The following is a 55,671-nucleotide window of genomic DNA, read 5'->3' as shown; positions in this document are numbered from 1 at the left end:
CCTACGATTCAACGTCCACGGTTGCAAGCGGCCAGCTGGGCACGCTCAAGACCATCACCGACGGCAACAACAACGTGACCACGGCCACCGCCTGGAAGCGTGGCATTCCGCAATCCATCAAGTACCCGGGTACACCGGAATCCCCCACGGGCGCTACGCAATCGGCAACAGTCAGCGACGCGGGCTGGATTACCTCGGTCACCGACGAGAACGGCTACAAGACCTGCTATGGCTACGATGCGATGGGGCGCATCAACCTGATTACCTACCCGTCGGAGACGCAGCTGGGAGTCTGCGATACCTCCGCCTGGGCTCCCACCACAATCACTTTCGCAGCCACCGGCAACGCGGCGGCCTACGGCATGCCGGCGGGGCATTGGCGGCAAACCACACTGACCGGCAATGGCCGGAAGATTCTCATCTTCGACGCCCTCTGGCGCCCGGTGGTCGAGCAGACGCTCGACTTGGGCAATGTCAGCGGCACCCTGTCGGAGGTCATCAAACGTTACGACCCCGAAGGCCGCCTGGCCTTCCAGTCCTATCCGATGAATACCGGCGGACAGGCCAACTACGCGGACACCAACCTCAAGGGAACCAAGACCACCTACGATGCCCTGGGCCGGGTGACATCGGTGTCGCAGGACAGCGAACTGGGGCCGCTGACCACCACCACCCGCTATCTGGCGGGCTTCAAGACCGAGGTGACCAACCCCCGGTTGCAGAAGACGACGACCAGCTACATGGCCTACGACCAGCCGACCTACGACTGGCCCACGGCTATTGTCCACCCGGAAGGTGCGTTTACCGACATCAGTCGCGACGCGTTCGGCAAACCCAAAGCCATCGGCCGCCGCAACGCCAACACGACGACCGCGCTCTCGCGCCACTATGTCTATGACGGTTACCAGCGGCTGTGCAAGGTCGTGGAGCCGGAGACCAAGGCCACGGTGCTGGACTACGACAACGCCGACAACCTGCTGGGCTCGGCCGCGGGCCTGAACCTGCTGAGCCTGAGTAGCTGCAACACCGGCGAAGCCGCCGCCTCCGGCCGCCGCGTGCAGCGCAGCTACGACGCGCGCAACCGGGTGGCGACGCTGGCCTTCCCGGACGGCAACGGCAACCAGCGCTGGACGTATTGGCCCGATGGCCAGGTCAAGCAGGTCACCACCACCAATGCCGGCGTGGCGACGCACAACAGCTACGCCTACAACCGGCGCCGCCTGCTGGCCGGCGAAAGTCTGAGCCCGGCCGACGGCGAGGCCTGGGCCATGTCCTATGGCTATACCCGCAACGGCCACCTGGCCAGTACCCGCTACCCGTCGGGGCAGACCGTGGCCTATGCGCCCAATGCGCTGGGGCAGGCCACGCGGGCCGGGACGTATGCCACCGGCGTGAGCTACTACCCCAATGGCGCCATCAAGCAGTTCACCTATGGCAATGGCATCGTGCACACGCTGGCGCAGAACGCCCGCCAGTTGCCCGACACCAGCCGGGATGCCTATGGCAGCACCGCGTTCCTCAGCGACAGTTACGACTACGACCACAACGGCAACGTGGCCGCCATCAGCGACGGTGCCACCGGCCGCAACCAGCGCGGCAACCGTACCCTGACCTATGACGGCCTGGACCGGTTGACCCAGGCGGTCTCGCCGATGTTCGGCACCGCCAGCTACGGTTATGACGTGCTGGACAACCTGACCCGGGTGGTGGCCCCGGGCCGGGACCATCACTACTGCTATGACGGCAACTGGCAGCTGACCAACATCAAGGCCGGCGGGTGCACGGGCAGCACGGTCATTGGCCTGGGTTATGACGTGCAGGGCAACCTGAACAACAAGAACGGCCAGGGCTTCGTGTTCGACTACGGCAACCGCCTACGCACGGCGACCGGCAAGGAAAGCTATCGCTACGACGGCCACGGCCGGCGCACCCATGCCGCGCACAGCACCGGCACCATCCGCTCGATGTACGACCAGGGCGGGGTGCTGCGCCACCAGAAGAACGCGCGCCAGAATACGACGACCGACTACATCCAATTGGGCGGCAGCCTGGTGGCCGAAGCCGAGTGGCCGCTGGGGCAGCTGCCGTCCACCCTGGACTATGTGAATTGGTCGTCGGTGAGCGGGGCGGTGCGGTACGTGGTCGAGGAGAGCGTGGACGGGGTGACATGGGCCTCCGTCTACGAGGGCAGCGACCTGGCCTGGACGTCGCTGGCCCGGCCGTCGGGCACCTATACGTACCGGGTGTTGGCCTGCAATGCCGCCGGTGTCTGCACGGCGGTGTCCAGCGTGACGCATGCGCAGCGGCCGGCCTTCAACATCGTGCCGCTGCTGTACCAGATTATTTTGAGCTGAGCACAAATCCCAAGGAGCGATGGAAATGCGTCATCTACTACTGGCCGGTCTGGTCGCGGTCGCGTTGATGGGGGCGTCCGTCTCCGCTCACTCGGCCGAGCATCTCGTCGGACAGGTCACACGGGTCTATGTCACCTCGGCTGGAACCGTCAACTTCCGACTGAGCGGGGGCTGCAAAACGAGTACCTATTTTTACTTCTCGTTGGCCAGTGATGCCAGCAAGGCGTGGTACGCGATGTTGCTCAGCGCCGCCACTACCAAGCAGCCGGTGCGCATCTCGATTGCCGACCCCTGTGATGCCACGATAAACCAGCCCATCCAGTACATCTTCCAGGATTTTTAAGTGCTAAGCGCCAGGGGGAAGTGCTCTTCACGACGGAAGATTCAAGGGGAGAGCCGATGGGTGCCAGGCGCCTCTTCACCACTGCCCCGCACGACTGCGAGGGTCCTGACGCTACGGAACGCAAGTGTCAAGCAGCGTTGTTCGATTAACGATTTTCGCTAAGGAGATAGTAATGAGGTTGTTTCGACAGGGAGTCCTGAGCGCTTGCGCCTTGCTGCTGCTTGCGGCCAGTGGCCCGGCGTTGGCATTGCAGAACTTCACCGGGCGGGTCATGAAGGTTGAACTGACCTACATGCCTGGCCGGGTCCAGTTCACACTGGACCAAGGCAACACCGCTTGTCCGGCGGGCAAGGTGCTTATTTGGCAAAACTCGAACATTGAGAACAACAAGGTAGTGTATGCCGCGCTGGTCACGGCATTGGCGGGCGGCCACCAGATAAATTTCTATATCGATGACGACGACCAAGCATGCATAGGGCGTTACATCTACCTGGTGCCCGCGTAATGGAGGCAGGCCAAGGAAATACCCCACCCATGCCAATCGGGAGGAAAAGGTCCGTCATGTCTCGTCACGCGATAACCGTCAGAACTGCTGCGTGGGCCGCGTGCCTGCTGCTTCCCAGTTTGGCATCGGCCCAGGCGCTGTCGCCCCCGCCCATGGAGGCCGAGATTCCGATGGCTTCGGCCAGCGCTACTCAAGCGGCAGTGATGGCCACCACGACCCTGGAGGTGTTGAGCGATGTCCAGGTCACCCAAATCGGCACCTACCAGGACACGCCGACGCACTTTGTCTGGTTCACCAAGCGGGGGCCGCAATGCGCGTTGGAGGCAAACCCGGTCCACCGGTTCTCCGACGACAAAGCCAGCGGCGCCGCGCTGCATGCGACCTTGATGACCGCACTGGTCAATCAGCGGAAGCTGGATGTCCGTGTGAACGGGTGCCAGATTTATGAGGTCTATCTGCGCTAGTGGTCCGAGCTGTGGAATGTCTTTCTCGTAACGGCTGTCAACGAAGTTATGGTGCTCCAAAAATAATTACATACAAACAGTGCAAGGAAGCGGTTAACGCTGGCAGGAAAGATAGTGAGAGTCGCAACAGCGGCACAGTTATGGGGAAATGAAATGAAGACGGCGATGGTTATTTTCCTGATGATCCTGTGCATCCCTGGGGTGGTGCAGGCTACGCCTACAGGAGAGCGGGTGTCAGTAGTAAGCGTACGCCCCTATTCCGGCGGCTTGATATACGTGCAAGTTTCATCCAGCGACTTCTGCGGCACCAATGTGTTCGCTTTCAGTGCCAGCGAAGTTAACGGCAAGGAGATGTACGCGGCGGCACTGACAGCCCTGGTATCCGGCAAGCAGGTGCGGCTTGAAGTGTCCACCGCCACGGGATGCACCGGTTATGGCTCTCGGTTGCAGTCCATCTATCTCTACAGCTGAACAATTTGCTTGGACAGGGGACAACCATGAGGCAGACGGCTATAGCACCACGCCACGGCCCATCAAAGGGTAAGTTGAGCGAGGGGATTTTATGCGTCGCCGCACTGCCAACTTGTTGGGTCAAGGAGGAAAATAATGCGTAAGCTGGCGATGGCCTTGGTGGTCTCGTTCGCCCTGCCGGCGGTGGCGTCCAACCCAGCGCCGCAGACGGAAGTGAGCAATCTTCATTTCATGCCTAACGGTGCGGTGCTCTTCCACACCAGTACGGCGAGGGCCGATGTGCCGGCATGCGCAGCAGGTCAGACGACGCGACGGGCGATTGACACCAACACGGCCGCGGGCAAAGCCCAGCTGGCCGGGCTGTTGTCAGCCCACTCGATGGGAAAGAAGGTCCAGGTGTTTGGAACCGACACCTGCTCCATCTGGGGGGATACGGAATCGGTCAGCTACCTTCGGCTGTACTGAAGTGCCGCGTGGTTGCTTATCCAGCCAAAGCCACCGGCATGACGGTGGCGCGCCCTGGTTGCATGTGATGCGGGTACGATGAAATGCCAACTGATGGGAGTGCGTGTGGAATGAAGCGAATGCTGGTGCTGGCGATGCTACTGCTGGTCGCGAATCGGGCTTATGCTCTCGAGCATGTCGTTGCAAAGGTGACCCTGGTGGAAGCAACCTATGTGCCTGCTGCGGTAGCTTTCATACTGTCGAAAGGCACGGTTTCTTGCCCAGCGGGCAAATTTTTGTTCTGGGAGCGAAGCGCAGAGAACAACAAGGCCGTATACGCCATGTTGATGGCGGCGCTGATTGGCGGGAACAAAATTCAGGTGGTTTTCAATGACGGGGATACTGGCTGTGTGCCGCAGTACCTCCACCTGGTGGAATGACAAAATGCGAGGCATTAGTGGGGGTATAAAGACAATGGCGAAGATCATAGGGGCGGCGATGGCGCTCGTGGTCAGCGCTACGGCCTTGGCTGATGAATGGAAGTTCTTCCAGTCAGTGCAAATTACCAGCATGGTCCAATGGCAAGGTCGCAATGAAGTGCTATTTGAAGTTGCGCCGAATACATACTGCTATGTGGGGCCGGACGAAAATATCAATATTGCGCTGGTGATGACACTCTATAGCACTGCGCGAAAGGCGGATGTGCATTGCTTTCCGACAGCGGTAACCATTGGTGGGATAGACGCATATCCGTTACACCGAATAATAGCCCGTTAGAAGCTACCTCTCATCCTGTGTCGATTCAATCCATTCATTCGAGCAGCATCGGCGGCTTCCAGCGAAAGGTCTCGGCAAGCCGCGCGCCGATATTTGGCGATGAAATGTCACATACAAACAGCGTAAGGAACCGGCGAATGGCGACAGGACTTCATAGCATCATGTCAATGGCAGTGAGAGCCGTAGTGGCAGCTTTGCTATGGCTGCTGGCGCTGAGCACTTCCGCCCAAACCGTCCGGTACATCCACACAGACGCCCTGGGTTCGGTCGCGGTGGTGACCGACCAGAACCGCAATGTCGTCGAACGACGTGAGTACGAGCCGTATGGCCGTCAGCTAACACCTGCAATCAAGGATGGCCCCGGGTACACCGGCCATGTGCAAGACGCGGCGACTGGGCTGACGTATATGCAGCAGCGCTATTACGATCCAGGAATTGGAAGGTTCCTGTCTGTCGATCCAATCACAGCGCTAAGCAGTCCGGCTGGGATGTTCAATCGCTATAAGTACGCAGCGAACAATCCATACGGCTTCAAAGACCCGGATGGCCGACAAGAGTGCCGTTCATGCGAGATGTCTTATGGCGCTTCGGTTGGGTATATGCTGCGCAATGACCCGGAGCGGATGCGCATATGGTCTGGCGGTGAGGCAGCGGCGACGACCGCAGGAAGTGGTGCCGAAGACGGCGCCGCACTGGGGCAGGCGGCGGGAGAGTTTGTCGATAACAGAGATTTTTCTGCTACGGCAGTTGCTACAATGGCCATTAAGGCGGTCGTATTCAAGGCGACTCACCGCAGGGTAACTCTGAGGAAGGATACTCGGCAGCAAATTGAAGCGAAGCAGCCTAGGAATAGTGAAGGTCAGATGGTTGATCCGAATACTGGCCAGCCACTTAAGCCCGGTGAGATTGATGTTGGGCATAAGCCCGGCCAAGAGTGGAGAAAGCGCAAGGCTGATCATGAGGCCTCAGGTAGTTCGCGGAGTGAGGTCATAAGAGCAGAGAACAATCCTGATATTTATCAGTTGGAAGATCGCTCTAGCAACCGTAGTCGCAGATTCGAGGATGATTGAGTGTTTATGAAGATCGGATACGTTACTGTGAGCAATCGTGTCATGGTTGATGGTCGGCGAGTCTCTTATCTGTACAGGGAAGAGCCTGATAATGAGGATGACAGCGGCTGGCGGATTTTTTCTGGCGATGAAACACAAGAGTATGCCGGCAATCCAGCCAACTTTTCGCTGTACAACGCATCGACATTGATCGAGGTTGAGCCTGCCTTGCTTGAGGTGCTATCAGCGGATTATCCAATAGCGTTCGAGCGCGACGAAGATGCTGACGACTTCATTGAAGTTCACTCAGGTGACGACCCATAGTGGTTCCAAGGGACAGACAATAGCTAAGGGAAGAACAAGCGAAGCAAATGCATACGCGAGCGAAAAGGTTGTTGAAGCCGCTCCCAAGAGTGTCATTACTGAAGTAGGTGGCAGCGCATCAGGTGGTGGAATAGTCAGTGGCTCTGTGCAAGGAAATGCTGGAGCAATTCTACCGTTAAGAAACCTCTGAACAATTCCCGCACGATGTTGGGCAATAGCAACCATTGAAGTGGTGTATAGCGATGACGCAGCTAACGTTCGGCGATGCGGAGTACGCGGGTAAACGCAAGCAGACGCGGCGGAAAGAGTTTCTGGCCAAGATGGAGCAAGTGGTGCCGTGGAACGCGCTGCTGAAGCTGATTGCCCCGCACTACCCGAAGTCGGGCCGCCCGGGTCGTCAGCCCTACGCGCTGGAGACGATGTTGCGCATTCACTTTCTGCAGCAGTGGTATGCCTTGAGCGACCCGGTGATGGAAGAAGCGCTGTACGAGATAGCCTCGTTGCACCAGTTTGCGAGGTTGTCGTTGCTGGAGGCGATTCCGGATGAGACGACGATGATGCACTTCCGTCATTTGTTGGAATGCCACGGCCTGGCGGCGAAGCTGCTGTCGGCGGTGAATGCAGACCTGTCCCGGCGCGGTTTGCTGCTGCGGCAGGGCACCATGGTGGATGCGACGATCGTTCATTCCCCGAGTTCGACCAAGAACAGCACCGGCACGCGCGACCTTAAGATGCATCAGGCCAAGAAGGGCAACCAATGGTTCTTCGGGCTGGAAGCGAAGTTCAATCGAAATGAGCATGTCAACAACAACCCGCCTTAGGAATACAGCAATGAAACATCGGCCGATATACATAGTCGCCGCCGCGCTGGCGGTGCTATCGTTCAGTTCCGCGAGTGCGCAGGAGCAGGAGTTCGACGTTGAGGACGTTAGATACGTCGTAGATGGAGTCTCGACCATCTCGCCCTTTGAGCTTGGAGAAACGCTCGATCCATACATGGGCGGTATCACTCTGACGCATGACGACGTGATCCTTCGCGGAACCGGCCCGGAGATCCGCCTCTCAAGAAGATTCAGCGTAGGTAGGCGAGATGAAACAGCGAAGCTTCTGGGAGAAATGGGCAACTGGTACCTTTCCATCCCGAGCATGAATACATGGGTGGCTGCCACGGAAAGGCGAGCGCAAGATAACGACTACAAGAAAGAATGGGCGGTTGAGCAGATTGGACACGTCGATCGCTATGCAAGATGCTCTAGCTTCCAACAGCCACCAGGAAGCAGAGAGGAGAGCGCCAGACATTGGTGGGAAGGCGTTTCGTTAAGAGATCAGAACTTTCTGTCTGAGTTGATCCTGATGAGATCCTCGGATGGAAAATACCCAGTGCCCGCCATCAATCAGCCCAACTTCCCTACTTCGTACCCCTTGCTGACTAAAGGCGGCTGGGTAATAGGCTGTCTATCGGCTACTGCCAATGGCGTTCCTGGTGAAGGTTTTCTGGCAATCTCACCGCAAGGATTCAGATACTGGTTCAATCATATTGTCTATAAGGAGGGGTACCCGTCGTCTCCGGTTTCTTATGAGGGAAGGAGCTACCGAACTCTTCGAGATAGAGCATACGCGTATGTTACTCGAATCGAAGATCAGTTCGGAAACTTCGTTACCTACAAGTATGGGCCTTATGGACCTGTCAATATTTCGGCGAGTGATGGCAGGCAAGTAAATATCGATTGGGATCAGCAGCTTGGCGTCGTCAGCAGGATCGTTGCCAATCCGGGTCATGAGCAGAGAGTATTCCTGTATACCTACTCAGCGGGGGATGACGGTACGAACCGCGTTCTGTCGACTGTAAGACTGCCGGATGCATCAAGGTGGACGTTCACGAGTCCGCCGTGGACATATATGAAAACGAGGGCAACTTCCTCGCTAGACTGCGTCGATCTAGTCCTGTATCCAGATCGAAACGATGTAACAACCCCGTTTGTTGTCAATACGCCAAGTGGGTTGACTGCCACCTACAGCTTCAAAGTAGTGGGGCGCGGACGATCATTCGCCCAGAGGAAGCCAGGCGGACCGATCCCAGGCAGCGGATGTCTCCCAGCCAATAAGTACCACACCCCTCGTTCTTTAATTAGCAAGTCCTATCAGGGGCCCGGCGTAGACCAATCGTGGACGTACTCGTACGAGGTGAATTCAACTTTTTCAGATGACTGCGAACTTCCGGGTGCCAACTGCAGAGATTACACGCGCACAACAATTAATAATCCTAATGGAAGTCGGGACGTTCTCTATGTAAATAACAAGAACAATAGTCGCATCGAGGGTCTATTGATGAAGGCTGAACGCTATGGTGTTGGAGCAGAGTTGCTGGAAACGGAACTATATGCTTACGCCACTTCCGATTCAGATCTTGTGAGATTCAAAGTCGGAAATCTATACTACGGAATTGAAACAGATGGATATAGAGAAGAAAGCAATGTGCCGCTAGTGAGCAGACAGACGCTGATGAATGGAAATACTTATACGTGGCGCGTTGATGAGTTTGACGGGATGGCTAGACCTACTAAAGTCAGCAAGTTCAGCGGGGCAAGTCAATGAAAGGGACACTTACCTGTGAAACTGGCTTGGTCGGGCGGCGGAGTAACGGACCTAGGTTCCCTTAACTGACCGTTCATGAAGACAAGGCCGGGTCTATCTCTCCGGCGACCTCCGTCGTAGCTAGTCGATCCACAGCCCCTTCGCACAGTGCCAGTCCTCCAACGCATTGTCCGGGTACTCTTCGAAACACTGGTCATCGGGGCCTATCTCAGGCTCAACCCAGGATGCCTTGGACGAAAGCATCATGTGAACCAGCGAAGGGGCTTTGGGCAGTTCGCTGTCGATGGCCGATGCGAAGGGATGGAAGAGTTCGGGATACTCGGGGCTGTACACCCACAGCGCACTGCCGCATGCGGGGCAGAAATGCCGTTCAATCGTGCTGATGCGGCGGCCGCCGTGGCCGTCGTCGAGGGTTGCGTGATACACAGCCGATTTGCCATCCACCTTCAACGTCGCCTTGTCGGCATGCAGGTTGATGGCGTATCCGCCGCCGCCGGCGGTCTTGCGGCAGATCGAGCAATAGCACCGCATGAACGGTACCGGTGCGTGGCTGTCGGCGGAAAAGCGCACCTTTCCGCAGTGGCACGAGCCATTGAGCTTCAGGGGCATGACCAACTCCTTTCGTATGGTGAACGGGTGAAACAAGGTGGTTGATCTGCATGATGTACCTTGCCGGATTTTGAGGATGTCAAAACCATGCCGTGAGAACGGAGTCAGGCTTTAACGGGGCGTTTTAATCCCCACGCTTTGGTCTTGCGCTAAGGTAACGGTGCCGCCGGTATCGTGGGCATCGCACGCGTTGATGGCGGCCGACGCGAACGAGGAGACAAGCATGACGATGAAGACCAAGGCAACGAAAGTGAACCACGGGCTGCGCGGCATGGCGATGGGCCTGCTGCTGGCCATGGTGGCTGCGTCAGCGCTGGCGCATCACGGTTGGTCCTGGGCGGAAGAGGAGCAGTCCACCCTGGAAGGAAAGATCCTGTCGGTGTCGATGGCGCCGCCGCATCCTCAGCTGCAGGTGGAGGATGACGACGGCCGCCGCTGGCAGATTGACCTGGGCAATCCTTCGCAGACCGAGCGCTCCGGCTTTACCGCCAAGAGCGCCAGCGCCGGCGATAGGATCACCGTGCTGGGCAACCGCAATAAGGAGCCGGGCAAGCGGCACATGAAGGCGGTGCGCATCACCATCGCCGGCCGCAACTACGACATCTATCCCGAGCGGTTGGCCGCCGTGCCGTGAGCGTGGCAGCGGTTGGCCTGGCGGTGGTGGAGTGGATCGGTCACTGGCCGGGTGCGCGTTGGCTGCAGCAATCGGGTACCGCCTACCTGTTGGTCAATGCCGCGCATATTCTCGGCATGGGCCTGCTGCTGGGCGCAATCCTGCCGCTGGACACGCGCCTGGTCCTGGGGCGGTCGCAGGCCGCGTTGTCCGTGCTGGCGCCGGTGGCGATACGTACGGCCGCCGTGGGTCTGGCATTGGCCTTGCTCACCGGTGCGTGGTTGTTCTCGGTGAATCCTGCGGACTACCTGGAGAACAGGGCTTTCCGCTGGAAGTTGCTGCTGCTGGCGCTGGCGTTGGTCAACGTGGCGGTCCAGCACCGGCAATGGCGCTCGCTCGGACTACCTGACGTGGCGCGCGCATTGCCCGTGCGCGTACGCGTGCTGGCGGGGACGTCGGCGCTGCTGTGGGTTTCAACGCTGGTCGCGGGCCGCTGGATTGGTTTTATCTGACGATTCCGCTGTTTCGCGGGGCTGCTGCCTGATCGTCTAGACCGGGCTGGCGTCACCTGCCCGGCGCCTTTGGCTGGAAATCCGCGATGCTTGATGGAGCCAACCCGGCTCACGGGATCTGAAGCAGCGGCATGAGTTGCCACACAGTTGAGCAGGCCCGGCAGACGCACCATCGCTCATCGTTGTGCGTGGCCTGATGACGCGCAAAAATGGCTGAGGTGCAGTATCTTGGGACGTGGCCTTACTCCATCCGGGACATCGCCGGTGGAGCAATCTGCGCCGATTCCAGGGGATGATGATGAGGGCGAGAACAGGCATGCGGCAACGACTTGCCGGGATCGCGGCATTGACATTGGGCTTTGTCGGCTGCTGCGAGGAGAAGCAGGATGCGCGCGCCCTGGTGGACCTTGCCACCATCAAGGAAATCCGCATCGACTATCGGCACATGGGTTGGGGCTCGGTGGAAGAGCAGTTCATCATCGTTCCTGCGGCGCGAGGTGAAGGCTTTGTGCTGCATGGCCTGTATGTGGATGAGGCTAGGAGGAAAGTTGAAGTTGAAGACATTGTGTTGCCCCAAGCGCTGCAGGCGTTCTTGGAAGAAATAGCGGCTCCAGGTTGGACGCGGCCAAAGGGCATCCAGGTACTTGCGCAGCGGGTCGATCGTGCCAAGCTGCGCAGGTTCGAACCGGTCATCAGCACCTCGCAGGCGCGGTGTACCTATGGTGAACTGCAACAGCTTGCCAGGCTGCACCTCGGACGCACGCATGTCGTTGATATGGTCGATGACTACTATGGCCATGGCATCAGCTGGACGGACGACTATCCGCTCTCAACTGTGCAGATCCAACGGCAGAACGAGCCTATGTTCACAATGTCCTCCCAGTCGCAGAAGGCCATGATGCTGCCGTGGAACATCGGCATGCCCACCAATTCGGCATCGGCGCGGGGAGAAAACTGGTCGTTGCCGCTTAGCCGGTCATTGCAGGAACTGTTGCCGCCTTCATCCAGACTGTACGAACGTCTCGATGGCATTGCGTGGATGCAGCGCCAGCTAGAAATCTACGTCGAGCATGAGGCATCCGAGCAGTGCAATGCCATGCGTCCGGAAGCGGAGCAGTAGCAATCACATGCTCGTTTCGGAACACGCCAATTCAACATGAGATGCTCCCACTCATGGCGAAATTTCCTGTCGTCACCTTGAAAGTGGGCGACAATCCTGACTCTCCAATGTCCACCCGCTACCCACCCATGACCGGACTGACCCAGGAACAATTCACCCATCTGCATGACCGGGCCTATGAGGCCATGGACCAAGGCGCGCTGGGTGAGGCCTCGCAGCACTTTGCGGAGCTGTTGCAGCATCGGCCAGATGCCGCGCATTACCACTACATGCGCGGACTGGCGCACAAGTACCTGATGGACTGGCCCACGGCGCTGCGCCACAACCTGCGTGCCATTGAGTTGGGCAATGGCAAGAATGAAGCCGAGCACTGGAATGCCGCCATTGCGGCGACGGCGCTAGGCCAGTGGGAACAGGCACGGCAACTATGGAAAGCCTGTGGCGTGCGTATCGATGAGGGAAGCGGCCCCATTGACGATGATTTCGGCGTGGCCGTGGTTCGCCTCAATCCCTGGCATGGTGGTGAGACAGTATTCATGCGTCGCATCGATCCTGTGCGTGCGCGGCTGCTGAACGTTCCGCTGCCGGAAAGCGGCCATCGGTTCGGCGACATTGTGCTGCACGACGGTGCATCCACGGGCACGCGGTTCGATGGCGATAGGCAGGTGCCGGTGTTCAACGAGTTGGAGCGGCTGGTGCCTTCCGGGTTTCAAACATTCGCGGCTTTTGTTAGCTGCGATAGCCCGGCCGATCTGAAAGACTTGCTGGCCGCATCGGCGCCTGGCATCGGCTTTGCCGAGGATTGGACCGGCAGCATCACGTACTACTGCCTTCGTTGCAGCTACGGTGCTCCGCATAAGCATTCGGAGAACGCAGATAACCAGTGGCAACCCGAGCGTAACCTGGGGATCGCCGCGCAAAGCCGGTTATCGGTGGAAAAGCTGCTGGAGGACTGGGCTGCAAAGGGGGCTGGTAGAAGCATCGAAGGTATCGAAACCCGGGAACTCGCTGCCCCAGAACCCGAGGAAGGGAGCGCTTGGTGGTGTGGGCCGGAGGATGAGGAAGACGCTGAGGAAGGCGGCGCATAGGCGACCGAACCTGCTTTCGCTTCTGGACAGCCGCCGTATCCGCGGAGACCTGGGCTTCAAGCCCCTGTTTGAGCGTTTCGAGGACGGGAGCCAGGCCGATGCGCTGAGTTCGTGACTTGGCCGGAAGGGCCGTGGCCTGGGCTGGCGCCTTGCTGCAACGCGATGCAGGGTTGATGGAGCCCGCCTAGGCTATGGGAGCTGCGACGCTTTTCCCCGCCCGCGCATCATGGTGGAAGCATTCCCCTGATCGCCGAAGGAGCCATCCGTGATACGTGCCGTCCTGTGCCTTGTCGCCTTGCTGCTGGTCCCTGTCGCAGCGCTGCATGCCACCGAACCGCGCGCAGTGGTGGAGCGGGTGGCCGCCGCCATCGAGCGCGAATACTTCGATGCTGGGCGAGGGAGCGAAATCGCCGTGGCATTGCGCAAGGACGCGGCGCGCGGCGATTTCGACCGCTTCAGCAACCCGCAGGAGCTGGCGACGGCGCTGACGACCCGGCTGAAAGCGCAGGACCGCCATTTCAATGTGCGCTGGTCGGCCAACGCCGGCCAGGCGGCGCCTGCGGCGCGTGGTCCGTCGGAACGGGAGGAGTCGCGCAACAATTTCGGCATTCGCCGGGTGGAGATTCTGCCGGGCAACGTCGGCTATCTGGATCTGCGCTATTTTGCCGACTTCGATTACGGCGTCGATCCGTCACAGGCGCCGGCCCGTCAGGCGATCGATGCGGCGCTGCAGGTGCTGGGTCATGTGGACGCGTTGCTGATCGATCTGCGCGACAACGGTGGCGGGTCGCCGGCAATGGTGGGCTATCTGGCCAGCGCCTTCGTTGCCCCGGATGCCGACATCTACAACCGCTTTCGGTCCCGCGAAGGAACGACGTCCGAAGCACCGGCCCAGCCCCATCCAGCCCCACGCACGCAACTTCCGTTGTACCTGCTTGTCAGCGGCCGGACCGGGTCGGCTGCCGAGGCGTTCGCCTATACGCTGAAGAATGCGAAGCGGGCCACGCTGGTGGGCCAGGCCACGGGAGGCGCCGCCAACCCGGGGCGGCCGTTCGGCATCGGAGGCGGGTTCAGCGTCTTCGTGTCGACGGGCTCGCCGGTCAGTCCCATCAGCGGCGGCAACTGGGAGGGCACGGGCGTTGCGCCAGATGTGGAAACAGCGGCGGCCGATGCGTTGGCAAAGGCGCAGCAGCTGGCGTTGGCGTTGCTTGTGGAGCATGGCGCAGGCGAACACGCGCGCTGGTCGTTGGACGCGCTGATCGCCAGCGCGCCGCCTGTGGCCCCCGCCGCTTTGGCTGCACTGGCCGGAGATTACGGGGCGGTACGCGTCACGGCAGCGGACGGAGCGCTCATATTGCAGCAAGGACGGCGGCCGCCGCTGCGCCTGCGGCCGTTGTCGGAAGGCCTGTTCTTTGTCGATGGCGAGCCGACCCGGCGGGTGCGTTTCGAGCGCCAGCAGGATGGCCGTTCGACCGCGCTGGAACTCATGTGGGCAGATGGGCAGGTTGCCCGGCATGTGCGTGGCGAAGACGGCGGGCACTGATTCGCGCAGGGCGCAGCGTCCTTGAGCCGGCATTAGAACGATGGCTTTTTCTGCCGATCACATATTGTCTTTGGCCCGGTTCAACAGGCTGGGCTGGACAGATACCACGCAATGCTGGGTTGATGTAGCCAGCTCAGCTTGCGGGGACTTGAGAAGTCAACGCCGAGAGCAGCATGTAGATGGCCGGTTTCTGCTGCTGTTTGAGATAGTTGTCACATAACGTGTCCGTTTGACGCATTAGGTTATCAATGCCCACCAATGGGCAAAAACAAGGAAGACTTATGATTTCGCGACTGAAGATTCTTGTAGCCTCGGTTCTTTTCGTGGGTGTAGGAGCAGCCACAACGGCATTGGCGTGTTCCAGTGCGGACAGAGCATTTTGCGATCAGCAACTCGAACAATGTATTGCGAACGGTGGTACAGGGTGCTATTTGAAACACTCGCGATGCTTGCGTAGCTTTGGATGCTCTCAGCCGTGATGGGCGAAGGTATTCGCGTCCATTGAGGTCCATAGACGCCGTCGCCGAGAAACGGCGACGGCGTTTTGCCATGCGCATTTTGGACTAAGGCAACGCTGAAAAAGGCCAGAGTTTGTCATCCCGGCGGCTTGTTCATTGACGCCTTAACGGAATTTGGCTGGCTTGCTCTGAGAAGCAAATCCACCCTCCCGACCTTTACGCGACCACCTCAGCCACCTTTGGCTGCAACACCTTTATAAGCGCGGCAAGCTCCTCATCGGCCAGGCCCTGGGCGTCTGCGCGTTGCAGCCAGCCGTCGACGAGGGCGGGCATTTCGGTGTTGATTTTCAACTGCTCGGAGGTGCGGAGAATGCGCCGCACGGCGGGTATGGATATCCGCAACGGACTTTCGGTGGCGCGGAAATCGCCTGATGCGACCGCGTTGGCCTCGTACTGGAAGAAGGCGCCGAAGCTGGGTGAAATGGCGTTTACCAGTTGGCCGTAGGTGGCCACGTCGATGCCGGTGGCCTTGGCGATATTTGCGCCATGCAGGAAGCCGGCATAGGAACCATACACGTAGGAGAGCGTGGCCAGATCCATATGCGCGGCCGCATCCACCTTTTCCCCAAGGTAGATCAGATTGCCTGCAAAGTGGCGCAATAGCGGCTCCGCTTCGCCAAAGTGCTCACGCTTGCCCGAGACAAACAACGGCGTGTCGTCCCGGCCCATCTGGCTGGGTGCCGCCTGGATTGCACCGTCAAGATAGCGGCCCCCGTGCTGGTGGATGTACGACTCGAGCCGCTTCGCTTCGTCCGGACCGCCGGTACCCAGGTTGACGATCAGCCGGTTGCCGAGCGTGGAAGGAAAATCCGTCCCCGAAAGAATGGCTTCGGCGGCGGCGTAGTCGAGTACGCAGATCAGGGTGACGGGGCTTGCCGACAGCGCTGCCGCTGGTGAGGCGGCAAGCGTGGCGCCTCGGGCGATGAGGGGCTGGGCCTTGTCGGCTGTGCGGTTCCACAAGGTGACGGTTTTTCCCGCATCGATGAGCAGGGAGGCCAGCATGTATCCCATGGGGCCAAGGCCAATGACGGTTGCGTCGGACATCGTTGAAACTCCGGTTGTAGGAAGTACGGTGCAAGGTAGGTGTTACCATCGTTCTCAACAAGTACCGACTATTTTGTAAGGTACTGACATTTTGGTAAGTAAAAGGCGCACGGCCAAAGGGCGAAGATGGCGAAGAAGCACTACAACTGCGGGATAGGCCCGGCTTTCGAAGCGGTGGGCGGCAAGTGGAAAGTAGCGGTTCTGTGGGAACTGGCTGGCGGGGCTCTACGTTTCGGCGAGCTCAAGCGAAGCGTCCCGGGTGTGACCGAGAAGATGCTGATACAGCAGTTGCGCGAACTGGAGCGCGATTGCCTTGTCACCCGCACGGTATTCCAGGAAGTGCCGCCCCGCGTCGAATATGCGCTTACCGAATGGGGCGTGAGCTTGAACAAGGCGCTGGCGCCGATTGCGAACTGGGGCGAGGCGTTCGCACAGGCGACGGGCCGCTATCCACGGCAGGATGCGGCCGAGCCGGCAGCGACTGCCCGCGCAAAAGCCGGCAGCGCCACGAAGCCGAAGACGGCGCGCGGCCGCCCAGGCAGCTAGAGCGTGTTATGGCCTTTGGGACGAGATGCGTTGCGCGCCAGCGCCGTTGCACGCCTTGGCCAGGCGGCCAGCCTGACCGGCGGCGTGCGCCTTGCCTGGCACCGCGACAGCAGCCTTCGCACTCACCCCAAAGGCCATAACACGCTCTAGCGGCTGCCTGTCTTTGGCAGGCGCAGCAACGGCATCAGGCGCGCTTGCCGCTCCGACGGATTGAAGCGACGGGCCCGTATCCCCGGCGGAGGTTGGTGAAGCCCCGGGTTTTCGCTTCGTCACGGCGCTGAAAAGCGCTTCTTGTGTCCTGCTGGGACGCTGTTCGCCAGCAAGTGGCGGGTTCGATCCGTTTTCTGCGACTACATGCAAGAACCGGGGCTCGTACGCCGCTCCGCTTCGGGTCCGCTTGCGCCTGCACCTGCCACGGACTGCACGAAAACCGGCGTTCGCTCCGTTGCGCAACAAGCGACAACCATCTTGAGGTACAAGGACGATGAAGCTGCAAACAACACTGCTGTTCGGTTCGATACTGATCGCCAACGCCATGGCGCCGGCGCATGCCGCCGGACCCCGCCCGCTGTTCCAGTTCCCGGCCGAATGCGGCCAGATCTGGGATGCGTCGACCTACGACGGCCACTGGCCGGATCAGGACAGCATCGACATCACCGTGCGCGATGCCAACCTGGCCAATATCGGTGCGGGCGAGCCCGTGCTTGCTTCGGCCGCGGGCAAGGTCACATTCGCCGGCCTGGTCAACGACGAGTACCGGATCTATCTGGATCACGGCGACGGTTGGGTCACCCACTACATCCATCTGGAAACCGAGAACCCGTTGCCGATCAAGGTCGGGCGCCAGATTGCCCAGGGCGAGCAGATCGGGCGCACCGGCAAGAGCGGAGCCCAGGCGATCCACCAGCACTACTCGCAGCTGCAAGACGGCAAGGCCGTGCGGATCGCCTTTGCCGGGTCGTTGATCGATACCCATGCCGGCAATGCAAGTTCCTACGGCACCTGGGGCAAGAGCAGTGCCGAGAAGATCATCAGCCTGAACTGCGCTGGCAACACCTTCATGGGCTGGACGCAGAGCGGCGACCACTACAACCTGCTCTACAAGCCCGGCACCGGCCAGACCAAGATTGTCCGCACGAATCCGAATGGCGCCGGCGTGACGGCGACCTGGAACGGTACCTGGAGTACCGGCTGGACCAACTTCGTTCCCTACCACCTGGCGACCGGCGGCCATCCGCATGCGATCGTCTACAAATCCTCGACCGGCCAGGTGAGTTTTTTGCGCTTGAACCTGCACGGCGCGGGCGTGACCACGCTCAGCAGCGGCACCTGGTACAAGGGCTGGACGGATTTCGTGCCGCTGACCCTGGCCGGGGACAAGTACTTCATCGCCTACGACTCCGTCCACGGCTACGCCAACATCGATCGCATCCACGCCACCGGCGACGGCTCGACGGCGGTCTACAAGCGCACCTGGGAGCCGGGGCGCACGGCGATCGTTCCGTACCAGCTGGGCAATGCGCAGTACCTGCTTATGTACAAGGGCGGCACCGGCGAAGTGGAGATCGACCAGATCACCGGCAGCGGCAGCAATATCGCCGTCTCCGAAGCATGGTCGGGGGCCTGGACCAAGGGCTGGACCAACCTGGTGCCGGTCTCCCACCTGGGCCAGCGCTTCCTGCTGGGCTACAAGGCCGCCACGGGAGACGCGAAGCTGATGAGGCTCAAGGCCAATGGCCAAGGCGTGGAAACCACGGCCGACATGGGCTGGACCAAGGGCTGGACGGCGTTCTCGCCGATGCTGATCGGCGGAAAGGCCCATGTCCTCCTGTACAAGCTGGGCAATGGCGAGGCGAAGGTGGTCCGCTTCAAGGACGACGCGAGCGGCGTCGACACCGTCTGGGAAGGCACCTGGACCACGGGGTGGAAGTAGGGGAACTGACGGGGTCAGGTTCAGTGTGAACCTGACCTCTCAAGGCGGATGCCAGGAAGCATCGGGCCGTTGAGCGCCGTAGGCCGGGTTGGTGGGCTCCAACAAGCCAACGCCTTTGGCCTGGGACCGCACAATGCTGGGTTGATGAAACCAACCCGGCCTACGGCACTTATCCGGAGCCTGCCGCCGGGGCGAACAGGACGATGACGCCGACAATCGGCGCAACCAGGCCGACGATCCACAGCGTCACGCTCACCGGAGACAGGTAGCGATTGGCGCGCCAGACCGGGCGAACGTCCAGAACCGTACGCCGGGCAACCGGAAGAACAGCCAACCGGCGAGCACCAGCGCCGGTCCTCCAAAGATCAGGGCAAACAGCATAAAACCGATCCGCAAAGCCGTTTCGTCGCAGAATAGCCGCTCCCGTTTCCTGCTTGCAAAGCGCCAACCCGCATGATCCGTTCCCTCTACCTGGCCGGCCCGGACGTGTTCCGCCCCGATGCGCACGCGCGCGGGCTTGAGCTCAAGGCGCTGTGCGCGCGGTTCGGCTTCGAGGGACTGTTTCCGCTGGATCAGGACGTGCCCGGCCACATCACCGACCCTGCCGAGCAGGCGGCCTGGATCTACCGGGCCAACATCGCCCTGATCGAGCGTGCCGATGCGGTGCTGGCCAACCTGGACTTCTTCCGCGGCCCGGAGCCGGACAGCGGTACCTGTTTCGAAGTCGGCTACGCGGTGGCCAAGGGCAAGCCGGTGTTCGGCTACATCCCCGAGCACGGCAGCTTTGCCCAGCGCATCCGCCAGCGGCATCCGCAGGCCATCGGTCCCGACGGCGTGCTCGACACGCACGGCTGGAGCATCGAGGAGTTCGGCTTGCCGTTGAACCTGATGCTGTCGGTGCCGGCGCCGCTGGTGGTTGGCGATGCGCGCGCGGCGCTGGCGCAGTTGCTGCGGTACGAGGAAGGCAGGGTGCCGGACCCGTCATGCTGCGGCGCCCGCATGGCCTGAGCCGGCAGGGTCGGAGGCGCGCCCCGGTGCGGCCCCTTCGCACCCCCGGTGCGACCTGGTTGTCGATTCCGCGTCTGTCCGTTCGTCGAAGAGGTGTCGCCACCATTACCGGAGCAAGCATGAACACCACCGCACAGGTCAAAGGCCCGGCTTCCTACTTCCCTTCCATCGAGAAAACCTACGGCAAACCGGTTGCGCACTGGTTCGCGCTGCTTGACGGCGTTGGCGGACTCAAGCACGGCGAGCAGGTGGCCTTTCTCAAGACCCAGCACGGGCTTGGACATGGCCACGCCAACGCGCTGGTGGCCTACCGCCGCGCGCAGGCGGGCAGCGCATCATGAAACTTCTCTTCAGCCGCAATCCCAATCCGCGCCTGGCCGTGGCGGCCGCGCGATACCTGCAGGCGCCGGTCGCCTTCGAGTTCGCCGCGCCGCTGGCGCCGGGCCAGGCCGAGCGCTACCGCCCGCTGAATCCCTGCCTGCGCCTGCCGATCCTGGTCGTGCCCGAAGGCAGCCTGTGGGAGGCCGATGCCATCGCCTGCCGGCTTTCGCGCGAGACGGGTTCGCCGTTCTGGCGCACCGGCGCCGCAGAGCCGGCGATGATCCAGTGGCTGAGCTGGGGCAAGGAGAACTTCGTGCGTGCCTGCGACATCGTGCAGTTCGAATACGTCACCAAGCAGCGCTACACCCTTGGCCCCGTCGACCCACGCAAGGTGGACGACGGGCTGGCGCAGTTCGCTGCATCGGCCGCCCTGCTCGACGCGCAGCTGGCCACGCGCGAGTGGCTGCTCGACGACGGCCTGTCCTATGCCGATTTCCGCATGGCCTCGTTCCTGCCGCACCACGAGCTCGCCGGTCTGCCGTTGCGCGACTATCCGGCCATCGCGCGCTGGTACGGTCAGTTGGAGGCGCTGGAGGCGTGGCGCGATCCCTTCCAGGGGCTGGAAGCGCCGGAACTGCCGCCGGTGCCGCAGGCCGGACAGGCTTCGCCCATCCAGCTTCGGTGATGTCATGTTCGAGAAGCCGGTTGGCGAGGCCAACCCGGTCCGCGTCTTTTCCGGCGGGAGCGGTCGAACTGCCGCTCGGCTGTTGAAAACCCGCCGCGACCAGCTCCGGTGAGTGCGTCGCGGCCGAAGCCGCCCTGCATCATCTACCGCCGTTGCGCCGGTTCGACATTACGGGAGACGTATCTGTCCCAATAGCCCGAAAGCTGCGTCCGTTTGCGGCCGGCGAACTGGCCGGCCAGCTCTGCCCTGATCTTCTCCGCCTCGTCGATGTTCCCTTCGCCGTAGAGCTCTCGCGCCGCTTCCAGCAGTGCGCGCTGGCGGACGCTGAGGTTGCCGAAGGGATCGAAGTAGGAGTCGATGCGCGTCGCGTCCTTTACCCCGTTCCAGGTAAATGATTCCGTGCCGGCCCGTTGCGCCGCCTGCCGGTAGCGCTCGATGGCTTCCCGGCGGGTAATGCGGCCGTCAAGCAGATCAAGGCGGGTTGCCAGCAGCGCGATTTCGGCGGTGTTTTGCCGGCCGAGGAGCGGCTGCAGCGCGTCGTGGACGAATTCGAGATCGACATTGCCGGTGTCGGCCTGGACACCCAGCAGGTTGAAGCTGGCTATCGCAAGGCGATATTGCGTACGGTCGTGCTTCGAGACCTCGCCGGCGTCCGGTTTGCCCAGGCTCGATGGCTGCACCAGGACGATGCGCTGGTCGCCAGCCAGGATGGACTCGATGTCCTGTTTGTGGAACTCGCCAACCACCACCACCAACGTGCCGCCAGCATGGGCTCTGGCCGCGGCGGCCACTCGCTGGGCCTGCAGGTAGGTGCGATACAGATAGAGACGGCGCGGCAGATCGTCCTGCGCGCGTTTGGCCGGCGTGGAGGCCCACTGTGTGATCCGTTCCAGGTTCCCGGGATCGTCGGCATGAAACAGGTCCCGCTTCAACTGCGCAGGTTGGGGGAATGAAAGGAACTGCTGGAAACCCTGCGCCGGGCGCAACTCGGGAACCGCCTCAAGATCCATCCCGAATCCCAGCTTCGCGTCCTCGCTGGGGGGCGTCCAGTCCATTGCGCACAGGTCGATTCCCTGTTGCCGGGCATAGGGGACCACAACGTCCTGCACCTCGTAGGTGAATTCGTAGTAGTCGTTTCTGGCGAATGCCTCCGGGGAGCGCTCGATGCAGATCGCGTCCGGCTTGGCGCGGGCAAGGAAGGCCGTGAGCATGGCTGGGCTGTCCTGGCGGGAAACCAGCTGCGCAGCGTGGTCGACCCCCAGAACGATGACGGTGGTCTTCGCGTCGGCCGCCGGGTTGGCCGCAGCAGCGGAGGCGCTGGCCAGCAACGTCAGGGCAACAAGCAGCTTTTTCATCGTTTCCACGGCAATCCGGTGTCCGCGCGATCCTGCGGCAGAACCTTCTCCGGCTCCTGTGCCATTGGTTGTACCCGGCAGTCCAGGTATCGGCCGATCCCGGCCAACGGCGCAGGCCCGCCCAGGTATCGGGGCCGCCAGCGCGTGGCGCCCGGCCGGTGGCAGTTGCGGCCATGGAAATGCGTATGCCGATTAGCCGCATCGACTGTGGCTTTCCTTCCAACGAACAGGACTTCCCATGAACAAGCGTCTTTCCGTCTTTGCCGTTGCCTGCCTGCTGAGCGCCAACGCGGCGGCGGCCAATGGAGATTGGACCGGCTGGTACATCGGCGGCCACGCCGGCTATGGCAACGGCGACTCCGAAGCGCGGATCGATCTCGGTGGCCAGTGGAGCATCGAATCGCAACAGCTCCGCGATCACGTGGCTTCTTCCTGGTCCACCGATCTGGACCCCAGCGGCAGCGCGTATGGCGTGCAGCTCGGCTACCAGTACCAGTTCCAGAACAATCTGGTATTGGGCATGGAACTGGACTATAGCCAGCTGGGCATGGACGACGCCCGCCGGACCGGCCTGACGCCGGTGCCATCCATCCCCTCGCTGAGCTACGATTTCGGCAACAGCATCGAACTGGACAACAAGCTCGCCTTGCGCGCGAAGCTCGGCTACGTCATCAACCGGCATCTGCTGTTCGCCACCGCCGGCTGGACGCGGGTCGATGCCGAAGCCTCCGCAGGCGTGGTCAGCAATGGCGGCTACAACAAGTTGGGCGGCAGATCCGACCGCGTGGATGGTGTCGAGTGGGGCCTGGGCTATGAGTTCGATTTCGGCAACCGCTGGTCGCTGCGGGCCGAGTACCTGCGCACCGATGCCGACGATCTGCGCTACGACACGGTCTATCAGCCTGGCAGCAGCTTCGTCTCGCCGGCGTATACCGAATCGGTTCGCCAGGACGTGGACTTCAGCATCTTCCGGCTTGGCGTGAACTACCGGTTCTGACCGCGGCCGGCCAGTTGAATCGTGCGCAAGGCGGACGTGGGCCTGCCTTGCGCTCGGCGAAACACGGATCAGGTTCATCTGCCGGTCGCGGCTGGCTGCTCCATCAATCCGGCAATTCCGGTTCGGAATCACGCGATGCCGGGTTGATGGCGCCAACCCAACCGACAACGTCTGGCCTGGGTCTGGGCGACCGTGTCGGGGAACGGATTCTGCCTGCGTTGAGCGTCCCACGTGGCCAGACGCCTCCGGGGAGGCCCGCCTATTCCGCCCGCTGCGTCGTCGCCAATCGCAGGAAGGCCTCGTGCTGGTAGCGGCTCATGCGCAACTGCTGTCCGGTATCCATGGTGACGACGTGGTAGCCGTTGAACCAGGGGTGGATGGCGCTGACACGGCGTACGTTGATGATGGCCGAGCGGTGCACGCGGACAAAGTGGCGCGGGTCCAGGCGCTCGGCCAGCGCGGTCATGGTTTCCCGCAGTTCGCAGGTGCGATCGGCCAGGTGCAGGCGCACCGTGTTGCGGTTGGCGCGGATCCAGACGATGTCGTCCACGTCCACGAATACCACTTTTTCGTCTTCGCGCACCGGGATTCGATCCAGGTAGTCGTGGCGCTGACGCAAGGATTCCAGTACCTGCATGATGCGTGCGGTGGCGTCCGTACCGCGGCCCAGCGCCAACCGCTGTTTGGCGCGCCGAAGCGTCTCGGCGAAACGGTCGCGACCGAACGGTTTGACCAGGTAGTCCACCGCATTGGCCTCGAATGCGCGTACCGCGAATTGCTCGTAGGCGGTGACGAATACCGTTGCCGGCATCCGCGCCGCGCCGATCGTCGCCACCACGTCCAGGCCGGTGATCGCCGGCATCTGGATGTCCAGGAACACCAGATCCGGCGACACGCTGCGGATCGCCTCGACCGCGGACACGCCATCGCCGCATTCGCCGACAAGTTCGATGTCGGGGTCATTGCGCAACAGGCGGACCACCGCATGCCGTGCGATCGGCTCGTCGTCCACAATCAGCGTGGTGATGGTCATACCCGCACATGCTCCGGCGCTTCGTCGGCTTCCTCTATAGCTCGGAACGGCAGCCGCAGGCGGCAGGCCACGCCGCGCGGCACCATCAGGTCCAGCCGCAGTTCTGCAGCATCGCCGTGCAGTTCGCGTAGCCGCAGCCGCGTGTTGGACAGGCCGATGCCATGTCCACCGGCATGTCCACTATCATCCAGCGTACTATTGTGATTGCGTACCTCGATGCGCAGCGTGTCGCCATCACGGCGGCAGTCCACCTCGATGCAGTCCGTGCCCACGTGCTGGCCGATTCCATGGCGGATCGCGTTCTCCACGATCGGCTGCAGCACCAGGCTGGGGACGGCGGCCTCCAGCGCGTCCGGCGCCGCGTAGATGCGCGTGGTCAGCTGGCCCTTGAAGCGCGTGCGCTGGATTCCCAGGTACAGTTCCAGCAGCTCCAGTTCGCGGCGCAGGCTGATCTCCTGGCCGTCGTAGTCCTCCAGGAACGCACGCAGCAGTTCGCTCAGACGCAGCAGCATGTCCTCGGCCGACAGCGCGTCCTCGTCCAGCAGGGTGACGATGGCGTGCAACGTATTGAACAGGAAGTGCGGCTGCAACTGCGTCTTCAGCACCTGCAGGCGCGACTGCGCCAGTTCGGCGCTCAGCCGGCTGGCCTCGATTTCGCGTCGCGATTTCTCGGCCTGGAAATGCAGCAGATGCTGGATGGCCAGCAGCGACCAGTACGCCAGCAGGCCGGTGGCCACGTGCTTGCTGATGAACTGTCCGAGCTGCTGGCCGAAGCCGCCGGGCTCGAATACTGACGAAACCGCCGCGCCAATCAACATGGCCAGCAACGTCACGCCCAGGCTATAGCCTATGTGGCGAAACAGCCGCGACAGGCGCAGCGGGAAGGGGATGGGGTAGCGCTCGCCCAGCCGGAACACCAGCGGTGCCAGCGCCGCCCAGGTCAGCCATTGGATCGCCGACCAGCGCAGGTAAGCGCTGGGCGGCCACAGATGCCCATTCACCGCGTCGTTGGTGCAGCTCTGCATGGCGAACACGACCACGACGACCGACCACAGCCCCAGGTAGCGGGACAGGCGGACTTCCAGGCGACCCAGACGGACGTTCATGAGCGGATTCCAGTGTTGTGCCGGCATCGTAGGTCCGGGATGCCGCCGTGAAAAGCGCCACGAGGCGGCGGCTACGATTCGCCACGGCGGGGCGACGATTCGTCCCGGAACGCTTGTCGCGTGCGCGGCCCCGGGCGCGTGATGCGGCATCCGGTCCCCGCGTCCGCGGTTGGCCGATGGATGCCTCAATCACGGAGACCCCGCCATGCGTTACTCGCTTGCTTGCGCACTCGCTTTTGCCGTCTTCTTCGTTGTCTCGCCGCCCGCCGGTGCCGGCGAGCGCATGCGCTACCTGGAAATCATCAATCGCGCTCACGACCGGGTGACATCGGTCTGGTTGGCTCCTGCCGGCAGCCACGCCTACCGCGAGCTGCTGCTGGGCGAACAGGTTCACGGTGGCGGCGGCGCCGCCATCGTGCAGATCGTCTCCGACCACTGCCTGCACGACGTACTGGTGGAATTCAACGGTGGCCGTCGCGCGCTGTACCCGGAAGTGGACATCTGCCGCCATCGCGGCCTGCGCCTTCGACCATTGCCCGCCACCGGGCGTCCGCGTCCGGCCATGGAAGCCAAGCGCGACCACATGCCGATCGCCAGCGGTGAGCAGCCAACATAATCCGAAAAACCGCTGTTGCGCGGACAGGTGCGAAGTCCGGTCCGGCTGGGCTGGCTCCGTTACCCCGGCAAGCTGGAGGCTTGTTGCGAACCTGGGTTGAGGAAACCAACCCAGCCTGCGTGCCGCATGCGGCAATACGGTCCACCGGTTCAGCTGGCATCATTGCTGCATGCCGCTGACCCTCGATCACCTGCGCCGTTACGCCATTGCCCGCTCGCTGTTCAAGCCGACCACGCTGATGCGGGCCATCGGGAAACTGGGGTTTGTCCAGGCCGATCCGATCCGTGCGCCGGCGCGGGCGCAGGATCTGACCCTGCGCCATCGCGTCAGCGGCTACCGCGCCGGCGATCTGGAACGGCGTTATCCGCGGCTGCCGCTGGAAGAGGATTTCTTCGTCAACTACGGCTTTCTGCCGCGCGCCCACCACGCGCTGATGCACCCGCGCAGCGCGCGCCAGGCGTGGACGCCGGCGCGCTGGAAGCAGGCCCGGGCGGTGCGCGAGTTCATTGCCGAACGCGGCGCGGTGCATCCGCGCGAGGTCGATGCCCGCTTCGCCCATGGCAAGACCACCAACTGGTTCGGCGGTTCGTCCAATGCCAGCACCCAGCTGCTCGACGGCATGCACTACCGCGGCCTGCTGCGGGTGGCGCGGCGCGACGGCGGCACCCGCGTCTATGCCGTACGCGAAGATGCCGCGCCGGTGGACAAGGCTGCCATCGATGCGCGCCTGGATGCATTGATCGATCTGATCGTACGCAAATACGCGCCGCTGCCCGATGCCAGCCTGGGCCAACTGGTGAGCTACCTGGGCAGAGGCGTGCCGCAATGGGACGCCGCACGCAGACCGGCGCTGGGCCGTGCGCGGCAACGCCTGCAGCGCGCGCGGGTGGATGGCGTGGACTGGCTGTGGCCTGCGGACGAGCGCGCGGACAGCCGGCGCTGGCAACCCGACGGGCAGGTGCGCCTGCTGACGCCGTTCGATCCGGTGGTCTGGGACCGCCGCCGCTTCGAGCTGTTCTGGGGTTGGGCCTACCGCTTCGAGGCCTACACGCCCGCACCCAAGCGCAAGCTGGGTTATTACGCGTTGCCGCTGCTGTGGCGCGATCGCGTGCTGGGCTGGGGCAATCTGTCGGTGGCCGCCGGCATGCTGCGTGCGCAGTTGCACTATGTCGACGGCCGCGCGCCGCGCGAACCGGAATTCGCGTCAGCGCTGGAGGCGGAACTGGCGCGGATGCGGGCATTTTTGGGGCTGGGGGAATAGTTCACGGGCATTATCGGACCGTCATCCCGGCGCAAGCCGGGACCCAGCGACGTTGCGCCATCTTGGGTCCGAGGCACTAGGTTCCGGCCCGCGCCGCGATGACGGGATTCTGGTTCAGAGAGAATGCTTGATACAGAAAGCGCCGCTGACGCTATGCCAGGCGCGGCTTGATGCTCGATGGCAGCACGGTGAAATCGTCCGTTTTCTCCAGCGAGTTCATGGCTGCCAGCAGCGCCGGCGGCGGCACCATGAGCTTGCGCTCGACCAGGTTGAGCCACCCGCCCGCGCTGGTGACTCGTGCGCTGAGTTTGCCGTCTGCGCGGAAAATCTCGTGCCGAAGCAGGAAACGGCTGCCGTCCACCGCGTGGCCCGCAAGCGCATAGGTCACGGTGATTTGCTGCTGCAGCCCGACTTCGTTGAAGTACTCGACCTCATCCTTCCTGACCACCGGGCCTATTCGAAGCCGCAGGAACTCTTCCATCGGGAAGCCGTGCTCGATCAGGAACATCTGCCGCACGTCGGCGGCCTTGTCCAGGTAGGCCGTGTTCTTCATGTGGGAATTGAAATCCATATCGGCCCAACCTGCATACAGCGTCTTCGCATACATCCGGCTGCTCCGATGCGGGAACCTGGAGAAAACAACGGTGGTGGCGGAGCCAGGCGGTCACAACGGCGGTATCAAGCCTCCGCACCTGCGCATTGCATGACGTGCCGCACCGCCGCGCAGGATATCCGTCGTGCCGCTTGACCTCAACCGGGCTTGATGTTCCACAGTTGCCGCCTGTCCATTCAAGGGCCAAGACATGACCGACTCCCTCACCGAAACCCGCCTGTACCTGCAACGGCTGGGTTACGACCAGGCGCCGCCGCCCACGCTGGCGACGTTGCGGGAACTGCAGCAACGGCATACCGCTACCTTTCCGTTCGAGACGATCTCCACGTTGCTGCGGTTGCCGGTGCCGGTGGATCTGCCGGCGGTGCAGCGCAAGCTGCTGCATGAAGGGCGCGGCGGCTACTGCTACGAGCTCAACCGCGCGTTCCTGGCGCTGCTGCAACAACTCCGCTTCGATGCGCGCGGGCTGACCGGGCGCGTGGTGATGGGCGGGCCGGAGGACGCAATGACCGCACGCACCCATCTGCTGGTGCTGGCAACGATCGAAGATGTGCGCTACATCGCCGACGTCGGCTTTGGCGGCATGGTGCCGACCGCGCCGTTGCGGTTGGATACCGAAGAAGAACAGGCCACCCCGCACGAACCCTACCGCGTCACCCGTCGCCAGGACCAATACACCTTGCGTGCGCAAGTTGCCGGTGAATGGCGGGCCCTGTACGTGTTCGACCTGCAACCGCAGGCCGAGATCGACTACATCGTCGGCAACTGGTACGTCTGCACGCACCCGGAGTCGCCATTCCTGGGCCAGCTGCGCGCCGCGCGCACCGGGCCCGGCTGGCGCAAGGCGCTCAGCAACGGCAGCTTCGCCATTCATCGCCATGGCCAAGCCAGCCAGCGGCATGCGTTGCCTGACGCCGCCGCCGTGATCGCCGTGCTGCAGGACCAGTTCGGCATCCAAGTGCCTGAACATCCGGATCTGCGGGCCGCCATCGACCTGCGGCTGCAGGCCGATGCGCTGGCTGCAGCCTGAACCAGGCACCTGCCGCCGCGCGCTGCGTGGCCGGCGGCCGCAAAAGCATCCGTTCTTTTGAATGAAGGCGCCGGGTGCGGATGGCAGGCGGCCCTACAGGGGGGAGCCGCCCCCGCATCCGGCGGGAAGGGGAAACAAGCCCCCGGGCCCTGCGCGGGTTGGTCATGCAGCGCATTGTCGGCGCAGGTTGCCGGGGAACCCGGCTGCAGGCAGTCCAATGGACGCGCCTGTTTTTCCAAAGAGGCATGCGCGCCATGAACAACCATCACGCCACCGCAATCGAACAGGCGGCGCTGGGACCGTTGGCCTTCCTGTCGCTGCAGCATCCGCCGCGCGACGGCACGCCCGACGCCCCCAGCAACGAAGAGCGCATCCGCGCCTATCGCAACCTGTTGCCGGCCATGCCCGGCAACAACTACCAATGGGTTTTCCGCCACGCCGTTCAACACGATACGGGCGGGTGAGCGGACGCGGCGCGGCTTTCGCCACGCGCACGCCGCGCCGGCATGGACTTCCGCCACCTTGCTTGCCACCATAGCGGCCGCAGCATCACAACCGGGGAATGGAGAGGATATGCATTGGGGAATGCGTGTAGGGATGCTGGCTGCCTGGCTTGCGCCATTGGCTGTCCAGGCGCAGCAGGTGGATCTGGCGGCTTATCTGAAGCAGGACAAGTTCGAGCGGGTGAAGATCTCGCCATCGGGCGCCTACTATGCGGCCACCATGCCGCTGGAGGATCGCACCGCGCTGGTGGTGATACGCCGTTCCGACATGTCGGGTACCGCAAAGATCACCGGCAGGGAGGATTCGGCGGTCGACGATTTCTGGTGGGCCAACGACGAGCGCATCGTGGTGGCAATGGCGCGCAAGGAAGGGTCGCGCGACGAGCCGGTGACGACGGGCGAACTGCATGCGATCGACGCCGATGGCAAGGGCGCGAAGCTGCTGGCCAGCCCGCTGGGCGTCAATGACGGGCCTCACGGCAGCGGCGTGAAGTTCGAGCTGGATCGCGCGGTGTTCATGGAAGACACGCTGCCGAGCGACCCGAACAGCGTGCTGGTGTCGGCGGTGCCGCTGGAAAGCGATCCGAGTATCCGCATCGAGAAGCTGAACATCTACACCCGGCGGCGAAGCGTGGTGGCGAGCGTGCCGGTGCGCCGCGCCAGCTTTACCGTCGATGCCGAAGGCCGGGTGCGTTTTGCGCGCGGCGCCAACGCCGACAACGTTTCCAAGCTTTACTACCGCGACGACGACAAGGCTCCCTGGCGCCTGATCAACGACGAAGCCGTCGCCCAGCGGCGCGAATTCCCGATGGGGTTTTCCGCCGACGGCAAGATCGCCTATCTGCAGGTGGAGCAGGCGCAGGGGCCCGACGCAGTGATGGCATGGGACCCGGCCACCGGCGTCTACACCGAGCTGATGCGCGACGCGCTGGTCGATCCCTTCCGCACGCTGTACGACATGGATGGACGCACGCCGATAGGCGTGTCCTTCATGACCGATCGCGTGCGCAACCGCTTCTTCGACGAGAAATCGGCGACCGCGCGCCTGTACCGCAGCCTGGAAAAATCATTCAAGGAGGAAGTCATCTACCTGACTTCAGCCACCAGCGACGGCAAGCTGGCGTTGTTCTATGTCTGGAGCGACCGCAACAATGGCGACTATTTCCTGTTCGACGCCGTCAACAAGACTGCCGATCGCGTCTTCAGCCGCCGCGAATGGTTCCATCCCAGCAGGGTGCCGCCCACCAGAGCCGTCGCCCTGCAGGCGCGCGACGGCACCCCGCTGAATGGCTATCTGACCTTGCCGTTCGGGGCCAAGGAAGGGGCGCGGCCGATGGTGCTGCTGCCGCACGGCGGTCCGTTCGGCATCTTCGATCAGTGGAACTTCGACGACGACACGCAGATCCTGGCCGAAGCCGGCTATGCCGTACTACGCGTCAACTACCGCGGTTCGGGCAACTATGGGCGTGCGCTGATGCAGGCCGGCGCGCAGGAGTGGGGCGGTCGCATGCAGGACGATCTGACCGACGCCACCCGCTGGGCCATCGAACAGGGTATCGCCGATCCGTCGCGCATCTGCATCTACGGCGCCAGCTACGGTGGCTACGCCGCACTGATGGGCGTGGCCAAGGAACCGGATCTTTACCGCTGCGCCGCCGGCTACGTGGGCGTATACGACCTGGCGCTGATGCACCGCGGCCAATCCAGGCGCAGCCGCTCCGGCAAGACCTGGGCCGGCGATTGGCTGGGCGCGCCGGAAACGCTGGCCGCACGTTCACCCAGCAAGCTGGCCGAACGCATCAAGGTGCCCGTGTTCCTTGCCGCTGGCGGCAAGGACGAGCGCGCGCCCATCGCCCACAGCGAACGCATGGAAAAAGCGTTGAAGGCTGCCGGCGTTCCGGTGGAAACCTTGTACTTCCCCTACGAAGGCCACGGCTTCTATACCGAATCCCACCGCCGCGAGTACTACACCCGGCTGCTGGCGTTTCTCGGCAGGCATCTGGGTGGCGGGACGGCGAAATAGACCCCGATTGGCATCGCGTATCCGCTGCGTCTATCCGAGCGGTTTTCAAGGCTGGGAGTCGATGCTAATCAGGAAGCAGATGGCGCTGGACGACGGTCCCTGGGTCGGAGTCAGCTTTCCAAGCGCGGAGGGCATGCCGGCGGCGTTACGGCCGCCGGCCTGAAGGGATGCGGAGGCGTCGACCACTGACGCGCGCCGATGACGGGCTGCTGGCCCGATATGCCGTGCCGCCTGTGCGGCGACGATGAATCCCATGCAAACGATTTTCGCCGGATCGCCGCCGCGACTGCCTGCATGCGGGAACTAGCGGATAGGCTTGCCAGTCAATCGACCTCCGTCTGCGGCATCGCCGCGCGAACTTCCGCCGAACGATGCAGGCTGCGTGAAACTGGCTTTCCCCGATGACTCCGTATCGCGCATCATCGCCGCCGCCACCGCAGCGGCGATCGTGCTGTTGATGGGCAGGTTCCTGCTGAGGGCTCCGTATGTGGCATCGGCCGGTGAAGGGCAGGAAATGCGGGTGCGTTACATCGAGCGGGAATCCGTGCCACGGTTTGCCCCGCCTGCGGCGGCGCCGGTTGCCGCGCATCGGCCGGAAATCCCCCTGGCCGCGCAAACGGATGACGCACGCGCATCGCAGCCGCAGGTAGCGTCCGCGGTGCCCGCACCGCGCGCGGAGCGCCTGTACACCCGCGATGGCCAGGTGCGGTTGCCAACGGATGTCGCCATCGACCCGATGGCGTCGACGGCAGCGGTGAATCCCCCGGGTCTGCCCAACGAACGCGAGCTCGAGCGTGCGCGCAAGCTGCTCTATCCGCCCAATCCCATCCACGTCGAGGAAACGCGCTTCAGCAAGGACTGGGCCAGCGATGGCACGCTCGGCGACGTGGCCGCGCAGAAGATGGGTGACGGCATGAAGGCCATCGCCAAGCGCATCTTCGGCGAGGAGCCGGCGCCGGCCGAAGCCAGGCCGCCGCCGGAGGTGCGTTTCAATCCGCGCCTGCACGAGCGGACGGCCGATCTGGGAAGCGAGGCAACCGGCGATGCCTACAAGGCGGCCCCGGTTGCGTTCCAGAAGGCGCCCGGTCTGAGCGGCGAAGCCAGCCAGCGCATACGCCAGGAAATGCAGACGCTGCTCAAGCGCCATGCCGCCTGCGAGCCCCAGCAGGTGCAGCGCCTGATCGCCCCGGTGCGCACTCATCTGGCCGAGCTGGAGAGCGTCGAGTCGGCGATGGCGCACGGCGCCGATCCGGTCATGGCCGAACATATGCTGCCGCGCCGCGGCGACAGCGCCTACGATCTGGCGCGGCGCGCGCTGTGGTACGCCGACAGCCGATTGGCGGGTTGCAACTAGGCAACCCTGGATAGCCGTCATCCCGGCGAATGCCGGGACCCGGTGCCTTGGAACCCGGCCTGCGCGGCGGATACTTGCAGCAAAAACGCTCTGGTGATGCGGGCGAAGCCAGCGCTGCCGGCTGCCCGAGCAGTCGATCCGGCCAATGGCAACATGACCAAATGCACGGGTGGAAATCTTTCCGTTGTGCGGATACTTCTCCCATCCGTTTTGCGCAGGAGCCACTGATGAAGCTGCCGTTGTTCGCGTTGTCCCTGCTGGCCGCGCTGTCGCCGCGCATCCATGCCCAGGAATGCCCCGACAGGTCGGCCTACGAACCTGCGCGCGAGATCATCCGCGATCTTGGGAGAATCGTCGCGCCCAATGGCGTGCAGGAAGCCTACGCGGCGCGAATCGGCGGCATCGATCAATGGGTCAACGTGCGCGGTCAGGACCGCGACAACCCGATGGTGCTGTTCGTGCATGGCGGACCGGCCGCGCCCATCATTCCCAGCCAATGGCAGTTCCAGCGCCCGCTGGAGGAATATTTCACCCTCGTCAACTACGACCAGCGCGGATCCGGCAAGACCTATAACCAGGTGGACCCGGACAGCATCGGCGAAACCATCCATATCCAGCGCTATGTCGACGATGCCATCGAACTGGCCGAGTACCTGCGCACGCGCTACGGCAAGCGCAAGCTGGTTCTGATGGGCCACAGTTGGGGCACGGTGGTCGGCATGCATGCGGCGCTGAAGCGGCCGGACCTGTTCCATGCCTATGTCGGCGTTGGACAGGTCATCAACACCCGCGAGAACGAGCGCCTGAGCTACGACTACGGCCTGCAGCAGGCCAGGGCCCACGGCAACGCCGAAGCGGTACGCGAGATGGAAGCCATCGGCCCCTATCCGGGCAACACGCCCATCACCCGCGATCGCATCATCGTTGCGCGCAAGTGGCCGCAGTTCTACGGCGGCCTGACCGCGTACCGCGAAGACTCCACCTACTACTACCGCGCCCCTCGACTGTCGCCGGAGTACGACGACCGCGATCGTTGCGCCATCAACCAGGGCAGCCTGTTCACGCTGGACCGGTTGCTGCCGGAATTCCTGCAGGTGGATTTCACCGGCGTGCGCGAGTTTCCCATCCCGGTGGTGATGCTGATGGGGCGCCACGACTACACCACACCCTCCGAGCCCACTGCGGCCTGGATCCGGCAGGTGCAGGCGCCTTACAAAAAGGCCGTGTGGTTCGAGCGCTCCGCGCACATGATGCCGTGGGAAGAACCCGGCAAGCTGCTGGTCAGCCTGCTGGAGCACGTGCGTCCGCTGGCGGTGGAGGGCGGGCAACCCCAGCGTTGATGAGCGCGCGGAGGCCCGGGTTTACCGGCGCGCGGCAGGTTTGAGCCCGTCCTACTTGGCGTGCCAGTCGCCATCGTCGCCCTTCTCGTATTTTTCCTTCACCGCCGACCAGGCCACCTTGTGCGCGGTTTCCTCGCGGGAAGCGTCGCCGCGGCGTTCGTCCGGATCCGCGTACTGGTCCCAGGCGCTGTTGAAGGCTTCCTTGTAGATTTCCTGCGCATGCTTGGGCAAGTGATCGCGGACCGAATCGGGCAGATCGCTGATGCGGTCGTAGGGCATGGCCGTATCCTCGCTGTGCAAGTGGAGACAGCATGCTGCGTGCACGGAAGTAATGCGGCCGTGTAGGTTGCGTTTGCGCGATTTCACCTGCGCTTCCGTGCCAATCTGTAGTTTTTCCGCGGGTATCGGTCAGGTTGCTGGAGGCATCGTTCATGAACGCGACCGCAGGCAGGCATGCCGCGCTGTACCGCATGGTGATGGACAAGCATGTCTGTCCCTGGGGGCTGAAGTCCCGTTACCTGCTCAGGCGCGCCGGTTTCACCGTGGATGACCACTGGCTGACCACGCGCGAAGAAACCGATGCGTTCAAGGCGCAGCATCGGGTTGAAACCACGCCGCAGGTATTCATCGACGGCAGCCGCATCGGCGGTTACGACGATCTTCGCCGCTATCTCGGCAAGCCTGTGCGCGATCCGGATGCGGTGAGCTACCGGCCGGTGGCCGCCGTTTTCGCCATGGCCGCACTGCTGGCGCTGGCCAGCAGCTGGGCCAGTGCGGGCGCGCTGCTGACGTTGCGTACGGCGGAATGGTTTATCGCTTTTGCGATGTGTCTGCTGGCCATGCAGAAGCTGCAGGACGTGGACAGCTTCGCCACCATGTTCCTGGGCTACGACCTGTTGGCGCAGCGTTGGGTGCCGTACGCGTATCTGTACCCGTTCGGCGAAGCGTTGGCTGGCGTGCTGATGCTGGCGCAGGCCGGCAAGGCCATCGCCATCCCGGTGGCGCTGTTCATCGGTTCGGTCGGCGCAGTGTCGGTGTTCTATGCGGTCTACGTGCAGGGCCGCCAGCTCAGGTGCGCCTGCGTTGGAGGGAATTCCAGGGTGCCGCTGGGATTCGTGTCGTTGACCGAGAATCTGATGATGGTGGCAATGGCGCTGTGGATGTTGCTGAAGTAGCGGCACGCGCCTTGCCGTTGTCCTTTGCCGAATTCGGGCAAGCAGGATGCATGCCGGGGATGTGCTCCAACCGCGATTCCGGCCAGGTCCCCGGGCAAGGCGTCGATCAACCAGGGCCGCATTCGCGCCAGCCCGGTCCGTCTGCGCAACGGGCGGCGATGCGGCGCCGGACAGGGATGGCTTGGCTCGCCGCATCCGGATTTGCCGCGGCGGGGTGACGCCGCCGCGCATCGCCATGCACAATGGCGGCATGGGCAGCATTCCGACATATCCGTCCGCTTCCGCTCGCCGGTGCGCGAACTCCGCGGGGCCGCTTCGGCGCCGATTCGCCGGGAACCGGCCTTGACGGGCATGGAAGTCTGGCTGGTGCTCGCGGTCCTGGCGGGTGCGGTGGTGCTGTTCGTCACCGAGAAGCTGCCGGTGGACGTGGTGGCGTTGCTGGTCCTGTCCAGCCTGCTGGTGCTGGGCCTGGTCACGCCGCGCGAGGCGCTGTCCGGTTTCAGCAGCCAGGCCACGATTACCGTGGCGGCAATGTTCGTGCTCAGCGCAGGTTTGCAGCGCAGCGGCGCGCTGCTGGTGGTGGGCGAGGCGCTGGGCAGGATCAAGTGGAGCTGGCTGTTCGCGCTGGTGATGATGGGGGTGATCGCCTTCGTCTCGGCCTTCGTCAACAACACCGCTGCCGTCGCCGTGTTCCTGCCGCTGGTGATCGCGGCGGCGGCAGCCAACCGGCGCTCGCCGTCGAAGTTCCTGATTCCGCTTTCCTACGCGGCCCAGTTCGGCGGCGTGTGCACGCTGGTGGGCACCTCCACCAATCTGCTGGTGGACACGCTGGCGCGGCAGCTGGGGCGCGAAGGCTTCGAGCTGTTCGAATTTGCGCCGCTGGGCGTGGTCTTCGTAGGTGTGGGCATCGTCTACATGCTGTTCGCGCAGCGTTTCCTGCTGCCGGATCTGGGCGTGCCGGAGCCGGGCGACAGCGGCCATGGCAGCGGCTGGTTGACCGAGTTGCTGGTATCCGAGCGTTCGCCGGCGCTGGGTCAGCGGGCATCCGATGCCATTCCCCAGGAACTGCACGATGCCCATCTGCTGGAAGTGATCCGCAACCGCCAGCGCGCGCCGGCACCGCAGTCGGAAGTGTTGCAGGCCGGCGACCGGCTGCTGCTGCGCGGCAACTGGGAGCAGTTGGACAAGCTGCGCAAACAGTTGAAGCTGGATTTCGAACCGGCCGCGATTGGCTATGACGGCGCGCATCCCGGCGAAGAGCGCATCCATGCCGAAGTCATGATCGCGCCGGGCTCGCATCTGGCCGGGCACAGCCTGTCGAGCATGCGGTTTGCGCATACCTATCGCGCGCGCGTGCACGGCCTGCAGCGCAGCCGCGGCCTGCTGCGCAGCGCGCTGGACGAGGTGCCGCTGATGGTCGGCGACGTGATGCTGGTGGATACGTCGGAAAAGTCGCTGGCCGCCCTGCGCAGGGAACCGGGCCTGGTGGTGCTGGGCCAGCGTGCGCAGCAGCGCATCGATTGGCGCCGGGCTTCGGTTTCGGCGCTGGTGCTGGCGGCGGTCATCGGCGTGGCCGCTGCCGGGCTGCTGCCGATCGTGGCCTCCGCGCTGCTGGGCTGCATTGCGCTGGTGGTGTTCCGCTGCCTGGATACCGACGAGGCCTACGCCGCCATCGACTGGCGGGTGATCGTGCTGCTGGCCGGCGTGCTGCCGCTGGGTATCGCGCTGCAGAACAGCGGCGGCGCCGACTGGATGGCGCAGCAGGCGATCAAGGTGATCGGTCCGTTCGGTCCGGTGGCGACGCTGGCGGCGATCTATCTGCTGACCGCGGTGATGACCGAGGTGATGAGCAACAACGCCGCCGGCGTGCTGGTGGTGCCCATCGCGATCGCGGCAGCCGATTCGCTGGGCGTGGACTCCAAGCCGATGCTGGTGGCGGTGGCGTTTGCCGCCTCGACCAGCTTCGCCACGCCGGTCGGCTACCAGACCAACACCATGGTCTATACCGCCGGCGGCTATCGTTTCCTGGACTTCATCAAGATCGGCGTGCCGCTCAACCTGGTCTTCTGGATCATGGCCATCGTGCTGATCCCGCTCTATTTTCCTTTCCATCCGGCGTAGTGCCGGGAGCCCGCACGCCGTTTGTGGCCTGTCTGGTGAGATGGTCGGCCCGATGGCCGCCATGACGAGCGATACGGCCCCTCGTGCCGTTTGAGCGGCATGGCGGGTGGGACGCGCCGCGTCGGCGCTGCCCCTTCCGTCCGGCTCACAGCGTTCGCGTCATGAACACGCTGTACGGATCTTCGACATAACCGGCGAACGGGGCGCATTCGACAAAACCGAAGCGGGCGTAAAGCGCGCGGGCGGGAGCGAAGACGGGCATGGAGCCGGTTTCCAGGCTGAGCCGGCGGTAGCCGCGCTGCCCGGCTTGGGCCAGCACATGCCGCATCAGTTCCGCCGCCACGCCGCTGCGCAGATGGGCCGCGGCAGTGCGCATGGATTTGATCTCGCCATGGCCCGCGTCCAACTGCTTGAGGGCGACGCAGCCAGCCAGGTCGCCCTCCTTCCAGCCGCTCCAGAACGTGATGTCCGGTTGCCGCAGCTTGTCCAGATCAAGCGCGTGCACGCTTTCCGGCGGCGAGTGCCGGGCCATGTCCTGCAGGTGCTCGCGCAGCAGTGCGGCTATCTCGGGGCCGGTCAGCGGATCGACGCGAATCAGCATGAAGAGTCATGAAGGTCGGGTATTGCCGAGGCTTTTTACACCACCGGCGCGTCGTCGCCAATGACCGAAGTCGCTGAAGCCGAACGCCGACCAGCCGCCCGCCGTCGCAACGACGGCAGGCGCGCAAGCATTGGGCGGAAGCGAGCCTTCCGCCAAAGCGCTACCAGCGGTGCCGCCACCCGGCCTGGACGCCCCAATGCTGCTTGACTTCCATGCCGGCGGTAGTGGCAGCCTCGAAGAACAATCCGCTGCGCCTGCTGTTGAAGCGGATATCGGCGCCCAGCGCCAGCTCGGCTCCGGTGCCTTTGCGGTCCGCGGTTTCGGGCGTGAAGCTGCCGCCATCCTTGGACGCGGTGATGTCCAGGTTGTCGCCGAAATAGTGCAGCGCCGACACCCGCGCATAGGCATTGCCCTGCACCTGCGCGCCCCGCAGCGTCTTTCCGAACTCCGCGCCGGCGCGCGCGAACGAAGTATCCAAGCGGTCCTGCTTGATCTGCACGCCATTGACGGTGGTGTGCTGGCTGTCGCGAATCGCGCCCACGGACAGCCCCAGCTGGGGTTCGATGTAGTAGCCGCGGGAAAGCTTGAACGGGTACCCGCTTTCGGCGTACAGCTGGCCGGCTTCGGTCCGATACCTGCCGCCGATGTTGCGGCTCTGGGAATCGCGTGCGGTATAGCGATTCTCCAACGCTGACGCAGCGGCCCCCAGCAGCACGTAGCCGCCGCCCTCGGCGCCCCAGCTGCCGTAGAGTCCCAGCGTGGTCGCGCTCAGATCGCCGCTGCCCTGCGCGTAGTTTGCGCTCGAACGCAGATGCCCTGCGGTGAAACCGATGCTGCCGGAAGACGCGTCCAGCGCGAAAGCGCGCTCGGCACCGACGGTCACGCCGTGGTAGTTCTGGCGATAGTGGCGGGAATAGGCGGTCTTTGCGGTCAGTTCGCCGCCATCGACCCTGGCCCAGACGCTGGATTGTTCCGCGTCGCTGTTGCGCAACGGGCTGCGCACGCGCTGCAGCGAAGCCTGCCCGCCGATCTTCCACAGGTTGGCGATGCTGTCGGCGGCATCGGCCGCGGTCTGGACCGTCTCCGACGGCAGGATGCCGGTGCCTTCGCCGGTATCCGTACCGGTGTCGTCGCCGTCGCCATCGCCATCGCCGCTTCCGGCGCCCTGGATGGTGATGCCGGTCAGCACGATCTTCCTGCCATCGTCGCTCAGCGCCACCTGCGGGCGGTAAGTGAACTGGATCAGATCGTTCTCGTAGGTTCCGCTCCATTGGCCGTCCAGTCCGGCCGCAGCCAGGAACCTTGCGGTCCCGCCGGCGGCGGCGCTGGCATCGACGATATCGAGCGCCGAAGTGGCCCGGATGGTTTTACCGTCGCGAACGGCCGCGGCGTCGACCCATGAGGTGTCGTCCAGCACCGGGTCGTAGGCAATGCCTATGCGCTGCGTGCCGGTGGCGGAAAAATTGCTGATGCCGCTGCCGAACACGATCCGGTCGGCGCTGGCGGTACCGTTGATGCCGGTGATGTCGCTGAGCAGCATGAACCTGGCGCCGTCTTCCAACGTCACGGTGCCGCCGCTGCCGGTGCTGCCGACGACCAGCCGGCGATAGGAATGCGAGGGGACCGAATCGGGCGAAAAGCCGCCCCAGTAGCCGGCCATGTCGATCCCGCCGCCGTTGCCCAGGCTCAATGTTCCGGTGCCGAAATCGTTGCTCAGCGTGCCGGTGCCCTGCGGGATCCAGGTTGCGCCGTTGCTGAACGCAAGGTCGGCGCGGCCGACGCTGTAGCCGGCATCGTTCTGTACGCCGCCGACCAGGCCACGCAACCAGGAATCGGCAGTGTCGAACCTGACATTGACCGACCCGGTGTTGCCGTTGACAGGATCGGTCGCGGTGGCGATGTCGCCGTCGAGCTGCACGCGCTGGCCGCCGGCCTGGTTGACGGTGACGCTGGCGTTCTGGATGTCGAGCGGCACGCTCCAGATCGAATACGCCGTGCCGGTGCGGCCCGCAGTGGTCGACACGGTCAGGCCGCCGGCGACATTGACGGTGCCGAAGTTGCGGATGCCATACACGTCAGCATCATCACAACTCGGGTGGTCGGGCGGGTTGCAAACGTTGGCAACCGTGAACGACACCGGTGCGGTGGGCGAGGTGAACTCGATAAGGCCGGTGCTGACCAGGCCGTAGGTTTCCGTTTCCGAGGCGACGTCGACCGAGACCGCGCCGTCGAACGTCATCACCGCGCCGGGCGAGCGGTCGTTGCTGAGCCCGGAGGGCCTGCCGAACGGCGTATAGCCGTTTTCCGGCCCTTCGCTGCGTACGCGCACGTCGACGTCGCCGTGCCAGCGCATCCTTGCCGAGCGATGGGTGTTGGCGATGCCGTGCGTGGAGCGCGGGCCCTCCACGTTGACGGTGGCGTCGCCGAAGACCTCCATTCTGCCCTGGTTGCGCACGCCGAATGCGGTCGAACCCCGGGCGATGGTGGTCAGCGACAGGTTGCCGTTGACCGTCAGCTGCGTGTTGACGTTGTCGTTGTAGATGGCATGGGCGTTGTCGCTGGGCCAGATCGACAGCGCAGAGATGCTGGTGTCACCATTGAAGGTGATGCTGCCGCCGTCGGAGTTGTAGACCGCATCGAGCGTGCCGCGGCTTTCGGCGAGGATGGTGGTCGGGCCATTGAAGACGACGTTGCTGCGCCCCGATACCCAGACCGCACGCGCAAAGCCCTGCGTGTGCGCGTGCAGGTCGGTGGCGCCATTGAACACCGTGGTGCTGCCGCCGCGGGCGAGCACCGCGTGCGCACCATTGCCGAGGCCGCCGCCCTGATCCGCATCGCGGGCGCGGGTGGAAATCCGGGTGTTGCCGTTGACGGTGACCGTATTGCCGTCGTTGAGGATGCCGACCGCCAGTCCACGGATACTGCTGTCGGGGCGGTTGGCCGACAGGTTCAGCCAGCCGCCGCCGGCCACGTCCACAACGACGGGCGGATTGCCGCTGGTGATGGACATGGCAACCAAGTCCCTGTCGATGCCTTCCAGCGCCACGCTGTCGCCATCGGCGAAGCGGTAGTGCAGGGTGCCGCCCTGGTCGACGATGTCGTAGCCGGGGTCGTAGTTGCCCGTGCCGCCGACGCGATCGTTGTCGGCCACGCCGGTGATCGGGTCCTTGTGATCGGTGGCCGCATGCACGGCGGCGGGACGCGCGACCATGCCGGCCACCAGCGTGGCGGCAATGGAAAACGAAAGCGTCTTGCGGCGGCGTGATTTCTCGACGCGCTCGGCTTCTTCGCGAGCGTTGTTGAGCATCGATTCCTGCCAAAGCGGCGGTAGTTGCGGCTGCTGTCGGCTGCCGCGTGCGACGGACCGCAGGGTCCGCTTCGGTTGTGTGCAGGTCATTGGTTCCCCATGTGTGCGAAGGCCACGGCTGCGATAGCCTGGCGTGTGGCGGTCCCTCCCAAAACCGCGAAGCGAAGGTAGCATTAGCCTGGCGATGGCTGAACCCGGATGTCCGGTTCTGTCTGTAAGGACAATGTCATCATGTGATTCGCATCGCAGTGCGGCCTGGATTGCCTGCTTGCCATGGAGCCTGGAAATGCGCTGCAAACGGTAATACCGCTTTCGCAACTGCGCACGATGCGCGGCATGGAACGGGCGCAGACGCGCATTGCGGCCCTCCGCTTCACCAACCTCATCGATCGGGCTGGATGCCCTGGTTCCGGAGTTCCAAGATGCTGCCTTGCCTGCGAGAGCTTCTGTCGGTTGCCGCGCTTACCGCGACAGCCAGCGTCCATGCCGCCGAACCGGTCGCCAGTGTGCGAGTGGCTTTCGACCGTGATGGAATCACCGACCAGCGCGTCGAAGGCCTGGCCGATAGCGCCGCCAAGCGCAGGATAAGCATCGACGATCCGGTGCGCATCGCATCGATCTCGAAACTGGTCACCGCCATCGGCGCGATGCGCCTGGTCGAACAAGGCAAGCTGGATCTCGATGCCGACGTGTCCGGCCTGCTGGGCTGGCGATTGCGCCACCCGGCGCATCAGGAACAACCGATCACGCTGCGCCTGCTGCTGTCGCATCGCAGCAGCCTGACCGATGCGGCCGGCTACTACGCGGTGCCGCTGGACGGGCAGCTGAAGGACATCCTGGACGATCCGCGCGCCTGGGATGGCGAGCACGCTCCCGGCAGCTACTTCCGCTATGCCAACCTCAATTTTCCGCTGGTGGCAGCGGTAATGGAAAGGGCGGCCGGACAGCGCTTCGACCGGTTGATGGACGCGCTGGTGCTGCGCCCGCTCGGCATTGCCGGGTGCTTCAACTGGGAATCGTGCGACGAGGCCACCGCCGCGCGCGCGGTAGTGCTGTACGACGCAGAGCGCAGGCCGCTGCGCGACGACAACCAGGGCCGCAAGCCGGACTGTCCGGTCAATCCGGCGCGCAATGGCGATTGCGATCTGTCGCGTTGGCGCGCCGGCGTCAATGGCGCATTGTTTTCGCCGCAGGGCGGGTTGCGCATCTCCGCCAGCGGGCTGGCCCGGATCGGACGCCTGCTGCTGGGCGATGGCAGCGTGGACGGCGTGCGTCTGCTGCAGCCGGACTCGGTGCAAACGCTGGTGCAACCGGTGTGGATCTACGCACCCGGCAACGGCATGACGTACGAAGAAGACGACAGCGGGCAATCGCGGCAGGGTTTCATCTGCCGCTATGGCCTGGCGGTGCAGACGCTGGCCACGCCGGGCGAGGGTTGCCGGGACGATCCGTTCGGTGATGGCGTGGCCCGCGTCGGTCACGCCGGTGCGGCGTATGGCCTGCTGTCGGGTTTGTGGATCGATCCCGCGTCAGGAACCGGTGTGGCCTACTTCGTCACCGGCATGCCCGCTGCGGCGGTCGGCGAGCATTCGGCATTCACCGCAATCGAGGAGGCGATGGCGCGCGGCGAATAGCTGTCGTATAGCTTCGTCTGCCTTCTGGCGTATCGGTTTGTTAACACTGTCGCGGTGCAACACGGCGTCGAAGACAGTTCGGTCTCCGGCGCAAGTCAAAGGCAGGTGGACGCGGAAGGTGCGACTCAGTACGCTTGCCTTCGGGGAGTGCATGGGATAACAGGGGACGATGGGTAGTGCCATCCGTTCGCGGGAACTGACGAACGAAGACTGGGTAGGGCTGGACCGGCCCTTCTTCCGTCCGGCGATAGGCGCGTTTCCGGGAGCGCTCGGCCGTTATCTGCTGTTCTCACTGCTTGCCCTGATCGTGGGCGGCGCGTTGGCGGCAGCGCTTGGCGCGGTCGGCGAGAAGTGGTTGCCGGGATTCACGCCGGATTGGTGGATGCGCGTGCTGTTCTGGCTGCCGATTCTGCTGGTGCCGTTCTACATCGCCACTCGCGCCTATCTGCATGCCTACCGGCGCAAGCTGGCGATCTGGCTGGATCTGCGCGACCGGCGTGTGGAGGTCATCGAAGCGGACGACGCGCGCACCATCGTCGCGGTCGACGGCCGCCAGCGCACCTACTTCCTGATCGACATCGGCGGCGGCCGGACGCTGTTGATCGATGCGCAATGCCTTCCGCTGGATCCGGACCTGCTGCTTGCGCAACTGCCGCCGGAAGGCAGCGAGGAGGATGGCCGGGAAGAAGAAGGCTGGTACCCGATGCGGCCGGATTTCCCGAACTCCAGCTTCGTACTTCACCGCCTGCCGCGGACCGGGCATATCGTCCGCTTCGAGACACGCGGGCACCCATTGCTACCGGTAAAGGTGCTGGCGGATGGCGAGCTGCCGCTGCCGGCCCTGGCCGACATCGCGGGCAAGCACGATTGCGGCAGCCAGATCCTGCAACAGGACTTCGACGCGCTGGTTTGAGCGCTGCCGGGCAATCGGGCGCACGCGCCACTATGGAGTGGCGCGTGCGCCAGCCACCGGCCAAGGCTGCAGTACGCCGTTGGCATCCCTCATGGCTTGCCGTCCGGCTGCGGATAAAGCGCCAGCAGCTTCAGCGTGACGCCGTTGGTCCAGCCGAAGCCGTCCTGCAGCGGGTATTCGCCGCCACCGCCGCCGCGGCCGGCAGTGGCGTCGTACTTCTCGACCAGCTTGTGTTCGTTGTCGAACAGCGTCTGTACCTGGTTGAGGAAATTCTGCCCGATGGTCTGCGCCAGCGCGTCTTCGCCGTAGCGGCGCAGGCCATCCACCGCGATCCATTGCAGCGGCGCCCAGGCGTTGGGGGCGTCCCACTGCTGGCCGCTGTCGATGGCGGTGGTGAGCAGGCCGCCGGGCGCGACCAGATGCGCCTGCACGGATCTGGCGGTGAGCCGGGCGCGCTGCGCCGAGGCCACGCCGGTAAACAGCGGATACAACGTGGCCGCGGTGACCTGGTCGCTGATCCTGCCCTGCTTCCAGTCGTAGTCGGCGTAGTAGCCGGCGGCATTCCACAGGTGCTTTTCGATGGCGGCCTGGCGCTGCTGCGCGAGCGCCCGGTAGTCGCGCGTGCAGGGAGAGGCGGGTTGCTTGCCGCAGGCCAGCGCCAGCGTGGTTTCCAGGTGATAGAGCAGGCTGTTCAGATCGATCGGGACGATGGCGGTGGTGCGGATGGTGCTCAGCTGCCTGCGGTCGCCCAGCCAGCGGGTCGAATAGTCCCAACCGCTTTCGGCGCCGGCGCGCAGGTCGCGGTAGACCTCGCCGGCCGGGCGGTCCGCGGCCTGCGCGGCGGTTTCGCGATCCTGCATCCACGACTCGGGCCGCGGCGTGTCGCGGTCATCCCAGTAGCGGTTGAACAGGCTGCCGTCGGCCAGGCGCACGACGCGGCGCGTCGCTTGGCCAGGCTTGAGCGTTTGCGCACCGTCCATCCAGAACGCGTACTCCTGCTGCAACTGCGGCAGGTAGCGGCGGTAGACCTCATCGCCGCCGGTCCTGGCTTCCAGTTCCACCATGTGCGAAAAGAACGGCGGCTGCGAGCGGCTCAGGTAGTAGCTGCGGGTACCGTTGGGAATATGGCCGTAGCGGTCGATGAGATGGGCGAAGTTGTCCAGCATCTGCCGCGAGAGCCGGGTCTGCCCGCTTTCGACCAGACCCAGCATGGTGAAATACGAATCCCAGTAGTAAAGCTCGCGGAAGCGCCCGCCCGGCACGACATAAGCGTGCGGCAGCGGCAGCATGCTGCTGTGCGGCGGCACCTGCGCGGAACGACGGGTCAGTACCGGCCACAGCGCATCGATATGCGGGCGCAAGGCGGTGCCGGCGCGGATCTGTGCGGTTTCGGCCGCGTCCGCGGTTTCGAAATTCGCGGCGACGAATTCCTTGAGATCGAATCCGGAGCGGCCGCGCTGGTCCAGGTAGTCGGCACGGATCTGCGCGGGCGGCTTCAGCGGCAGCGCGTCGACGAACTGTTTCTGATCGTCGAACACCCAGCGCTGCTGCACCGCCTGGAACAGTTCCGGATAGGCCAGATCGGGGGTGAGCGGAGCACCGGCAAGGCCGTGCTGATGGGGGGCCGCGGCCTGCCTGGCCGGCGGCGCGCATGCGGTCTGGGCCAGCAGCGCCAACGACAATGCCAGCGCAAGCATCTGATGCAGTGGACGACAGGTCTTCATGAATCTCCCGCGGCAGCGCAATGCGTGGACAGGGTAAACGAATAGTGCCGTGCGCACCCGTGAAGGCAGTCGCCTGGCAAGCCGGTCGCCTTTTCCTGCATCATGGCGTGCCCGATGGCGACGGACGCAAACGGCCGGTCGCCGCCGTCCCCCGCCAGGCACGCCCGATTCACGCCACAAGTGCCATGCTTTCCGGCCCAGGCGCAAAGACGCAGAACCACGATGAGCGACAACCGACTGCAGTCCTTCTTCTACGGCGCCGGATTGGCGCTGATGGTGGGCTGGGTGCTTTACATCGGCCGGCTGGTGTTCGTGCCGATCGTGTTCAGCGTGCTGGTGGCCTACATCATCGTCGGCCTGGTCAGGGCGCTGGAGCGGGTGCCGCGTATCGGGCCGCGGTTGCCGGTGCAGTTGCGCTACCTGCTGTCGGTCCTGGGCATCGGCGGCGTGCTGGCGGCGTGCGTGTCGCTGGTGATCAGCAACATCGGCAAGGTGGTGCAGCTGGCGCCGCGCTACCAGGACAGCCTGCTGGACCGCATCCAGCAGGCCGCGGCCTTCCTTGGCGTGGAGACCGCGCCCACCTGGACCGTGCTGCGGCAGCACCTGCTGGAACCGATACGCTTGCAGGATCTGGTCGGCAGCACGGTGGTGTCGGTCACCGGCATCATGACGATGCTGCTGATCGTTTTTCTGTACGTGACCTTCCTGCTGATCGAACAGCGGTTCTTCAGGCACAAGCTGGACAACCTGTCCAGCGATCCCGCCGACGGGGCGCGCGTACGCCAGGTGATCAGCCGCATCAATGCGCGCATCGGCCAGTACCTGGGCGTCAAGACCTTCATCAATATCGTCCTGGGCGTGGTCAGCTGGGCGATCATGGCGGCGGCCGGCGTGGAGTTCGCCGCGTTCTGGGCGGTATTGATTGCCGTGCTGAACTATGTGCCCTACATCGGCTCGTTCCTCGGCGTACTGTTTCCGGTGACATGGGGCATCGTGCAGTTCGGCGACGTGGGTACCGTGATCACGCTGCTGGTGCTGCTGTCGGCGGCGCAGTTCGTCATCGGCAATTTCCTGGACCCGTTCCTGATGGGCAAATCGCTGAACCTCAGCCCGTTCGTCATCCTGGCCAGCCTGACCATCTGGGGCGGGCTGTGGGGCATTCCCGGCGCCTTCCTGGCCGTGCCCATCACCGCGGTGCTGGTGATCGTGTTTTCCGAATTCGCCGCCACCCGGCCGATTGCGGTGATGATGTCGCGCAACGGCCGGCTGGCCGGCGAAGGCCCGTTGCCGGTTGTCGCCGCCGCGCGTGCCAAGCAGGACGAACCATGACGGCTTATGTCGTCCTGCTGCGCGCGGTCAACGTTGGCGGTACCGGCAAGCTGCCGATGGCGCAGTTGCGCGCGATGTGCGAGGACGCCGGTTTCCAGCAGGTACGCACCTATATCGCCAGCGGAAACGTGGTCATGCGCAGTACCGCCAGCGAGCGGCAGGTCAAGGCCGCGCTGGAGAGCCGGCTTGCCGACTACGCCGGCAAGCCGGTCGGCGTAGTCGTGCGCGCCGCTGCGGAGATGGCGCAGGTGCTGGCGGCCGATCCGTTTCCGGATGCGGCCCGCAACCGCGTCGTCGCGATTTTCCTGGACCGGGCGCCGCCGGCCGATACCTTGTCGATGGTCAGGCATCGCAAGGATGAGGAGATCGTTCTCGGTGCGCGCGAAATCTACGTCCACTACGGCGACGGCATGGCCGATTCGAAGCTGGTCATTGCCGCCGCCAAGGCCGGCACCGCCCGCAATATGAATACCGTGGCCAAACTGGTGGAGATGGCCGCCCAGATCTAGGGAAGGTCATTCATTGGGTTGTCGGTTCGCGCAGATCGCAACGCAGGCCAGGTAGGGCGGGAATCATTGCAGACCCGCACCGCCGGCGGGAAGGCGGCCAGCAAGCCGCCTTCCCGCCGCCACGTCAGCCGATCAGAACCGGTAATCCAGCCGCACGTAGTAGCTGCCGCCGTTCATGCCGAACGGCATCGTTTCCCAGCCGTACTTGAAGCCCAGCTGCGGGAACGGGAAGCCGTCATCCTCGTCCCACTTGTCCGGGTAGGTGTCGAAGATGTTGTTGCCGCCCACGGTCAGCTGCAGATTGTCGGAGAACGCATAGCGCACGCCCAGGTCGAACAGGGTCTTGCCGCCCCAGGTCTGCTTGATGCCGGGGGTGAAGCCTTCGCCGGTGACCGAGCCGTAATAGTTGGCGCGGCCGGTCCATTGCCAGTTGCCGGTGCTGTACACCGCCTGCAGCACATGGTGCGAACCCGGCTGGCCTTCCTCCACCAGCGTCACCTGGGTGTCGTCGAACAGCGCTTCCGGCGGCAGGATGGCCGACTGCGAGCGCCGCGCCTTGACCTCGGTCTTGTTGAAATGCAGCAGTGCGGTCAGGTCCAGCCGCGAGCCGCCGTCGAACTCGGTGTGGTGGTTGGCCACGATGTCCAGGCCGGTGGTGCGGGTGTCGATGGCATTGGTGAAGAACAGCACCTGGCCGACGCCGATCGGATCCAGGATGGCGCGGATCGGACAGTTGGCGTTGCCCGCATCGCAAGGCAAGCCATCGCTGCCGGTGCTTTCGGGCTGGATATTGCTGGAGAAGATGATGCGGTCGTCGATGTCGATGTGGAACAGATCGGCAGTCAGCGAGAAGCGCTCGTTCGGCTTCCAGACAAAGCCCAGCGTGCCGCTGGTCGAGGTTTCTTCCTGCAGCGGTTCGATGCCGAACGCGCGGGTGACTTCGCTGTCCTGGCGCGCGGTCAGGGTGTCGGTCAGCTCGCCGGCGGCGTTGAGGTTGGTCGAACGCTGGCTGTAGAACAGCTGCTGCACGCCGGGCGCGCGGAAGCCGGTGGACACGGTGCCGCGTACGGCGAACTGCTCGCTGGCGTCGAAGCGCGCCGACAGCTTGCCGATGGTGGTGTTGCCGAAGTCCGAGTAGTCCTCGAAGCGCACCGCACCGGCCACCAGGAAACGGTCGGTCAGGTTGGTTTCGGCGTCGAAGTACACCGCCATGCTGTGGCGGCCGTCGTCGACCGCTTCGTTGGGCGAGAAGCCGGGGAAACCCTGGATGCCGGGCTGGGCGATGTCGCCGGTCTGGCCGACGATGACGATGCTGCGATCATTGCTGCGGCCGTACGTGTACGACACCGGATCGCCGGCCTTGATGCGGTAGTTGTCTTGCCGCCATTCGAAACCGGTGGCCAGCGACAGCGGACGGCCGCCGAACCCGTTGACGGTGCCGCGGAAGTCCAGGTTGAACGTGGTCTGGTCGAACTCCAGCGTACCGGTGTCGGCCGAGGTCGGCGATTCGCCGTAGATGCCGCCGCCGGGCGCCGGCTCGTACCACCAGCTCACGTTGACCGAATTGCTCTCCTCGAAACCGAACTTGTTGCGGCCATGGTTGACCGAGATGTCCCAGTCCCAGTTCTCGCCCAGCGGCGCGCGGTAGCCGACCGCCAGCGAGGCGTCTTCCACCGTGGTCAGGATGTTGGGAAGAAAGCCATCGGGATACAGATCCGGCACGGTGCGGTTGTCGCCGGCACTGCGGAAGAAGCCGGCCGAATCGCCTTCGCGCTTGGATACGCCGCCGAACCAGTACAGCTCGCCGCTGCCGGCGGGCAAGCCGCCGTTGAGCCACAGGTAGTAGTCCTTGGCATCGGCGTCGCCCAGCCGCTGGGTCACGCGCGGCGGGTCCACGCGCAGGCTGTCGGGGCCGGCGCGGTTGGTCTCGTTGCGGTTGCGCGCTTCGGCCGACAGGTTGATGAAACCGTCGTCGCCCAGCTTGAAGCCGGTATTGATCGAGCCGTGCAGCATCTCGCCGTCGCCGGCGTAGTACTGCGAGCCCTGGATCGATACGTCGGTGTGATCGGTCTGTTTCTTCAGGATGATGTTGATGACGCCGGCAATGGCGTCCGAGCCGTACTGCGCCGCCGCACCGTCGCGCAGCACCTCGATGCGCTCGATCGCCGAGATCGGAATGGCGTTGATGTCGGTGCCGGCCGAACCGCGGCCGATGGTCTGCTGCACGTTGACCAGCGCCTGCTGGTGGCGGCGCTTGCCGTTGACCAGCACCAGCACCTGGTCCGGTCCCAACGCGCGCAGCGTGGCCGGGCGCAGGATGTCGGTACCGTCGCTGACGAAGGTGCGCGAGAAGTTGAACGAGGGCTCCAGCATCTGCAGCACCTGGCCTATCTCGAGCGCACCGGTGGCGTTGAGCTCCTCCTTGCCGATCACGTCCACCGGGGCGGCGGTTTCTTCGGCAGTGCGGCCGCGCACGCGGGTGCCGACCACGACAATCTGATCCAGTGTGGTGGTCTCGCTGCTGCCAGGGGCGGGCGACGTCTGCGCGTGGACGGGATGGAAGGCGGCGCTGGCCAGGACCGTGGCGATGGCCACCGTCAGGCCGCAAAGGCTGTGCTGGAACATGGATGGATTCTCCCTCTCTTGGTAATCGTTCGCGGCCGTGGGTATGGCCGCCGGGGAGCTTTACATTTTTATTACGTTTGCGGGCCCTCGTTTATCGCAGAACCTGCCGAGCGAATTGGCGATTACATTGCGTGGAAAGCGGGTTGCCGCAACCGAAGACCTGATTGGCGCCGGGTCACAGCGGTGCCTGTCTGGGGAATCTTCATGGCTGAGATTCGACGCCACTCAGGACCGCAGCTACATTCATTTACGTGGATAGTGCGTTCAGCCACTGGTGCGGCCGCAACCTGTTGCAAACAGAAAGCACGGCGCACACCCTCGCCGGCGACGATGCAACGCGTCGTGCGGCAGCGGCGGTGCCAATGCTTTCCATGCCGCGCCCGAACGTCTATCGTGCGCGCTCGCTTCTGCCGCAAAGACATGCATGACCCGACGATCCTGGCTGTGGCTGGTGGTGGCGCTGATGGGCGCCGCGCTGGCCGCCACCTTCGTGTTCGACAGCGAACCCGAGGGACCGCCTGCACCTTCTGGCCCCGCGGCCACTCCCTTCGGCTGGACCGCGCAGTTGCAGCTGAGCGCTGGCGACGGCGTCCACGGCCTGCGCGATGGCCCCGCCTTGCAGGCGCGCTTTGCCGATCCGTACGGGCTGGCGGTGGCCGCCGACGGCACCCGCTATATCGCCGATGCCGGCGACAACAACCGCATCCGCAAGATTGCGCCCGATGGCACGGTCAGCACATTGGCCGGCGGCGCCGAAGGCTTTGCCGATGGCATTGGCGAAGCGGCGGCCTTGCATACGCCGTCCGGGTTGGCGCTGGATGCGTTCGGCAATCTGTACGTGGCCGACACCGGCAATCACGCCATCCGCAAGATCACGCCGCAGGGCGCTGTCACCACGCTGGCCGGCACCGGCCAGGCGGGATTCAACGATGGCCCCGGTGCGCAGGCGCAGTTCAACGGGCCCATCGGCGTGGCGGTCGACGCCAGTGGGCAGGTGTACGTGGCCGACACCTACAACGACCGCATCCGCGCGATCGCGCCGGACGGCCAGGTCAGCACGCTGGCCGGCGGCGAGCGGCCGGGCTATCAGGACGGTACCGGCAGCGTTGCGCGTTTCGATACGCCGACCGGGCTGGCGCTGGATGCGCAGGGCCGGTTGTGGATTGCCGATACCCGCAACAATGCGATCCGCCGGCTTTCCCGCAGCGGCGAGGTGACCACGCTGCTGCGTGCCGAGCCTGGCGACCGGCAACCGCTGCTGCGCCGGCCGCTGAGTCTGGCGGTCAGCCATGACGGCATGCTCTATGTCGGCGAAATGGCGCGCGGGCGGGTGCTGCAACTGGCCCCTGATGGCCGCTGGCATGTGCTGACCGGCGGCGTGCAGGAGCAACGGCTGGCGCGGCCGTCCGGACTGGCGCTCGATGCTGATGGCGTCGTGCACGTCACCGATGCCTCCAGCTACCGCGTTCACCGGATTGCGCCGCTGGCCGCCGGCGCCGCCGGGGCAGCTGCCACCGTCGGCCCGGCGGCAGACAATCCGCTGCCCGACACCCAGGGCCGCTGGCCGCTGCGCCCGCAGACCGGCTGGCACGAAGTGGTCGGCACGCTGGGCGAGGTGCGCGGCAACTACCAGCGCGAAAACCGCGATCACCTGCACAGCGGCCTGGACATCCGCGGCGATGTCGGCGCCGAGGTGCTGGCGATCGCCGATGGCAAGGTCAGCAGCCCGTCCGCCAGCTGGGGCCTGGGCGAACTGGGCGAAGGCATGGCGGTCGATACGCTGAGCTACATCCACATGCGGGTCGGCCGCACTGCGCAGGGCCGGGTCATCGACCCGCAGCGTTTCCATCTGCTGCACGATGAAGACGGCAAGCCGGAGCGTATCCGCGTGCTGCGCGGCACGCGCTTCGCCGCCGGTGATGTGCTGGGCACGATCAATCCGCTGGCGCATGTGCACCTGAGCGTGGGCGCGGCCGGTTTCGAGCGCAACGCGGTCGCGCTGGGTTTCGTCAACTACGCCGACAGCTATCCGCCGCGCATCGACGGCATCCAGTTGCTGGACGTGCAGGAGCAGCCGCTGTCGCTGAAGCGCGACGGCCGGCTGATCGTGCCGCGCGATCCGGCCGGCGTGCAGATCGTGGTCGACGCCTGGGACCAGGTCGATCGCAACCTGCGCCGCCGCCGGCTGGGCCTGCATGCGCTGGGCTACCAGATCCTGGACGCGGATGAGGTGCCGTTGCCGGGCTACGAAACGCCGCGGATGACCATCGAGTTCAACCGCATGCCGGCCGATGCGGATGCGGTCAAGATTGCCTATGGCCCCGGCAGCGGCGTTACCGTCCATGGCAGCGCGATCACCCGCTTCCAGTATCTGGTCACCAACACCGTGCGCGACGGGCAGCTGGCCACCGGGCGGTGGCAGCCGGGCGAGCTACCCGCCGGCGACTACACGCTGCGCATCACCGCGCGGGATTACAGCGGCAACGTGGCCAGCGCCGGCCGCGATCTGCCGATGACATTGCAGTAGGGCGGGCTTCGGGAACAGCGGGCGCCGGCCGGCAAGGCCGCGCTTACCAGGGCTGCCAGCGCCGCGCCGATGCTGCGTCTTCGCCGCGGCCGTCATGCTCGGCGCGTTTGAGTCGCACCGCCTGCTCCCACTCGCGCTGCTGGTTGCCGCGCTCGCGCAGCCGGGCCTCGTAGGCTTCCAGGTCGGCGTAGTAATCCTTCTCGCGCAGCGGCGGGCCCGGGTAGGACGGGTCGTCCGGCGGCAGATGGCTGGCGACCAGCATGGCGTCGTTGTCGGGCAGCAGGTGGACGTAGAACTGGAACTCCAGCGCCGGGTACTCAGGCACCGGCACATCCCGGTAGTGCTCTTCGCACAGCGTCCGGACGATCAGCTGGGTTTCCGGATCGTGTTGCGGGCGGCAGCGCTTCCACGCCAGCGCCACGGTCAGGTCCTGGCGCCAGCGCCCGGGCAGGCGCAGGCAGCAGCCGTTGCGGTTGAGGTTGCCCACCGCCGAGGCCAGCGCGATGCCGTCGGCCGACACCAGGCTGACGAAGCTCAGGGTGGGATCGTTGTCGATAATCCTGACCCGCGATTCGAGCGGCGCCGGCGCGGAACAGGCGGCCAGCAACAGGATCAGGCTGACCGGTAACAGCCGGAGCATGCAGGTGCTAAGGCATCGCGGGGTTTGGCTGGAGAACACGAACATCGGTGCGGTGTCTAGGAAAAGGCGACTGCGGCAGAGAACGGCGGCTGTGCGAATGGTCGGGCGGCGGGCCGGGGCCCGACCTAGGCGCCTACACGCCTGCGTTCGGCATCCATGTCGTGGACCGGGCGCACTTCGATGCAGCCGTACCGGGTCCAGGGGAATTCGTGGGCGATGCGCACCGCTTCCTCCTGGCTGTCGGCTTCGATCAGGTTGAAGCCGGCCAGCATTTCCTTGGTTTCGGCAAACGGCCCGTCCAGCACCGTGGCGCGGCCGTTGCGAACGCGCACGGCCTTGGCGGTGGCGGCGGGTTCCAGTTGTTGCGAACCCAGCAGCTTGCCCTGCTCGCGCAGCTCATCGGCGTGGGTCAGGCAACCGCGCATCAGCCGGTCGTATTCATCGGCGGGAAGTTCCTCCAGCAAAGCGGGGTCGGTGTAGACCAGCAACAGGTATTGCATGTCTTGCTCCATGGTTGAAAAGCCGGAACGCCAGCGCGAATGATGCCCGATAACGCACCGGATCCGTTATCCGGAAGGTGGCCTGTCGCGGGCCATCGCGCTGCAGCGGATGAATCGGCTGGCGGCTGTCCGGCCGAAACTCCGGTTCTCCGCTCCCAGGTAGGGGGCCGTCCAGCGGCAAGCCGGCGTTTGAAGCCACCCGGCGCCGTGGTTCCTGCAGGAGCGCCGTCCTAGGCGCGAGCTTCTCATGACCGAATCTTTGGCCGCGGTTGTCGATCCGCATCGCCGCCGTTCGTCGTGTTGAATGAAGGCAGGCAAGCGCCAGCGCGTCGCGCCGGTCCTGAACCCATCAACCCGACTGGAGAACAACGATGAAAGTGATGGTGCTCGTCAAGGCAAACGCCGAATCCGAAGCCGGCGCAATGCCGGATCAGCAATGCCTGGAGGCCATGGGCCGCTACAACGCGGAACTGGTCAATGCCGGCATCATGCTGGCCGGCGAAGGCCTGCACCCGAGCCGGCGCGGTGCGCGGGTGCGCTTCGACGGCGCGCAGCGCAGCGTGATCGACGGCCCGTTCGCCGAAACCAAGGAGCTGATTGCCGGATTCTGGCTGTGGCAGGTGCGCTCGCTGGAAGAGGCCATCGAGTGGCTCAAGCGCGCGCCGTTCGATGGCGGCGAAGAAGTCGAACTGCGGCCGGTCTTCGAGGCCGAGGACTTCGGCGAGGCGCTGACCCCGGAACTGCGCCAGCAGGAACAGCGGCTGCGCGACCGAACCGGTGCCCAGCAGATCTGATCAGGACCGGGCGCATGGGACAGTGGTCGACCTTCGCTGAACTGGAAACCTGCCTGTTCGCCTGCACGGTGTTGTACCTGAACCTGCTGGCGCTTTCGGCGTACGCGGGACTGGCGCGCCGCCATGGCGACACCGCATCAGGCAAGGACGGCGGAAAAGTCTCGGGCAGACGCGCTCCGGTGGGACGGCGGATGAGCGGATCGGCGGTGGTCGTCCTGGTGTTGGCAATCGGCCTGGCCGCGGCGTTGTCGCTATTGGCGTGGCTGGCTTGGCCGTGGGCATGAGAGCGGCGACATGTCGGCCCGGGGATTGGATAGCCAACACTTGCGCGGCACCGGTCGCGATGGTCTGATCGGCCCTTATGACCGCGACGGACATCCATCGCACCATCGACGCGCTGTGGCGGATGGAATCGCCGCGGCTGATCGCGCGCATCGCACGCATGCTGGGCGATGTCGGGCTGGCCGAGGAAATGGCCCAGGATGTGCTGGTGACCGCGCTGGAGCGCTGGCCCGAGTCCGGAGTGCCGGACAACCCTGCCGCCTGGCTGATGGCTGCGGCCAAGCACCGCGCCATCGACCGCCTGCGCCAGCGCCAGCTGCATCAGCGCAAGCACGAAGAGCTGGCCTACGAACTGGAAGGGCAGACCGTGGCCGGCCCTGACCATGACGACCGGCTGGAGGACGATATCGGCGACGATCTGCTGCGGCTGGTGTTCGTCTCCTGCCATCCGGTGCTGTCGACCGAGTCGCAGGTCGCTTTGACGCTGCGCCTGCTGGGCGGGTTGAGCACCGAAGAGATCGCCCGCGCGTTCCTGCAGTCCGAACCCACCATCGCCCAGCGCATCGTGCGCGCCAAGCGCACGCTGACGCAGAAACAGGTGGCATTCGAAGTGCCGCGCAAGCCGGATCTGGAAGAACGGCTGGAATCGGTGCTGGGGGTGATCTATCTGATCTTCAACGAGGGCTACTCGGCCAGCGCCGGCGACGACTGGATGCGCCCGGCACTCTGCGAAGAGGCGCTGCGGCTGGGACGGGTACTGGCGGGGTTGATGCCGCAGGCGCCGGAAGTGCATGGCCTGCTGGCGTTGATGGAGCTGCAGGCTTCGCGCGCCAAGGCGCGCACCGCGGCCGACGGCGCACCGGTGCTGCTGCTGGAGCAGGACCGCAGCCGCT

The 55,671-nt window shown here is 64.3% G+C and carries 54 protein-coding genes and 1 pseudogene (2 of these 55 running past the window's edge); 40 read left to right on the top strand and 15 right to left on the bottom strand.

The genetic code is table 11. The features are described from left to right. The 12 genes and pseudogenes from CRO39_RS15965 to CRO39_RS20590 form a co-directional block, all read left to right on the top strand. Positions 1–2,354 carry the 3' portion of an RHS repeat domain-containing protein gene (locus CRO39_RS15965; protein WP_097122942.1) on the top strand. Its footprint begins 241 nt before the window's first position, so the window shows 2,354 of its 2,595 coding nt (coding positions 242–2,595); the start codon falls outside the window, past its left edge; its stop codon occupies positions 2,352–2,354. 25 nt (positions 2,355–2,379) lie between these two features. Continuing rightward, entirely contained in the window at positions 2,380–2,697 is a 318-nt protein-coding gene (locus CRO39_RS15960) for a hypothetical protein (protein WP_141400832.1), read from the top strand. A gap of 172 nt (positions 2,698–2,869) precedes the next feature. Continuing rightward, positions 2,870–3,202 (top strand): hypothetical protein, encoded by a 333-nt coding sequence (locus CRO39_RS15955; protein WP_141400831.1) that lies wholly within the window; start codon positions 2,870–2,872, stop codon positions 3,200–3,202. A gap of 56 nt (positions 3,203–3,258) precedes the next feature. Then, entirely contained in the window at positions 3,259–3,666 is a 408-nt protein-coding gene (locus CRO39_RS15950; RefSeq protein ID WP_162125727.1) for a hypothetical protein, read from the top strand. A gap of 153 nt (positions 3,667–3,819) precedes the next feature. Further along, positions 3,820–4,137 (top strand): hypothetical protein, encoded by a 318-nt coding sequence (locus CRO39_RS15945; protein ID WP_097122938.1) that lies wholly within the window; start codon positions 3,820–3,822, stop codon positions 4,135–4,137. A gap of 135 nt (positions 4,138–4,272) precedes the next feature. Beyond that, entirely contained in the window at positions 4,273–4,602 is a 330-nt protein-coding gene (locus CRO39_RS15940; RefSeq protein ID WP_141400829.1) for a hypothetical protein, read from the top strand. A 110-nt stretch (positions 4,603–4,712) separates the two neighbouring features. Continuing rightward, on the top strand, positions 4,713–5,021 hold the full coding sequence (locus CRO39_RS15935) for a hypothetical protein (protein ID WP_097122936.1): 309 nt from the start codon (positions 4,713–4,715) through the stop codon (positions 5,019–5,021). Positions 5,022–5,055: 34 nt separating this feature from the next. Next, the gene (locus tag CRO39_RS15930) at positions 5,056–5,358 is read left to right on the top strand and encodes a hypothetical protein (protein ID WP_097122935.1); all 303 of its coding nucleotides are present in this window, start codon (positions 5,056–5,058) and stop codon (positions 5,356–5,358) included. A 17-nt stretch (positions 5,359–5,375) separates the two neighbouring features. After that, complete coding sequence (locus CRO39_RS15925) at positions 5,376–6,428, top strand: RHS repeat-associated core domain-containing protein (RefSeq protein ID WP_097122934.1); 1,053 nt, start codon at positions 5,376–5,378, stop codon at positions 6,426–6,428. Positions 6,429–6,434: 6 nt separating this feature from the next. After that, the gene (locus CRO39_RS15920) at positions 6,435–6,731 is read left to right on the top strand and encodes a DUF2185 domain-containing protein (protein WP_097122933.1); all 297 of its coding nucleotides are present in this window, start codon (positions 6,435–6,437) and stop codon (positions 6,729–6,731) included. 242 nt (positions 6,732–6,973) lie between these two features. Next, a pseudogene (locus CRO39_RS15915) lies at positions 6,974–7,510 on the top strand (IS5 family transposase); the annotation flags it as partial. 52 nt (positions 7,511–7,562) lie between these two features. After that, on the top strand, positions 7,563–9,326 hold the full coding sequence (locus CRO39_RS20590) for a hypothetical protein (RefSeq protein WP_141400828.1): 1,764 nt from the start codon (positions 7,563–7,565) through the stop codon (positions 9,324–9,326). 120 nt (positions 9,327–9,446) lie between these two features. Here the strand turns inward: CRO39_RS20590 and CRO39_RS15910 are convergent, their stop codons facing one another. Continuing rightward, on the bottom strand, positions 9,447–9,935 hold the full coding sequence (locus CRO39_RS15910; RefSeq protein ID WP_097122932.1) for a GFA family protein: 489 nt from the start codon (positions 9,933–9,935) through the stop codon (positions 9,447–9,449). 223 nt (positions 9,936–10,158) lie between these two features. On the opposite strand from CRO39_RS15910, the gene CRO39_RS15905 reads away from it, so the two are divergent. The 5 genes from CRO39_RS15905 to CRO39_RS15885 all read left to right on the top strand — a co-directional run bounded on the left by CRO39_RS15905 (position 10,159) and on the right by CRO39_RS15885 (position 14,811). After that, positions 10,159–10,569 carry a DUF6152 family protein gene (locus CRO39_RS15905; protein ID WP_097123012.1) on the top strand — a complete coding sequence of 137 codons (411 nt, stop codon included), beginning with the start codon at positions 10,159–10,161 and terminating at the stop codon, positions 10,567–10,569. Further along, positions 10,566–11,060 (top strand): hypothetical protein, encoded by a 495-nt coding sequence (locus tag CRO39_RS15900; RefSeq protein ID WP_202926274.1) that lies wholly within the window; start codon positions 10,566–10,568, stop codon positions 11,058–11,060. Before CRO39_RS15905 ends, CRO39_RS15900 begins: the two co-directional genes overlap by 4 nt. A 316-nt stretch (positions 11,061–11,376) precedes the next feature. Next, a complete protein-coding gene (locus CRO39_RS15895; RefSeq protein ID WP_141400827.1) occupies positions 11,377–12,180 on the top strand; it encodes a hypothetical protein in 804 nt (267 codons plus the stop codon). Between the two features lie 53 nt (positions 12,181–12,233). Continuing rightward, complete coding sequence (locus CRO39_RS15890) at positions 12,234–13,268, top strand: tetratricopeptide repeat protein (RefSeq protein ID WP_202926275.1); 1,035 nt, start codon at positions 12,234–12,236, stop codon at positions 13,266–13,268. A 265-nt stretch (positions 13,269–13,533) separates the two neighbouring features. After that, positions 13,534–14,811, top strand: coding sequence for a S41 family peptidase (locus tag CRO39_RS15885; protein ID WP_097122929.1), 1,278 nt, complete (start codon positions 13,534–13,536; stop codon positions 14,809–14,811). 674 nt (positions 14,812–15,485) lie between these two features. On the opposite strand, the gene CRO39_RS15880 is transcribed toward CRO39_RS15885, so the two are convergent. Beyond that, entirely contained in the window at positions 15,486–16,373 is an 888-nt protein-coding gene (locus tag CRO39_RS15880) for an NAD(P)-dependent oxidoreductase (RefSeq protein WP_097122928.1), read from the bottom strand. A gap of 126 nt (positions 16,374–16,499) precedes the next feature. On the opposite strand from CRO39_RS15880, the gene CRO39_RS15875 reads away from it, so the two are divergent. Beyond that, a complete protein-coding gene (locus CRO39_RS15875) occupies positions 16,500–16,919 on the top strand; it encodes a winged helix-turn-helix transcriptional regulator (RefSeq protein WP_097122927.1) in 420 nt (139 codons plus the stop codon). Between the two features lie 484 nt (positions 16,920–17,403). Next, positions 17,404–18,852, top strand: a complete 1,449-nt coding sequence (locus CRO39_RS15870; protein WP_097122926.1) for a M23 family metallopeptidase — start codon at positions 17,404–17,406, stop codon at positions 18,850–18,852. Between the two features lie 169 nt (positions 18,853–19,021). On the opposite strand, the gene CRO39_RS20995 is transcribed toward CRO39_RS15870, so the two are convergent. Then, positions 19,022–19,186 carry a hypothetical protein gene (locus CRO39_RS20995; protein ID WP_162125729.1) on the bottom strand — a complete coding sequence of 55 codons (165 nt, stop codon included), beginning with the start codon at positions 19,184–19,186 and terminating at the stop codon, positions 19,022–19,024. Between the two features lie 119 nt (positions 19,187–19,305). Between CRO39_RS20995 and CRO39_RS15865 the strand changes: the two genes are divergently transcribed. From CRO39_RS15865 to CRO39_RS15855, 3 genes are all read left to right on the top strand, one after another. After that, positions 19,306–19,860, top strand: coding sequence for a nucleoside 2-deoxyribosyltransferase (locus CRO39_RS15865; protein ID WP_097122925.1), 555 nt, complete (start codon positions 19,306–19,308; stop codon positions 19,858–19,860). Between the two features lie 119 nt (positions 19,861–19,979). Then, positions 19,980–20,201: a DUF4287 domain-containing protein gene (locus CRO39_RS15860; RefSeq protein ID WP_097122924.1), complete on the top strand. Its 222-nt coding sequence runs from the start codon at positions 19,980–19,982 to the stop codon at positions 20,199–20,201. Next, on the top strand, positions 20,198–20,866 hold the full coding sequence (locus CRO39_RS15855; protein WP_097122923.1) for a glutathione S-transferase family protein: 669 nt from the start codon (positions 20,198–20,200) through the stop codon (positions 20,864–20,866). The genes CRO39_RS15860 and CRO39_RS15855 overlap by 4 nt, the downstream gene beginning before the upstream one ends. A gap of 143 nt (positions 20,867–21,009) precedes the next feature. On the opposite strand, the gene CRO39_RS15850 is transcribed toward CRO39_RS15855, so the two are convergent. Continuing rightward, the gene (locus CRO39_RS15850; RefSeq protein WP_097122922.1) at positions 21,010–22,221 is read right to left on the bottom strand and encodes a hypothetical protein; all 1,212 of its coding nucleotides are present in this window, start codon (positions 22,219–22,221) and stop codon (positions 21,010–21,012) included. 238 nt (positions 22,222–22,459) lie between these two features. Here CRO39_RS15850 and CRO39_RS15845 point away from each other — a divergent pair, with 238 nt between their 5' ends. Next, positions 22,460–23,218 (top strand): outer membrane protein, encoded by a 759-nt coding sequence (locus CRO39_RS15845; RefSeq protein WP_097122921.1) that lies wholly within the window; start codon positions 22,460–22,462, stop codon positions 23,216–23,218. Positions 23,219–23,477: 259 nt separating this feature from the next. Here CRO39_RS15845 and CRO39_RS15840 read toward each other — a convergent pair whose 3' ends face one another. Both CRO39_RS15840 and CRO39_RS15835 read right to left on the bottom strand, forming a co-directional pair. Continuing rightward, entirely contained in the window at positions 23,478–24,251 is a 774-nt protein-coding gene (locus CRO39_RS15840; RefSeq protein ID WP_097122920.1) for a LytR/AlgR family response regulator transcription factor, read from the bottom strand. Next, on the bottom strand, positions 24,248–25,357 hold the full coding sequence (locus CRO39_RS15835; RefSeq protein WP_097122919.1) for a sensor histidine kinase: 1,110 nt from the start codon (positions 25,355–25,357) through the stop codon (positions 24,248–24,250). The genes CRO39_RS15840 and CRO39_RS15835 overlap by 4 nt, the downstream gene beginning before the upstream one ends. A gap of 205 nt (positions 25,358–25,562) precedes the next feature. On the opposite strand from CRO39_RS15835, the gene CRO39_RS15830 reads away from it, so the two are divergent. Next, positions 25,563–25,973, top strand: a complete 411-nt coding sequence (locus CRO39_RS15830) for a hypothetical protein (RefSeq protein WP_097122918.1) — start codon at positions 25,563–25,565, stop codon at positions 25,971–25,973. 169 nt (positions 25,974–26,142) lie between these two features. Further along, a complete protein-coding gene (locus CRO39_RS15825) occupies positions 26,143–27,234 on the top strand; it encodes a DNA glycosylase AlkZ-like family protein (RefSeq protein WP_097122917.1) in 1,092 nt (363 codons plus the stop codon). 151 nt (positions 27,235–27,385) lie between these two features. On the opposite strand, the gene CRO39_RS15820 is transcribed toward CRO39_RS15825, so the two are convergent. Continuing rightward, positions 27,386–27,805 carry a thioesterase family protein gene (locus CRO39_RS15820; RefSeq protein ID WP_280523257.1) on the bottom strand — a complete coding sequence of 140 codons (420 nt, stop codon included), beginning with the start codon at positions 27,803–27,805 and terminating at the stop codon, positions 27,386–27,388. Between the two features lie 232 nt (positions 27,806–28,037). Between CRO39_RS15820 and CRO39_RS15815 the strand changes: the two genes are divergently transcribed. The 3 genes from CRO39_RS15815 (at position 28,038) to CRO39_RS15805 (ending at position 31,403) form a co-directional block, all read left to right on the top strand. Beyond that, positions 28,038–28,877, top strand: coding sequence for an arylamine N-acetyltransferase family protein (locus tag CRO39_RS15815; protein ID WP_097122915.1), 840 nt, complete (start codon positions 28,038–28,040; stop codon positions 28,875–28,877). 254 nt (positions 28,878–29,131) lie between these two features. Further along, the gene (locus CRO39_RS15810; protein ID WP_097122914.1) at positions 29,132–29,341 is read left to right on the top strand and encodes a hypothetical protein; all 210 of its coding nucleotides are present in this window, start codon (positions 29,132–29,134) and stop codon (positions 29,339–29,341) included. Between the two features lie 121 nt (positions 29,342–29,462). Beyond that, positions 29,463–31,403, top strand: coding sequence for an alpha/beta hydrolase family protein (locus CRO39_RS15805; RefSeq protein WP_097122913.1), 1,941 nt, complete (start codon positions 29,463–29,465; stop codon positions 31,401–31,403). A 45-nt stretch (positions 31,404–31,448) separates the two neighbouring features. Here CRO39_RS15805 and CRO39_RS21105 read toward each other — a convergent pair whose 3' ends face one another. After that, the gene (locus CRO39_RS21105) at positions 31,449–31,658 is read right to left on the bottom strand and encodes a hypothetical protein (protein WP_217991846.1); all 210 of its coding nucleotides are present in this window, start codon (positions 31,656–31,658) and stop codon (positions 31,449–31,451) included. Between the two features lie 127 nt (positions 31,659–31,785). On the opposite strand from CRO39_RS21105, the gene CRO39_RS15800 reads away from it, so the two are divergent. Both CRO39_RS15800 and CRO39_RS15795 read left to right on the top strand, forming a co-directional pair. Then, positions 31,786–32,757: a hypothetical protein gene (locus tag CRO39_RS15800; protein ID WP_238394566.1), complete on the top strand. Its 972-nt coding sequence runs from the start codon at positions 31,786–31,788 to the stop codon at positions 32,755–32,757. Between the two features lie 227 nt (positions 32,758–32,984). Further along, positions 32,985–34,097, top strand: a complete 1,113-nt coding sequence (locus CRO39_RS15795) for an alpha/beta fold hydrolase (RefSeq protein ID WP_097122912.1) — start codon at positions 32,985–32,987, stop codon at positions 34,095–34,097. A gap of 51 nt (positions 34,098–34,148) precedes the next feature. On the opposite strand, the gene chaB is transcribed toward CRO39_RS15795, so the two are convergent. Next, complete coding sequence (gene chaB / locus CRO39_RS15790; protein WP_097123009.1) at positions 34,149–34,376, bottom strand: putative cation transport regulator ChaB; 228 nt, start codon at positions 34,374–34,376, stop codon at positions 34,149–34,151. 152 nt (positions 34,377–34,528) lie between these two features. Here chaB and CRO39_RS15785 point away from each other — a divergent pair, with 152 nt between their 5' ends. Both CRO39_RS15785 and CRO39_RS15780 read left to right on the top strand, forming a co-directional pair. Next, positions 34,529–35,272 (top strand): MauE/DoxX family redox-associated membrane protein, encoded by a 744-nt coding sequence (locus CRO39_RS15785; protein ID WP_097123008.1) that lies wholly within the window; start codon positions 34,529–34,531, stop codon positions 35,270–35,272. 342 nt (positions 35,273–35,614) lie between these two features. Continuing rightward, on the top strand, positions 35,615–37,393 hold the full coding sequence (locus CRO39_RS15780; RefSeq protein WP_141400826.1) for an SLC13 family permease: 1,779 nt from the start codon (positions 35,615–35,617) through the stop codon (positions 37,391–37,393). Positions 37,394–37,538: 145 nt separating this feature from the next. Here the strand turns inward: CRO39_RS15780 and CRO39_RS15775 are convergent, their stop codons facing one another. Together CRO39_RS15775 and CRO39_RS15770 are read right to left on the bottom strand one after the other, a co-directional pair. Further along, the gene (locus CRO39_RS15775; protein ID WP_097122910.1) at positions 37,539–37,994 is read right to left on the bottom strand and encodes a GNAT family N-acetyltransferase; all 456 of its coding nucleotides are present in this window, start codon (positions 37,992–37,994) and stop codon (positions 37,539–37,541) included. A 160-nt stretch (positions 37,995–38,154) separates the two neighbouring features. Beyond that, positions 38,155–41,301 (bottom strand): autotransporter outer membrane beta-barrel domain-containing protein, encoded by a 3,147-nt coding sequence (locus tag CRO39_RS15770; RefSeq protein WP_162125730.1) that lies wholly within the window; start codon positions 41,299–41,301, stop codon positions 38,155–38,157. 422 nt (positions 41,302–41,723) lie between these two features. On the opposite strand from CRO39_RS15770, the gene CRO39_RS15765 reads away from it, so the two are divergent. Both CRO39_RS15765 and CRO39_RS15760 read left to right on the top strand, forming a co-directional pair. Then, entirely contained in the window at positions 41,724–42,935 is a 1,212-nt protein-coding gene (locus CRO39_RS15765) for a serine hydrolase domain-containing protein (RefSeq protein WP_097123007.1), read from the top strand. A 169-nt stretch (positions 42,936–43,104) separates the two neighbouring features. After that, positions 43,105–43,848 (top strand): hypothetical protein, encoded by a 744-nt coding sequence (locus CRO39_RS15760; RefSeq protein WP_097122908.1) that lies wholly within the window; start codon positions 43,105–43,107, stop codon positions 43,846–43,848. 89 nt (positions 43,849–43,937) lie between these two features. Here CRO39_RS15760 and treA read toward each other — a convergent pair whose 3' ends face one another. Then, positions 43,938–45,572: an alpha,alpha-trehalase TreA gene (gene treA, locus CRO39_RS15755; protein ID WP_097122907.1), complete on the bottom strand. Its 1,635-nt coding sequence runs from the start codon at positions 45,570–45,572 to the stop codon at positions 43,938–43,940. A gap of 222 nt (positions 45,573–45,794) precedes the next feature. Between treA and CRO39_RS15750 the strand changes: the two genes are divergently transcribed. Next, complete coding sequence (locus CRO39_RS15750) at positions 45,795–46,901, top strand: AI-2E family transporter (RefSeq protein ID WP_097122906.1); 1,107 nt, start codon at positions 45,795–45,797, stop codon at positions 46,899–46,901. Continuing rightward, positions 46,898–47,410, top strand: a complete 513-nt coding sequence (locus tag CRO39_RS15745; RefSeq protein ID WP_097122905.1) for a DUF1697 domain-containing protein — start codon at positions 46,898–46,900, stop codon at positions 47,408–47,410. The genes CRO39_RS15750 and CRO39_RS15745 overlap by 4 nt, the downstream gene beginning before the upstream one ends. Positions 47,411–47,542: 132 nt before the next feature. Here the strand turns inward: CRO39_RS15745 and CRO39_RS15740 are convergent, their stop codons facing one another. Then, positions 47,543–50,035: a TonB-dependent receptor plug domain-containing protein gene (locus CRO39_RS15740; protein ID WP_097122904.1), complete on the bottom strand. Its 2,493-nt coding sequence runs from the start codon at positions 50,033–50,035 to the stop codon at positions 47,543–47,545. A gap of 424 nt (positions 50,036–50,459) precedes the next feature. On the opposite strand from CRO39_RS15740, the gene CRO39_RS15735 reads away from it, so the two are divergent. Beyond that, complete coding sequence (locus tag CRO39_RS15735; RefSeq protein ID WP_097122903.1) at positions 50,460–52,562, top strand: gluconolaconase; 2,103 nt, start codon at positions 50,460–50,462, stop codon at positions 52,560–52,562. A 43-nt stretch (positions 52,563–52,605) separates the two neighbouring features. Here CRO39_RS15735 and CRO39_RS15730 read toward each other — a convergent pair whose 3' ends face one another. Next, positions 52,606–53,202: a DUF3304 domain-containing protein gene (locus CRO39_RS15730; protein ID WP_162125731.1), complete on the bottom strand. Its 597-nt coding sequence runs from the start codon at positions 53,200–53,202 to the stop codon at positions 52,606–52,608. 125 nt (positions 53,203–53,327) lie between these two features. After that, a complete protein-coding gene (locus tag CRO39_RS15725; RefSeq protein ID WP_097123006.1) occupies positions 53,328–53,702 on the bottom strand; it encodes a YciI family protein in 375 nt (124 codons plus the stop codon). Between the two features lie 371 nt (positions 53,703–54,073). Here CRO39_RS15725 and CRO39_RS15720 point away from each other — a divergent pair, with 371 nt between their 5' ends. The 3 genes from CRO39_RS15720 to CRO39_RS15710 all read left to right on the top strand — a co-directional run. Then, positions 54,074–54,496 (top strand): YciI family protein, encoded by a 423-nt coding sequence (locus CRO39_RS15720; protein WP_097122901.1) that lies wholly within the window; start codon positions 54,074–54,076, stop codon positions 54,494–54,496. A gap of 14 nt (positions 54,497–54,510) precedes the next feature. Then, positions 54,511–54,780: a hypothetical protein gene (locus CRO39_RS15715; protein ID WP_097122900.1), complete on the top strand. Its 270-nt coding sequence runs from the start codon at positions 54,511–54,513 to the stop codon at positions 54,778–54,780. 77 nt (positions 54,781–54,857) lie between these two features. Then, positions 54,858–55,671: the 5' portion of an RNA polymerase sigma factor gene (locus CRO39_RS15710; protein ID WP_097122899.1), read on the top strand. Its footprint extends 455 nt past the window's final position; 814 of the gene's 1,269 nt are visible here — the first part of the coding sequence; it begins with the start codon at positions 54,858–54,860; the stop codon falls past the right edge of the window.

The organism is Pseudoxanthomonas wuyuanensis (assembly GCF_900215535.1).
Taxonomy (GTDB): domain Bacteria; phylum Pseudomonadota; class Gammaproteobacteria; order Xanthomonadales; family Xanthomonadaceae; genus Pseudoxanthomonas_A; species Pseudoxanthomonas_A wuyuanensis.
The sequence above is the reverse complement of the archived record's forward strand: the minus strand, read 5'-3'. Positions and strand labels throughout refer to the sequence as shown.

Bases quoted from the DNA above. Each gene is read 5' to 3' on its own strand.
- CRO39_RS15960 (WP_141400832.1), top strand. From the start codon at position 2,380: ATGCGTCATCTACTACTGGCCGGTCTGGTCGCGGTCGCGTTGATGGGG.
- CRO39_RS15955 (WP_141400831.1), top strand. From the start codon at position 2,870: ATGAGGTTGTTTCGACAGGGAGTCCTGAGCGCTTGCGCCTTGCTGCTG.
- CRO39_RS15950 (WP_162125727.1), top strand. From the start codon at position 3,259: ATGTCTCGTCACGCGATAACCGTCAGAACTGCTGCGTGGGCCGCGTGC.
- CRO39_RS15945 (WP_097122938.1), top strand. From the start codon at position 3,820: ATGAAGACGGCGATGGTTATTTTCCTGATGATCCTGTGCATCCCTGGG.
- CRO39_RS15940 (WP_141400829.1), top strand. From the start codon at position 4,273: ATGCGTAAGCTGGCGATGGCCTTGGTGGTCTCGTTCGCCCTGCCGGCG.
- CRO39_RS15935 (WP_097122936.1), top strand. From the start codon at position 4,713: ATGAAGCGAATGCTGGTGCTGGCGATGCTACTGCTGGTCGCGAATCGG.
- CRO39_RS15930 (WP_097122935.1), top strand. From the start codon at position 5,056: ATGGCGAAGATCATAGGGGCGGCGATGGCGCTCGTGGTCAGCGCTACG.
- CRO39_RS15920 (WP_097122933.1), top strand. From the start codon at position 6,435: ATGAAGATCGGATACGTTACTGTGAGCAATCGTGTCATGGTTGATGGT.
- CRO39_RS20590 (WP_141400828.1), top strand. From the start codon at position 7,563: ATGAAACATCGGCCGATATACATAGTCGCCGCCGCGCTGGCGGTGCTA.
- CRO39_RS15910 (WP_097122932.1), bottom strand. From the start codon at position 9,935: ATGCCCCTGAAGCTCAATGGCTCGTGCCACTGCGGAAAGGTGCGCTTT.
- CRO39_RS15905 (WP_097123012.1), top strand. From the start codon at position 10,159: ATGACGATGAAGACCAAGGCAACGAAAGTGAACCACGGGCTGCGCGGC.
- CRO39_RS15895 (WP_141400827.1), top strand. From the start codon at position 11,377: ATGCGGCAACGACTTGCCGGGATCGCGGCATTGACATTGGGCTTTGTC.
- CRO39_RS15890 (WP_202926275.1), top strand. From the start codon at position 12,234: ATGGCGAAATTTCCTGTCGTCACCTTGAAAGTGGGCGACAATCCTGAC.
- CRO39_RS15880 (WP_097122928.1), bottom strand. From the start codon at position 16,373: ATGTCCGACGCAACCGTCATTGGCCTTGGCCCCATGGGATACATGCTG.
- CRO39_RS15875 (WP_097122927.1), top strand. From the start codon at position 16,500: ATGGCGAAGAAGCACTACAACTGCGGGATAGGCCCGGCTTTCGAAGCG.
- CRO39_RS15870 (WP_097122926.1), top strand. From the start codon at position 17,404: ATGAAGCTGCAAACAACACTGCTGTTCGGTTCGATACTGATCGCCAAC.
- CRO39_RS15865 (WP_097122925.1), top strand. From the start codon at position 19,306: ATGATCCGTTCCCTCTACCTGGCCGGCCCGGACGTGTTCCGCCCCGAT.
- CRO39_RS15860 (WP_097122924.1), top strand. From the start codon at position 19,980: ATGAACACCACCGCACAGGTCAAAGGCCCGGCTTCCTACTTCCCTTCC.
- CRO39_RS15855 (WP_097122923.1), top strand. From the start codon at position 20,198: ATGAAACTTCTCTTCAGCCGCAATCCCAATCCGCGCCTGGCCGTGGCG.
- CRO39_RS15850 (WP_097122922.1), bottom strand. From the start codon at position 22,221: ATGAAAAAGCTGCTTGTTGCCCTGACGTTGCTGGCCAGCGCCTCCGCT.
- CRO39_RS15845 (WP_097122921.1), top strand. From the start codon at position 22,460: ATGAACAAGCGTCTTTCCGTCTTTGCCGTTGCCTGCCTGCTGAGCGCC.
- CRO39_RS15840 (WP_097122920.1), bottom strand. From the start codon at position 24,251: ATGACCATCACCACGCTGATTGTGGACGACGAGCCGATCGCACGGCAT.
- CRO39_RS15835 (WP_097122919.1), bottom strand. From the start codon at position 25,357: ATGAACGTCCGTCTGGGTCGCCTGGAAGTCCGCCTGTCCCGCTACCTG.
- CRO39_RS15830 (WP_097122918.1), top strand. From the start codon at position 25,563: ATGCGTTACTCGCTTGCTTGCGCACTCGCTTTTGCCGTCTTCTTCGTT.
- CRO39_RS15825 (WP_097122917.1), top strand. From the start codon at position 26,143: ATGCCGCTGACCCTCGATCACCTGCGCCGTTACGCCATTGCCCGCTCG.
- CRO39_RS15820 (WP_280523257.1), bottom strand. From the start codon at position 27,805: ATGGATTTCAATTCCCACATGAAGAACACGGCCTACCTGGACAAGGCC.
- CRO39_RS15815 (WP_097122915.1), top strand. From the start codon at position 28,038: ATGACCGACTCCCTCACCGAAACCCGCCTGTACCTGCAACGGCTGGGT.
- CRO39_RS15810 (WP_097122914.1), top strand. From the start codon at position 29,132: ATGAACAACCATCACGCCACCGCAATCGAACAGGCGGCGCTGGGACCG.
- CRO39_RS15805 (WP_097122913.1), top strand. From the start codon at position 29,463: ATGCGTGTAGGGATGCTGGCTGCCTGGCTTGCGCCATTGGCTGTCCAG.
- CRO39_RS21105 (WP_217991846.1), bottom strand. From the start codon at position 31,658: ATGGGATTCATCGTCGCCGCACAGGCGGCACGGCATATCGGGCCAGCA.
- CRO39_RS15795 (WP_097122912.1), top strand. From the start codon at position 32,985: ATGAAGCTGCCGTTGTTCGCGTTGTCCCTGCTGGCCGCGCTGTCGCCG.
- chaB (WP_097123009.1), bottom strand. From the start codon at position 34,376: ATGCCCTACGACCGCATCAGCGATCTGCCCGATTCGGTCCGCGATCAC.
- CRO39_RS15785 (WP_097123008.1), top strand. From the start codon at position 34,529: ATGAACGCGACCGCAGGCAGGCATGCCGCGCTGTACCGCATGGTGATG.
- CRO39_RS15775 (WP_097122910.1), bottom strand. From the start codon at position 37,994: ATGCTGATTCGCGTCGATCCGCTGACCGGCCCCGAGATAGCCGCACTG.
- CRO39_RS15770 (WP_162125730.1), bottom strand. From the start codon at position 41,301: ATGCTCAACAACGCTCGCGAAGAAGCCGAGCGCGTCGAGAAATCACGC.
- CRO39_RS15765 (WP_097123007.1), top strand. From the start codon at position 41,724: ATGCTGCCTTGCCTGCGAGAGCTTCTGTCGGTTGCCGCGCTTACCGCG.
- CRO39_RS15760 (WP_097122908.1), top strand. From the start codon at position 43,105: ATGGGTAGTGCCATCCGTTCGCGGGAACTGACGAACGAAGACTGGGTA.
- treA (WP_097122907.1), bottom strand. From the start codon at position 45,572: ATGAAGACCTGTCGTCCACTGCATCAGATGCTTGCGCTGGCATTGTCG.
- CRO39_RS15750 (WP_097122906.1), top strand. From the start codon at position 45,795: ATGAGCGACAACCGACTGCAGTCCTTCTTCTACGGCGCCGGATTGGCG.
- CRO39_RS15745 (WP_097122905.1), top strand. From the start codon at position 46,898: ATGACGGCTTATGTCGTCCTGCTGCGCGCGGTCAACGTTGGCGGTACC.
- CRO39_RS15740 (WP_097122904.1), bottom strand. From the start codon at position 50,035: ATGTTCCAGCACAGCCTTTGCGGCCTGACGGTGGCCATCGCCACGGTC.
- CRO39_RS15735 (WP_097122903.1), top strand. From the start codon at position 50,460: ATGACCCGACGATCCTGGCTGTGGCTGGTGGTGGCGCTGATGGGCGCC.
- CRO39_RS15730 (WP_162125731.1), bottom strand. From the start codon at position 53,202: ATGCTCCGGCTGTTACCGGTCAGCCTGATCCTGTTGCTGGCCGCCTGT.
- CRO39_RS15725 (WP_097123006.1), bottom strand. From the start codon at position 53,702: ATGCAATACCTGTTGCTGGTCTACACCGACCCCGCTTTGCTGGAGGAA.
- CRO39_RS15720 (WP_097122901.1), top strand. From the start codon at position 54,074: ATGAAAGTGATGGTGCTCGTCAAGGCAAACGCCGAATCCGAAGCCGGC.
- CRO39_RS15715 (WP_097122900.1), top strand. From the start codon at position 54,511: ATGGGACAGTGGTCGACCTTCGCTGAACTGGAAACCTGCCTGTTCGCC.